At 39.6% G+C, this 57,671-nt stretch carries 55 protein-coding genes and 1 tRNA gene (1 of these 56 running past the window's edge); 30 read left to right on the top strand and 26 right to left on the bottom strand.

The window, feature by feature from the left end; genetic code table 11:
* From QZ738_RS03660 to QZ738_RS03645, 4 genes are all read left to right on the top strand, one after another.
* Nucleotides 1-124 carry the final stretch of a response regulator transcription factor gene (locus QZ738_RS03660; RefSeq protein ID WP_293784725.1) on the top strand. The gene continues 560 nt to the left of window position 1, outside the view, so 124 of the gene's 684 nt are visible here — the last part of the coding sequence; the start codon falls outside the window, past its left edge; it ends in the stop codon at nt 122-124.
* The gene (locus QZ738_RS03655) at nt 125-1,462 is read left to right on the top strand and encodes a histidine kinase dimerization/phospho-acceptor domain-containing protein (RefSeq protein WP_293784722.1); all 1,338 of its coding nucleotides are present in this window, start codon (nt 125-127) and stop codon (nt 1,460-1,462) included.
* Nucleotides 1,463-1,626: 164 nt separating this feature from the next.
* Complete coding sequence (locus QZ738_RS03650) at nt 1,627-2,844, top strand: MFS transporter (protein WP_293784719.1); 1,218 nt, start codon at nt 1,627-1,629, stop codon at nt 2,842-2,844.
* Nucleotides 2,845-2,913: 69 nt separating this feature from the next.
* Complete coding sequence (locus QZ738_RS03645; RefSeq protein WP_293784716.1) at nt 2,914-4,158, top strand: arsenic transporter; 1,245 nt, start codon at nt 2,914-2,916, stop codon at nt 4,156-4,158.
* Between the two features lie 334 nt (nt 4,159-4,492).
* On the opposite strand, the gene QZ738_RS03640 is transcribed toward QZ738_RS03645, so the two are convergent.
* From QZ738_RS03640 to QZ738_RS03610, 7 genes are all read right to left on the bottom strand, one after another.
* Entirely contained in the window at nt 4,493-5,641 is a 1,149-nt protein-coding gene (locus QZ738_RS03640; RefSeq protein ID WP_293784713.1) for a TlpA disulfide reductase family protein, read from the bottom strand.
* Between the two features lies 1 nt (nt 5,642).
* Nucleotides 5,643-7,271 (bottom strand): S41 family peptidase, encoded by a 1,629-nt coding sequence (locus QZ738_RS03635; protein WP_293784711.1) that lies wholly within the window; start codon nt 7,269-7,271, stop codon nt 5,643-5,645.
* Nucleotides 7,271-9,265, bottom strand: a complete 1,995-nt coding sequence (locus QZ738_RS03630; RefSeq protein WP_293784708.1) for a TlpA disulfide reductase family protein — start codon at nt 9,263-9,265, stop codon at nt 7,271-7,273. The genes QZ738_RS03635 and QZ738_RS03630 overlap by 1 nt, the downstream gene beginning before the upstream one ends.
* A 14-nt stretch (nt 9,266-9,279) precedes the next feature.
* Nucleotides 9,280-10,650 (bottom strand): RagB/SusD family nutrient uptake outer membrane protein, encoded by a 1,371-nt coding sequence (locus tag QZ738_RS03625; RefSeq protein ID WP_293784705.1) that lies wholly within the window; start codon nt 10,648-10,650, stop codon nt 9,280-9,282.
* A 4-nt stretch (nt 10,651-10,654) separates the two neighbouring features.
* The gene (locus tag QZ738_RS03620) at nt 10,655-14,254 is read right to left on the bottom strand and encodes a SusC/RagA family TonB-linked outer membrane protein (RefSeq protein ID WP_293784702.1); all 3,600 of its coding nucleotides are present in this window, start codon (nt 14,252-14,254) and stop codon (nt 10,655-10,657) included.
* A gap of 140 nt (nt 14,255-14,394) precedes the next feature.
* Nucleotides 14,395-15,573: a FecR domain-containing protein gene (locus QZ738_RS03615; RefSeq protein ID WP_293784699.1), complete on the bottom strand. Its 1,179-nt coding sequence runs from the start codon at nt 15,571-15,573 to the stop codon at nt 14,395-14,397.
* Nucleotides 15,574-15,675: 102 nt separating this feature from the next.
* Nucleotides 15,676-16,254, bottom strand: coding sequence for an RNA polymerase sigma factor (locus tag QZ738_RS03610; RefSeq protein WP_293784696.1), 579 nt, complete (start codon nt 16,252-16,254; stop codon nt 15,676-15,678).
* 385 nt (nt 16,255-16,639) lie between these two features.
* On the opposite strand from QZ738_RS03610, the gene QZ738_RS03605 reads away from it, so the two are divergent.
* A complete protein-coding gene (locus QZ738_RS03605) occupies nt 16,640-17,650 on the top strand; it encodes a hypothetical protein (RefSeq protein ID WP_293784694.1) in 1,011 nt (336 codons plus the stop codon).
* Nucleotides 17,651-17,692: 42 nt separating this feature from the next.
* Here QZ738_RS03605 and QZ738_RS03600 read toward each other — a convergent pair.
* The 3 genes from QZ738_RS03600 to QZ738_RS03590 all read right to left on the bottom strand — a co-directional run bounded on the left by QZ738_RS03600 (nt 17,693) and on the right by QZ738_RS03590 (nt 19,310).
* A tRNA-Arg gene (locus tag QZ738_RS03600) sits at nt 17,693-17,766 on the bottom strand.
* 99 nt (nt 17,767-17,865) lie between these two features.
* A complete protein-coding gene (locus QZ738_RS03595) occupies nt 17,866-18,330 on the bottom strand; it encodes a redoxin domain-containing protein (RefSeq protein ID WP_293784691.1) in 465 nt (154 codons plus the stop codon).
* A gap of 77 nt (nt 18,331-18,407) precedes the next feature.
* A complete protein-coding gene (locus QZ738_RS03590; protein WP_293784688.1) occupies nt 18,408-19,310 on the bottom strand; it encodes an SDR family oxidoreductase in 903 nt (300 codons plus the stop codon).
* A gap of 92 nt (nt 19,311-19,402) precedes the next feature.
* Here QZ738_RS03590 and QZ738_RS03585 point away from each other — a divergent pair, with 92 nt between their 5' ends.
* From QZ738_RS03585 to QZ738_RS03480, 22 genes are all read left to right on the top strand, one after another.
* Nucleotides 19,403-19,921: a hypothetical protein gene (locus tag QZ738_RS03585; protein WP_293784685.1), complete on the top strand. Its 519-nt coding sequence runs from the start codon at nt 19,403-19,405 to the stop codon at nt 19,919-19,921.
* A gap of 199 nt (nt 19,922-20,120) precedes the next feature.
* Nucleotides 20,121-21,623: a F0F1 ATP synthase subunit beta gene (gene atpD / locus QZ738_RS03580; protein WP_293784682.1), complete on the top strand. Its 1,503-nt coding sequence runs from the start codon at nt 20,121-20,123 to the stop codon at nt 21,621-21,623.
* Nucleotides 21,624-21,698: 75 nt separating this feature from the next.
* Nucleotides 21,699-21,944 (top strand): ATP synthase F1 subunit epsilon, encoded by a 246-nt coding sequence (gene atpC, locus QZ738_RS03575; RefSeq protein WP_293784679.1) that lies wholly within the window; start codon nt 21,699-21,701, stop codon nt 21,942-21,944.
* Nucleotides 21,945-22,588: 644 nt separating this feature from the next.
* A complete protein-coding gene (locus tag QZ738_RS03570) occupies nt 22,589-22,723 on the top strand; it encodes a hypothetical protein (RefSeq protein WP_293784676.1) in 135 nt (44 codons plus the stop codon).
* A 78-nt stretch (nt 22,724-22,801) separates the two neighbouring features.
* Entirely contained in the window at nt 22,802-23,692 is an 891-nt protein-coding gene (gene ilvE / locus QZ738_RS03565) for a branched-chain-amino-acid transaminase (protein ID WP_293784673.1), read from the top strand.
* Between the two features lie 49 nt (nt 23,693-23,741).
* On the top strand, nt 23,742-24,407 hold the full coding sequence (locus tag QZ738_RS03560) for an O-methyltransferase (RefSeq protein ID WP_367268558.1): 666 nt from the start codon (nt 23,742-23,744) through the stop codon (nt 24,405-24,407).
* 244 nt (nt 24,408-24,651) lie between these two features.
* Nucleotides 24,652-26,334 carry a dihydroxy-acid dehydratase gene (gene ilvD / locus QZ738_RS03555; protein WP_293784670.1) on the top strand — a complete coding sequence of 561 codons (1,683 nt, stop codon included), beginning with the start codon at nt 24,652-24,654 and terminating at the stop codon, nt 26,332-26,334.
* A 45-nt stretch (nt 26,335-26,379) separates the two neighbouring features.
* A complete protein-coding gene (locus QZ738_RS03550; RefSeq protein ID WP_293784667.1) occupies nt 26,380-26,613 on the top strand; it encodes an ORF6N domain-containing protein in 234 nt (77 codons plus the stop codon).
* 12 nt (nt 26,614-26,625) lie between these two features.
* Complete coding sequence (locus QZ738_RS03545) at nt 26,626-26,949, top strand: hypothetical protein (RefSeq protein ID WP_293784664.1); 324 nt, start codon at nt 26,626-26,628, stop codon at nt 26,947-26,949.
* Between the two features lie 21 nt (nt 26,950-26,970).
* On the top strand, nt 26,971-28,722 hold the full coding sequence (gene ilvB, locus QZ738_RS03540; RefSeq protein WP_293784661.1) for a biosynthetic-type acetolactate synthase large subunit: 1,752 nt from the start codon (nt 26,971-26,973) through the stop codon (nt 28,720-28,722).
* Between the two features lie 122 nt (nt 28,723-28,844).
* Complete coding sequence (gene ilvN / locus QZ738_RS03535; protein ID WP_293784658.1) at nt 28,845-29,483, top strand: acetolactate synthase small subunit; 639 nt, start codon at nt 28,845-28,847, stop codon at nt 29,481-29,483.
* 93 nt (nt 29,484-29,576) lie between these two features.
* The gene (locus QZ738_RS03530) at nt 29,577-29,954 is read left to right on the top strand and encodes a glyoxalase superfamily protein (RefSeq protein ID WP_293784655.1); all 378 of its coding nucleotides are present in this window, start codon (nt 29,577-29,579) and stop codon (nt 29,952-29,954) included.
* Between the two features lie 7 nt (nt 29,955-29,961).
* Entirely contained in the window at nt 29,962-30,423 is a 462-nt protein-coding gene (locus QZ738_RS03525; protein ID WP_293784652.1) for a DinB family protein, read from the top strand.
* A gap of 139 nt (nt 30,424-30,562) precedes the next feature.
* Nucleotides 30,563-32,044 (top strand): ketol-acid reductoisomerase, encoded by a 1,482-nt coding sequence (gene ilvC / locus QZ738_RS03520; protein WP_293784649.1) that lies wholly within the window; start codon nt 30,563-30,565, stop codon nt 32,042-32,044.
* An 88-nt stretch (nt 32,045-32,132) separates the two neighbouring features.
* Nucleotides 32,133-33,545, top strand: coding sequence for a 3-isopropylmalate dehydratase large subunit (leuC, locus tag QZ738_RS03515; RefSeq protein WP_293784646.1), 1,413 nt, complete (start codon nt 32,133-32,135; stop codon nt 33,543-33,545).
* A gap of 117 nt (nt 33,546-33,662) precedes the next feature.
* Nucleotides 33,663-33,965, top strand: coding sequence for an antibiotic biosynthesis monooxygenase (locus QZ738_RS03510; protein WP_293784643.1), 303 nt, complete (start codon nt 33,663-33,665; stop codon nt 33,963-33,965).
* A 119-nt stretch (nt 33,966-34,084) separates the two neighbouring features.
* Entirely contained in the window at nt 34,085-34,669 is a 585-nt protein-coding gene (leuD, locus tag QZ738_RS03505) for a 3-isopropylmalate dehydratase small subunit (protein ID WP_293784640.1), read from the top strand.
* A complete protein-coding gene (locus tag QZ738_RS03500) occupies nt 34,669-36,132 on the top strand; it encodes an ATP-binding cassette domain-containing protein (RefSeq protein ID WP_293784637.1) in 1,464 nt (487 codons plus the stop codon). Before leuD ends, QZ738_RS03500 begins: the two co-directional genes overlap by 1 nt.
* A 108-nt stretch (nt 36,133-36,240) precedes the next feature.
* Nucleotides 36,241-37,332, top strand: coding sequence for a 3-isopropylmalate dehydrogenase (gene leuB, locus QZ738_RS03495; protein ID WP_293784634.1), 1,092 nt, complete (start codon nt 36,241-36,243; stop codon nt 37,330-37,332).
* Nucleotides 37,333-37,342: 10 nt separating this feature from the next.
* The gene (locus QZ738_RS03490) at nt 37,343-38,503 is read left to right on the top strand and encodes a 2-isopropylmalate synthase (RefSeq protein ID WP_293784631.1); all 1,161 of its coding nucleotides are present in this window, start codon (nt 37,343-37,345) and stop codon (nt 38,501-38,503) included.
* A gap of 255 nt (nt 38,504-38,758) precedes the next feature.
* Nucleotides 38,759-40,009, top strand: coding sequence for a threonine ammonia-lyase IlvA (gene ilvA, locus QZ738_RS03485; protein ID WP_293784628.1), 1,251 nt, complete (start codon nt 38,759-38,761; stop codon nt 40,007-40,009).
* Nucleotides 40,010-40,159: 150 nt separating this feature from the next.
* Nucleotides 40,160-40,516 carry a cupin domain-containing protein gene (locus tag QZ738_RS03480; protein WP_367268557.1) on the top strand — a complete coding sequence of 119 codons (357 nt, stop codon included), beginning with the start codon at nt 40,160-40,162 and terminating at the stop codon, nt 40,514-40,516.
* 70 nt (nt 40,517-40,586) lie between these two features.
* On the opposite strand, the gene QZ738_RS03475 is transcribed toward QZ738_RS03480, so the two are convergent.
* On the bottom strand, nt 40,587-41,147 hold the full coding sequence (locus QZ738_RS03475; protein WP_293784625.1) for a DUF4230 domain-containing protein: 561 nt from the start codon (nt 41,145-41,147) through the stop codon (nt 40,587-40,589).
* Nucleotides 41,148-41,281: 134 nt separating this feature from the next.
* Between QZ738_RS03475 and QZ738_RS03470 the strand changes: the two genes are divergently transcribed.
* Nucleotides 41,282-41,692, top strand: coding sequence for a hypothetical protein (locus QZ738_RS03470; protein WP_293784622.1), 411 nt, complete (start codon nt 41,282-41,284; stop codon nt 41,690-41,692).
* Between the two features lie 129 nt (nt 41,693-41,821).
* Here QZ738_RS03470 and QZ738_RS03465 read toward each other — a convergent pair whose 3' ends face one another.
* The gene (locus tag QZ738_RS03465; protein ID WP_293784619.1) at nt 41,822-42,814 is read right to left on the bottom strand and encodes an ABC transporter ATP-binding protein; all 993 of its coding nucleotides are present in this window, start codon (nt 42,812-42,814) and stop codon (nt 41,822-41,824) included.
* A gap of 170 nt (nt 42,815-42,984) precedes the next feature.
* On the opposite strand from QZ738_RS03465, the gene QZ738_RS03460 reads away from it, so the two are divergent.
* Nucleotides 42,985-43,263 (top strand): DUF6364 family protein, encoded by a 279-nt coding sequence (locus QZ738_RS03460; protein WP_293784616.1) that lies wholly within the window; start codon nt 42,985-42,987, stop codon nt 43,261-43,263.
* Entirely contained in the window at nt 43,250-43,669 is a 420-nt protein-coding gene (locus tag QZ738_RS03455) for a PIN domain-containing protein (RefSeq protein ID WP_293784613.1), read from the top strand. Before QZ738_RS03460 ends, QZ738_RS03455 begins: the two co-directional genes overlap by 14 nt.
* Nucleotides 43,670-43,790: 121 nt before the next feature.
* Here the strand turns inward: QZ738_RS03455 and QZ738_RS03450 are convergent, their stop codons facing one another.
* The 14 genes from QZ738_RS03450 to hemC form a co-directional block, all read right to left on the bottom strand.
* A complete protein-coding gene (locus tag QZ738_RS03450) occupies nt 43,791-44,576 on the bottom strand; it encodes an outer membrane beta-barrel protein (protein WP_293784610.1) in 786 nt (261 codons plus the stop codon).
* 109 nt (nt 44,577-44,685) lie between these two features.
* Entirely contained in the window at nt 44,686-45,438 is a 753-nt protein-coding gene (locus QZ738_RS03445) for a hypothetical protein (protein WP_293784607.1), read from the bottom strand.
* Nucleotides 45,419-45,988 (bottom strand): RNA polymerase sigma factor, encoded by a 570-nt coding sequence (locus tag QZ738_RS03440; protein WP_090984941.1) that lies wholly within the window; start codon nt 45,986-45,988, stop codon nt 45,419-45,421. The genes QZ738_RS03445 and QZ738_RS03440 overlap by 20 nt, the downstream gene beginning before the upstream one ends.
* 436 nt (nt 45,989-46,424) lie before the next feature.
* Nucleotides 46,425-47,582, bottom strand: a complete 1,158-nt coding sequence (locus tag QZ738_RS03435) for a hypothetical protein (protein ID WP_293784604.1) — start codon at nt 47,580-47,582, stop codon at nt 46,425-46,427.
* A 208-nt stretch (nt 47,583-47,790) separates the two neighbouring features.
* Nucleotides 47,791-48,345: a CopD family protein gene (locus QZ738_RS03430; protein ID WP_265850736.1), complete on the bottom strand. Its 555-nt coding sequence runs from the start codon at nt 48,343-48,345 to the stop codon at nt 47,791-47,793.
* A complete protein-coding gene (locus QZ738_RS03425) occupies nt 48,342-49,070 on the bottom strand; it encodes a hypothetical protein (RefSeq protein WP_293784601.1) in 729 nt (242 codons plus the stop codon). Before QZ738_RS03425 ends, QZ738_RS03430 begins: the two co-directional genes overlap by 4 nt.
* A gap of 17 nt (nt 49,071-49,087) precedes the next feature.
* Nucleotides 49,088-49,321: a hypothetical protein gene (locus tag QZ738_RS03420; protein WP_293784598.1), complete on the bottom strand. Its 234-nt coding sequence runs from the start codon at nt 49,319-49,321 to the stop codon at nt 49,088-49,090.
* 45 nt (nt 49,322-49,366) lie between these two features.
* Entirely contained in the window at nt 49,367-50,392 is a 1,026-nt protein-coding gene (gene hemE, locus QZ738_RS03415; RefSeq protein ID WP_293784595.1) for a uroporphyrinogen decarboxylase, read from the bottom strand.
* Nucleotides 50,393-50,600: 208 nt separating this feature from the next.
* Nucleotides 50,601-51,116: a hypothetical protein gene (locus QZ738_RS03410; RefSeq protein ID WP_293784592.1), complete on the bottom strand. Its 516-nt coding sequence runs from the start codon at nt 51,114-51,116 to the stop codon at nt 50,601-50,603.
* A complete protein-coding gene (locus QZ738_RS03405) occupies nt 51,116-51,820 on the bottom strand; it encodes a response regulator transcription factor (protein ID WP_039477978.1) in 705 nt (234 codons plus the stop codon). The genes QZ738_RS03410 and QZ738_RS03405 overlap by 1 nt, the downstream gene beginning before the upstream one ends.
* Before the next feature lie 8 nt (nt 51,821-51,828).
* Entirely contained in the window at nt 51,829-52,695 is an 867-nt protein-coding gene (locus tag QZ738_RS03400) for an ATP-binding protein (RefSeq protein ID WP_293784589.1), read from the bottom strand.
* 217 nt (nt 52,696-52,912) lie between these two features.
* Nucleotides 52,913-54,283 (bottom strand): glutamate-1-semialdehyde 2,1-aminomutase, encoded by a 1,371-nt coding sequence (hemL, locus tag QZ738_RS03395; RefSeq protein ID WP_293784586.1) that lies wholly within the window; start codon nt 54,281-54,283, stop codon nt 52,913-52,915.
* 172 nt (nt 54,284-54,455) lie between these two features.
* On the bottom strand, nt 54,456-55,424 hold the full coding sequence (hemB, locus tag QZ738_RS03390) for a porphobilinogen synthase (RefSeq protein ID WP_293784583.1): 969 nt from the start codon (nt 55,422-55,424) through the stop codon (nt 54,456-54,458).
* A gap of 225 nt (nt 55,425-55,649) precedes the next feature.
* Complete coding sequence (hemC, locus tag QZ738_RS03385) at nt 55,650-57,230, bottom strand: hydroxymethylbilane synthase (protein WP_293784580.1); 1,581 nt, start codon at nt 57,228-57,230, stop codon at nt 55,650-55,652.
* Between the last annotated feature and the right edge of the window lie 441 nt (nt 57,231-57,671).

Here is a 57,671-nt window from a genome sequence, read left to right as displayed (position 1 = left end):
CAACGTAATCGAGGTACACCTATACCAGCTTCGGAAAAAGATGGACAGAGGTTACGACGAAGAATTGATCCATACCGTTGTGGGTCGGGGTTACCTATTGAAAGGTGATGTAAAACAAGGTTAAATGAGAATAGGAAAGCGACAGTTCGGTATCAAATTTAAAATTACGGCCGCATTCAGCCTGATTTTTATCTTGTTAAGTTTCTCCTTTAATCTCTATTGTTACCGAAAAATCAGGATGCTGATGATCTCTGATAATGATACTTACCTGTTAGCAAGAGCCAAAACCCTTTTGGATAAGACAGAAGTATTACCAGCCATTATTCCTTTGCCTGATCACAATACCTCCATCAGGGTATTATACCACTCCGCCGGAAAACCCATCACCGTTTTTCAATCACCGGGCATCATCAAGAATATCCGTACGCCTGCAAAAACAGGCGTAACAGATACCCTGGGCATGCGGGTGGCCTACGTAGTGAGCAATAATGAAGATAATCCCGCCGAATTGATGCTCGTACGAAGTGCTGATCAATTAAATAGTAATTTAAAATACCTGCTCTTACTACTCTTTGCCTGTAGCCTGTTGAGTGTTTTACTTGCAGGCCTTATTGCCTATATTTTATCTTTTTACCTGTTACAGCCCGTACAGCGCATTATAAACGCAGCCAAACTCATCAATGCGCAGAAACTCCGGGATGTTATTCCGGTGAAAAAAACGAATGATGAACTACAGGAATTAACAGAGACCATCAATACCATGTTAGTGAGGATCGACGAATCACTACAGCAACAGCAAAACTTTTTTGCTTCTGCCTCGCATGAATTAAAAACGCCTCTGGCCATTATGCGTGCCGAAATAGAAGTCCATCTATCAAAACCTGGGTTAGCCGCAGAATTATCTGGCCTCATGGAAAGTCAGCTTGCCGAAATCAACAGGCTGCAACAGGTGGTACAGGAATTTCTGTTGGTAAGCCAGTTAAAAAGTAGTGGCATTACCTTACATCCGCAACAAATAGATCTTTCACTGGTCATGCTTCGTTTATTTAACAGATTCCAACCTTTCCTACAGCAAAAAGGGTTAAAGTCAGCAATTGATTTTGATCAAGAAGCCGAAACATTTTTCGTCGCTGCCGACGAAGACAAGCTGAATATCTTATTGATGAACCTTATTGAAAATGCAATTAAGTATGCTGTTCCCGGCACTACGATCAATTGTAGCGTAAAACAATCCATCGTAAAAGACTACATCACCATTGGATTTAAAAATGCGATCAACGAAGAAAGTTTTCCTACAGGAAATCTCCAGAATGCCTTCCACCGGGAAACCCTTAACGCCAATGGTGCGGGAATCGGTTTATGGCTGGTTAAGGAGATCACACATTTGCATAATGGAAAATTCCATATCGCAAGCGAAAATTTTTCTTTCGAAGCCGTGGTTGATTTGCCAACCATGAAATAACCTTTGATAGGGATTGAAAATTGTCAGCTGATCGATTTTATCCATATGAAGAAAAATTAATTTCAGAAAAAATTTAATCAACACACTCATTAACAATATTTTACAATAAAATATTCCTGTTAAGAATTTAAACATAATCTTGCACCTGGTGTTTAGAAAACCGTATGAGCAAGCAAGCAGCTATAAGCACAACAGATAAGCGGGTCATCTGGCCTTTGCAATCTCTGAATTTTTTCATGGCCGACCTCCAGGCCGGGGTTGGACCATTTTTAGGCATCTTCCTTTTGGCACATGGTTGGAAAAGCGGACTCATAGGCTCAGTGATGACCATTGGCGGAGTTGCCGGAATGATCATGACTATCCCGGCAGGTGCATTAATTGATGCCACTAAAAGGAAACGATTTTATGTGGTTATATCTGCAGTCTTTACGATACTGGCATCGGCAATTATATTATTCACCCAGGAGTTTTGGCTGGTGAGCGTTTCGCAGGTAGCCACAGCCATTGCAGGCTCGGCTATCGGACCGGCAATCATTGGTATCACCCTGGGTATAGTAAAGCAAAAAGGATTTAACAAACAAAATGGCTATAACCAGGCATTTAATCACGCAGGCAATGTGGTAGGTTCTGCACTTTCCGGTTACCTGGGTTATAAATTTGGCATCACGGCCATATTTATCCTGGCCGCTTTCTTTGGTTTACTGTCTATTATTTCGGTATTGTTGATTCCGGCTCAATCCATTGATGATGACGTAGCCAGAGGAATGAAAGAGGGTGAGAAAAATGAAAAAGCCAGTGGCTTTAAAGTATTATTTCAATGTAAATCACTATTGATATTGGCAGGAGCATTGGCCTTTTTTCACTTAGGTAATGGCGCTATGCTACCACTTTATGGTCTCGCTGCTGCCGATAATGGTCAGGAAAATGCTTCGATGTTTGTAGCCATGACCATTATTATCGCCCAACTGGTCATGATCGGCACCTCCCTGGCAGCGATGAAGATGGCTGATAAAAGCGGCTATTGGCTGGTGTTATTCATCTCTTTCCTATCCCTGCCTATACGTGGTTTATTTGCCGCGTATATGCATAGCCACATAGGCATTTATCCTGTACAGATTTTAGATGGAATTGGAGCGGGCTTGCAAAGTGTTGCTGTTCCGGGCTTAGTTGCCCATATACTAAATGGCACAGGCAGGGTAAATATCGGCCAGGGCGCAGTCATGACCGTTCAGGGACTTGGCGCTTCATTTAGCCCTGCTATAGGGGGATGGATAGCAGAAGGAATAGGTTACAGCAATACATTTATGATTCTTGGTGCATTTGCCGTAGGTTCCATCCTGTTGTGGATCATCTTTGCCAAAACCATTAAAGAAGCCTGCTAACTCAACTCAATAATTAATGAATAACAAGGAAATAGCTTATGAAAATGCAATATCTTAGCGCTATAAAACATGGATAACATACTCATCTGGATTATTTCTTTCCTCGCCATAGCGGGTGTAATCATCAGGCCCTTTAAAGTTGCAGAAGCAGTATACGCCATAAGTGGGGCCGCCCTATTATTATTATTCCGGCTGATTACCCCTTCCGATGCCTTTTCTGGTGTATCGAAAGGTTTAGATGTTTATTTATTTTTAACCGGCATGATGTTGCTGGCCGAAACCGCGAGGGAGGAGAAACTGTTCGACTGGCTGGCTGCCCATGCCACCCTAAGGGCTAAAGGATCTTCGGCGAGATTGTTCTTACTCATCTACCTTGTTGGCGTGGTGGTTACCACGTTTCTTTCTAACGATGCTACTGCTGTAGTATTAACGCCAGCGGTGGCCGCAGCAGTAAAAGCGGCCAAAGTAGAAAAACCACTTCCTTATTTATTGATCTGCGCATTCATAGCCAACGCAGCTTCCTTCGTACTGCCCATTTCAAACCCGGCAAATCTGGTGATTTATGGTACACATATGCCATCGTTAATGCATTGGCTCAGCTTATATCTTATCCCCTCTATCTTTGCCATTACCGTTACTTATTTTATGCTCCGGTTCTCACAGCGCAGGTGTTTTAAACAAAAAATCACCACGGAAATCGATTTGCCTGAATTGAGCTTGGGTGGTAAAACTGCATTAATCGGGATCTGTGGAACTGCAGTGGTCCTACTGATCGCTTCTGCCATGAATATGGATCTGGGCTTGCCCACCTTGATAACTGGTATCGTTACCAGCGCGATTGTGTTGGCCAGCGCAAGAAAAAACCCCGTTAATGTAATTAAAGGAATATCGTGGGTGGTGCTTCCTTTAGTGGGCGGTTTATTTGTGGTGGTAGAAGCTTTAAATAAAACGGGCATGACCCAACAGTTAAGTAGTCTTTTAAATGATGCGATAGCAAAATCTGAAACAGCAGCAATCTGGCTTAGTGGCATGGTAACCGCAGTAGCCTGCAATTTAATGAACAATTTGCCTGCCGGATTGATAGCCGGGAGTGTATTGCAAAGTACGCATACACCGGATATGGTTAAAAGTGCAGTATTAATTGGTATAGACCTTGGTCCCAACCTCTCTATAACCGGTTCGCTGGCGACCATTCTCTGGCTGGTGGCTTTAAGACGAGAGGGACAGCAAGTAAGTGCATGGACGTTTTTAAAGTTGGGAAGCGTAATTATGACTACCGCATTGATCGCTGCTATACTATCCTTATGGATTTGATTTGTTGATCTGAAATGGATAATTATATAAAAAATTGTTTTATAAACAATCCTGGTTAAACCAATTAGTTATGGGGCTGTCTCATAAGTATAAATTGTAATCCTGAGGAATAATTTATTGTATAAAGATCAATATGATTGACAGCTTTTTTCCTAGAACTGTAAGATACAAGGGATCGTGAATGCCACTGCATAAAAAAACACGCATGAATAATCATAAAGCGCTTGTATCAAGCTTCCCGCATGCGCGAGAATGACGAATTCACTATGAATAACAAAAAATGCAGGCGACATCCATCAACCTGCATTAGTCATCATTAACCTATAAGATTTTTTTACTTTGCGCGTCCGTCAAATATTTCTTTGATTTTTGCTTCCAGGGCTGGGCCTCTAAGCTCTTTGGCGATAATTTTTCCACTCGGATCGATTAGAAAGTTCATGGGGATGGCTTTTACCTCATATTTAGCTGCAGCCTCGTTTTCCCATCCTTTTAAATCGCTAACCTGTTTCCAGGTTAATTTGTCGTCGGCAATTGCTTTAATCCATTTAGCCTTATCAGCTGCTTTATCAAGCGAAACACCTAAAATTTCAAATCCTTTTGATTTATATTGTTCATAAACCTTAACCACATTCGGGTTCTCTCTACGGCATGGCGCGCACCATGAAGCCCAGAAATCAAGCAAAACATATTTTCCGCGGTAATCAGAAAGTTTAACCATTTTACCGTCAACATCTGGCTGGGTAAAATCCTGCGCCTCAACGCCCTCCTGCGTCTTTTTGAAAGTAGCGATACGCAGGCCAACCTCTTTACCAAAATAAGAATCTCTTAACTTCGGATTGATGGTCAGGTATACTTTTTCCATTTCCACCGCATCAAAACCTGGTGCGAGCGTAGAATTTAAAGCCATTAATGACATGAAACTGTTTGGGTTCTTTTTAACATAATCAATCTTCGCATCCATAATTTCCTTTTCTGTTTTCTGTGCCCGCTTTTCCAGATCCATGATCACAGCTTTATCCTGTTTTTTGGCTTCCGGCAAATCCTCGTATTCCTTATTCAAGGCCTGCATTTTATTGTAAATCGGACGAAGTAGATCATCTACACGGCGACTCTCCTCCGTTTGGGTCGACCCTTTCATTACAGCTGTTTTCAAAGAATCTTTACCAGTGATGGTAATATCTTCATTATCGAGGATTAGGCTTAAACCATCGATTTTGATACGTTTGCCCGGAATCTCCACTGCATCATCATGTTTCAAACGTAGTGTAGCTTCCATGGGTCCATCTACATGGCCTCTGAAAGTGAAACTTCCGTTAACTAGCGGTACTGAATCCAGCACCTGTTTGCCTTCTTTAGTTGTCAATAAAAAAGCTTTTGCAGGTTTGCCCAGTTTACCAATCTGGCCTTTAATGGTATATCCTTTTTGTGCCGTTGCATTTAGGGAACACAGTGCAACTACGGCACCAATGATTAATGTTTTCATATTAGTTTTTTTTCTTTTGATTAGGAGATGATTTACTGGCGTCACTTTCGGCCAGTAATTTATTGTAAGTAGCTTTTGAGTTGAGGATAGATAGGGCAGTATCAAAAGCACTGCTGGCTTCATTACGAACACGCAGCGCATAACCCTTACCTACATATAACATATCGGCTATGCCGGCTTTTAGTTCTACACGGATGGTTTTTCTTACTACCTGATCTGCTTTTGCAGGCATTTTGATGCGGAGTTTAGCCGCAGCATCAAAAATTCCATCAACCATGGTTTCTTCCACCTTAAAACCTTTATCAAAAGCCTCAAAATCCGGATAGCTAGCTGTTAACTGATTACGATTTTGTTGCACCAGCTCAAAGGCCACCTTATTCACTAAACCACTGTTCATGGTTTGGTTCAGCCAGGTGCTATATAATGCCGTATCTATCGGAACAAACTGATCGGGCATAATTCCGCCACCGCCATACACCGTTCTTTTACGATTGAGCGTAGTATATTTAAGCGAATCGGGAAAATGATAATGTCCTGCTTCTTTCAATTCGCCGGAGGCCATGCGCCGGTTAAAATCTTCAAAATAATCTTCTTTACCTTTGGTGTAAGGTTTTTGGATAGATCGGCCTGAAGGCGTGTAATAGCGAGCGGCTGTTAACCTGATTACAGAACCATCACTTAATGGAAGCCCCTTTTGCATCAAGCCTTTTCCAAAAGTTCTTCTGCCAACAATCACGGCCCGATCCCAATCCTGCAAAGCACCGGTCAGGATTTCACTGGAAGAAGCGGTCGACTCATCAACCAGAACCACCAGTTCCCCATCCATAAACTGGCCATAACCTCCCGTCATGAAGTAATCCTTTACACCGGTATTGGTCACCGAATAAAAAACCGTTTTTTCAGGAGGAAGAAATTCATCAGCTACGCCAATGGCCATATCCACTATGCCTCCCCCATTCATCTGTAAATCGAGGATCAGTTTGGTCATGCCCTGGGCTTTTAAGCTCTTTAACGCTGCATCCATTTCGCGGCGGGTAGATTGACTGAATACAGACAAGGCAATATAACCGATTTGCTTGGTAACCATATAACTGGCCGTAATGGATAATTCGGCGATCTGCTCCCGCATCACGTTGAACTTTAAAAGTTCCGGTTGTCCTTTACGCCTGATGGCCAGGTCAACAGCTTTTCCTTTTTCTCCCCGAAGTAATCGCATTACTTCCTGGTTTTTCAGGTTTTTACCAAGAATCGTCTGCCCATCTACGTCTACAATCTGATCACCTACTTTCAAACCAGCACGTGCAGCAGGCCCATCTGGATTGACACTGATGATAAAGGTACTGTCTGACAGCACGGCGAAACCAATTCCGATGCCGGCAAAACTTCCCGACATGGATTCGTTCATGGACTCTACCTCTTCGCGGCTGATGTAGCTGGAATGTGGATCGAGGCTGCCTAACATTCCTTTGATGGCAGCATCTACCACGGGTTCATCGTTCACCGGGTCTACATAGTTATCCTGGATCAGTTTTAACGCATCCTGTAGCTTAACCTTCGGATTCATCTGCGCCTGAACAGAAAGCACTATCCAAAAGGAAAAAAAGGCTGTATTTATCGTTTTTCTTATCATTATTTCTCTGCTCTTAAAATCTCAATGGCGGTTGATAATTCATCGCGTAGCTGACTCGGGCTACCGGAATATCCTTCTGAACTATAGCGTACTACGCCGTTTTTTACAATGATTTTGCGTGGAATGGAAGACTGTTTAAACAATGGTAACAGGCTTTTGAATACCTGGTCCTGCGCTCCAGTTGAACTAACCGCATCATGCAAAAGGTTGAAACGAAAGCCCTGACTTTTTACATAGTTCACAGATTTGGCTTTGTAATCGCCGGTTTGCATCGTACCGATCATGTACACTCCTACTTGCGGGTCTTTTGCGTACTGATCTACCAGTAATTGCATCCCTGGAAAAGCTTCGATACAAGGTCTGCACCAGGTGGCCCAGAAATCAATCACGACAATTTTATTTCCCCAGTCTTGAGAACTAACCATTTTACCATTAGCATCTTCCAGGCTAAAAGGCTTTAACGGATAATTGACCATATTGGCCAATGCATGCGCTTTCAATTCTGCCTTTTTATCACTTGGCAACAGAGATGATAAATATTCCTCATAACCTTTTTCCTGACCCTGGTGCTCGTTTTTATATAATTCCTTTAATTTGGCAAACATTTCAGGCGTAACCGCATTGGCTGCTGCGCTCTTTTCAAGCAAAGGTTTAATGGCCTGGTCATCTTTCAGTTCGCTCAATACACGAAGATGCATGGCATTCATATCGGCGTTATCATAAGTACCTTCTTTAGATAGGTACTGAAAAAAGTTTTTTGCTGCTGCGAAATCTTTTTGGTTAATGGCTAACGCAATATGAGTAAATAAGCGATCGTCCATCTGCTTATCGGCGTTTTCCTGTGCTTTTACCGCATCCCTGCCGAAGTCGGCCAGATAAGACTGATCATGCTGGCGTTCTAACAGGTAAGGGATAATCTTTTTGCTCAATTCGTAAAGTAATTTATAATCGGCTTTACCAGACATGGACATTTGATTACGCGTGATGTTCCAGCGGTAGAGCTCATTGGCCGTTCTAAAGTCGATATCTTTAAACAATGCAGAAAATCGATCTATTTGTTTTTCATCAAAATATGCGGTAGCCAAGCCCCTGTAAATTTCATAATACAGAAAGCCTTTGTCATCCGGATTTTTCTTCCATTCTGCATAAGGATATTTTTTCAGAAAATCTTCAGATGCGAGTCGATAAGCATTGCCAGATTTTCCATCGGTAGCATCTCGAAACGACAATAACCTTGCAGTTCCACTTTTTGGATAATTTTGTATAATCAGGCTTTCCATATCCTTTGCCTCGCTTTCATTTTTATTTCGCTTATAATACCAATAGGCAGCGGACAAAAATTGTTCACCTGGTTTTTCTTTTCTGATTATCGACTTGATGGCTGCATCTGCAAACGTTTCAAATTCACTAGCCGGCATCGTTAAACGCTTTAATTCCAGGTAAGTAAATAAAAAAGATTCTGATATTTTTACAGATACTTTCTCTTCTTGTTTTAAGAGTAAATCTATTGTGACCGGATTTTTTTTAGACGATACAAAGCTATTCAACGTCCAGTCGCCTGTTAAATTAGCCATTAAAGCAGCTTCCGCTAAATAAGCGCCCTTTGGTATTTTGCCATTGCTTGCGGTTACCTTTGCCAGATATCCACTTCCTTTATTATTATCACTAGCTTCGGGCGCATCTGATGATCCCTGATAAAACTTTAAAGCAAGGAAAACAGCATTTGCAGGCAGCGTATAATTGGCTTGCCATTGGTCTTGATCCTTTTTCAGTGTAAGCGACACTGTATCCCAGCGTTTGCCATCAAAATAGGCCAGTTTTGCTTTGGGCTCGTCGCTAAATTCAAGGTCACCACCTTTTGCCTGGTAATAAAATGTGGCTGGTTGATTTTGCCTTAATAATTCTGGTTTCCAGGTTAAGGTCTGGGCTGCCAGCTGCTGCCCAAAAAAAGGGCAAAGCAGCAGCAGACCATTCAGTAAAAGATTTTTTTTCATAAGCTTTCCATAGATTATCTCGGATTCTGTTGCAATTCGGGGTTTAATAAAATATATTTATCACCTATCGGATAGATATAGCGGTTTGAATTTGGTGTGAGCGTATAATCTATTCCCTTATAATTGCGGGTTTTGGTTTGGGTAAAGGCATCATCAAGCATTAATCTCTTTTGATCAAACCAGCGTAAACCTGTACCAAACAACTCCTTTCTCTTTTCTTCCACCACAATCCTTAAGGCATCAGCAGCAGACGCAGCAGTTAAAGGCGTATAATTTGCGTTGTTAAAGCGCTTAATCCTCAGGTTATTTACAATGGTCATGGCATCAGCGGTCTGACCAGCTCTCACTAAACATTCTGCTTTGACGAGCATGATCTCAGGTACTGACGGGCCATTACTGATCACAAATTCGTTATAGAAATATTTAGTTGATGCACGACCGGTAAAGCTGGTGCTGAACTGTGTACCAAAACGGCTTCTGGTATCGGTAAATAGCTTATAGCGTAAATCTGTAGTCCCCATGGCAGAAAGCAGATCATTACTCAACGAAATGGCCTGATAGGATACACCTGCAATTTTAGAAAATATAATCTCCGGATTATTTAGCCTTACCGGAAGGGTTCCTGGCGTAGTTTCATAATTCTTCAGATCGATTAATGTATTTTGTAAACGCAACGTACTGTCGGCGTACAAGGAGGCATTACTAAAATCACGAAGATTAAGATAAGTTTTAGCCAATAAAGCATAGGCTGATACCTTTGCCGGCCTTACATTAAATTCAGGAAGATCTGGCAAGCGGCTGATGGATGCTTTCAGGTCTTTCACAATTAGTTTATATACCTCTGCTACCGGTGTACGGTTAAGTTTAATATATAAATTTGGTGTGGTCAGTAATGGCACGCCCAAATCTGTTGTAGCGGTAGCACTATTGTATTGCTTGGCATAGGTATTTACCAAAATCAGGTAAGTATAAGCCCGGTGTACCAGCGCTTCGGCATAAATCTTCTGCTTTTCCTGCTCTGTGCCATTTTGCGAAGTTAACACGCCATTTATGACCTCATTACAAACATATATGGTTTTATATTGTCTATCCCAATCTGCATCACTTTGTGTTTCAGAAGTATAAAGCGGGGCCCAGCTATACACGTTACCTAAAATATCGCCCAGGTTGTTCTGCCGGGTGGCATCGGTAATTTCCGTATCATCGCCAGATAAAATCGGATAAGAAAAGCTTCCTTCTAATACACTATTATTGTTCATGGTATACCTATAGTCGGAGGTATATTTAAAAGTACGGATAGAAATCTGCTCAATTTCTACATATTTTCTGCAGCCTGCGAAAGCAATAGCCAGCGCAAACAGGATGATGATATATTTTGTCTTCATGTGATTATAGCGATGCATTGATTCCAAAGATGTAACTAGGCGTAGGGGTTACGCTTCCAAAATTTCCATTGCTAACAAATTCAGGATCGATACCCTCTTTATTAGCCCTCCAGATGATGCCGAGATTCCTGACATTAGCAGAAACAGAGATCGATTTGAAAGTATTTCTTGGTAAAAAACGCTTAGGTAACTGATAGGCCAGAGAAATTTGCTGTAAACGAATGTTATCTGCTTTGCGTACCTGTGCATCGGAAAATCGATAACGATTTATACTGTTAAAATTTACGCCGGTTAATCCAGGAACATCAGTTGTCAACTCATCACCAGGATTTCTCCAGCGGCTGGCCAATTCCACCTGTCTGCCTAAAACGCCACTGTAACTGCCTTGGAAGGTGGGGTAATTTGTAACCGCATTTTTCATAAACACATGTCCAAAATAGCCAGTAATCTGGATACCTGCCTCAAATTCGGCAAATTTGAAAGTATTGAAAAAACCCGTAGAGTAAGGGGCATAAAGCGTGCCTACATAAGCCAGATCTTCTTTGGTAAAGGCATTGCTTAAATTAGTAGTGTTATTGATGATGTTATTGTTACGATCATAAATTTGCGACTGCCCTTTATTGTCCAGGCCTGCCCATTTGTAAACATACAATGATCCCAAAACCATGCCATTTACTGATGTAGCAGCACCAACCAGGCTACTGGCATTATTTTCAAAACGGGCATCGGTAACTTTATTGGTAGTATATCCAAAATTAAATACTGATTTCCAGTTGAACTTTCCTACCCTCAAGGGTTCACCATTAAGAGAAAATTCGTAACCATGACCGCTTAATGTTCCACTATTGAAGGTTAAACTTGGCCAACCATAAGTAGCATTGTAATTAAAATTAGCCAAAAGACCTCGTGTACGTTTGGTATAAACATCGAAACTACCATTTAACCGCCCTTTGAAAAAACCAAAGTCTACCCCAATATTACCCTGCCTTGTGGTTTCCCATCCCAAATCAGAATTTGCCGGTGTTTCGATACTGGCAACGGGCTGACCAGTACGGGAATCGCTGCCGGTAAGCGTTAGAACGGGAATATTTGAACCGCCCTGTGGCACCACACCGGAAGTTCCAATGGTAGCCCTTAAGGCCAGCGTATTCAGCCAGTCTGTACTTTTAATAAACTCCTCCTGATTGGCATTCCATCTCAAACCTAATGACCAAAATGGTTTAGCTCTTTTACTACGGTCTACCCCCATCATGGTGTAATCGTCAAAACGGACGCTCCCCGTAGCAAAATACTTATCTTTATAATTATAAGAGGCATTGCTATAATACGAAAGAAAGCGTTTTCTGCTCCTAACCAAGCCACTAAGATTATTGCCTAATGTTTGCGTATAACCATACATGGTCATGTAAGAAACGCTTGGATTTGCGATGCCGACAGCTCCGGTATCTTCATTATAACCATACCGGGTTTCCGATGTATTGCCTGATTGGGTTTCCCGTAATTCAGTTCCGGCGATGGCTGTAAAATGATGATCTTTAGCGAAGGTGACGTCAGCATTTAATTGCCCCCTTAAGGCCGTTTCTGATGAGTTGTTGCCATAGGTAATATATCTTCCACCATAAGGTACGTTATAAACAAGTTTGCCATTGGTTACGACGGTGCCTGTATTCACCAGGATTCTACCGTTATAACTATTTAGCTCATTAAGTGTATAAGAAGATGCGAACTGTCTCTGGTTGGAGATAGAAACATCTGCATTTAACCAGTTTGTAATTTTACCATTGATTCCGGCATTCAGTCTGATTACATTATTTCTGGCAATGGTATTGGAGTAATTGAGTTCATCTACGGCACTGTAACTGAAAGGCAGATAGCCTTGTGCCATCATGGTATTGGCCACCGATTGACGGAAAATAATGGTTCTACCAATACTGTTTCCATTGGCATCCACTAACAAATCGTAAGGTCTGAGAGCAGTGGTACTTACTGAAAGGGCATCAACAGCAGAGGCATTGTATTGAGATTTGGAGTACTGATAATTGATTAATGCCCTCAGTGTAATCCGTTTATTAAAAAGGGATGTGCTGGTATTGGCATTTACAAAACCATTTTCAGCAAAATTGCTTTTGAAAATTGGAATATCCTTAGTGTAATTACCTGAAACGTAAAAGGTACTATTTTCAGACCCTCCTGAATAAGAAAGATTATATTGATGGTTGACCGCATTTTGCAACAGATTATTTTCTACCTGTCCTTCCCCATCATGCATGGCAAGTTCAGCTAAAGCGGCATCGCGTTCTGCGGCAGTTGCCGTACCACGTTTTACGCGAAACATCCATTCGGTAGCCTCACTATTATTAGGTGTATAAATGGCATTTCCAGGTGTTGCCGAAGCCGGATCTACCAGAAAACCTTTATCTACCATTTCCTGTTCCAGATCTATGTATTGTGCCGCATTCATCCAGCGCTGATTGGCAATGGACGGATTTTTAGAAATACCTAAATTGTAGCTAAGGTTAACTTGTGATATACCTTTGCGGCCTTTCTTGGTATCAATCACAATTACGCCGTTAGCCGCACGTGAACCCCAGATGGAGGTAGCCGAAGCATCCTTCAGGAAAGTGATTTGCTCAATATCCGCAATATTGATACTGCTAATAATGGAATTACCAAAAGTATTTCCACTGGTAATTTTGGTTAATTGAGCCCTGTCGCTGGGATCCATCAATGGAAAGCCGTCTAGCACAATTAATGGTGTACCACTAGCCCCGGCATAACTATTTACGCCACGGATCTGTATATTGTTACCCCTGATATTAAACTTAACACCAGCTACCTTACCTTCCAAACGTTCCATAAGGTTAACGGCAGGCGTTCCTTCCAGTTCTTTTCCCGAAATGGTACTATAAGCACCGGCAGCCCGTTCTTTACTGATTTTCTGATATCCGTTAGATACCACAGCAACCTCTTCCAGCGCTGATGAAGCCGCCGTTAGTTTTACGTAATAGCTAACAGTTTTTCTGTCCACAAAAATTTCTTCCCCTTTATATCCTATATAGGAGATTTGTAATACATAACCATTGGCAGGCACATCTTTAATGATAATGTCGCCTGTTTTATCTGTTACGTACATCTTATTAATAGTTTTATTATATACGTTAGCGCCGGGAAGCGGACGTCCTAACGAATCTCTGATGCTTACTTTAACATCAATGTCTTTCACCAGATCAACCAGTTTATCTGTAATACTTCTTTCCTTAATTACTATGGTTTTACCATCTACAGAAAAAGTAAGCGGCTGGTTGTTTAACGACTTTTGAACGGCTTCTAAAACATTCACCTGATTCACCTGAATGGATACCGGTTTGGCGTCCAGAATCAGATTAAGATCATAGATGATATTATATCCGCTTTGTCTGCGAATTTCTTTCAGTACGCTTTCCAACGGTGCATTTTTTTCAACAAGGGAAACTTTTTGTGCCTTGGTTGATGCACTTAATTGCATTAAAGCCGCCAAGAAGATCACAGCCGTCAATCGCATAACGTGTAGCAGTTTGCGGAGCTGCCTGCTGGGCAACCCGAGTGAAGTAAAATTTTTATACATTTGTTTGTTTGGTTTAATGCATTTGGCCTAGGCTTCGAAATCAAGACCTTATGCGTGATTAGTTGATTTATTTATAGTCGACTGCCAATTAGCCAGGGGTGCCGCCAAGCACTTCTGGTTTTTTTGGAATCGTTTTGATGTTATTTAGAAACGATTACCCTCCTTCCTTCCAATTTAAAGTGTACTTTTCCGGTTAACTGAATATGATTGAGTACTTCTGAAATATCGGTACCTCTCGACATCCAACCTCCGAGCATTAAATCTGCCGGTGCCGTTTCTTCATATACGATTTCAACGTTGTACCATCGTGCTACCTTTCTCATTGCAGTACGTAAATCTTCCCTGAATACAAATTCTCCATTTTTCCAGGCAACAGCCATTTCGGTATCTGCCTGTTGCACCTTGATGTTTTCATTACCTAACCTTGCCATTTGCCCTGGTTTAAGTAATGCCATTTTATTATCGCTTAGGGCAACCTTAACACTTCCCTTTAATAAGGTAGTATTAATGAAAGGTTCATCAGCATAAGCATTGATGTTGAAATGCGTACCTAAAACCTCCACTTTTTCTGATGGCGTTTGGTTTTTAATTACGGTTACGGAAAATGGCATCCTACCTTTAGGCCCTTCCACATGCGCCACTTCGAAATACCCCTCACCTGTTAAGGTCACGTCTCTTCCATTCGCAGCAAAAGCCGTCGGATATTTCAAAGAGGACCCTGCATTTAACCAAACTTTCGAACCATCAGGCAAAACAACTGCGTATTGCCCGCCAATAGGTGTAGTAATGGTATTAAAGCCATCACCCTTACCGTTATTTAAAGCTTTGTAAATTAATGTTCCATCTGCAGCTTTTATAATTTCTATTCCAGCCTCAGTAGCAATTTTTCCAACGGCGTCTTTATTTAAATCAATCACCTTACCATCAGATAAAGTTAAAGTAGCCTTGTCCGTACCAGCAGGCAGGTCGTATTTTTTTGCAATGACAAACCGGTCTGGAGTGGTATCATTACTTTTAAGTGTCAGATAGCCTATGCCAGCAATCAATAGTACGCTTGCTGCAACTCCAATAGAAATAATCCTTTTGTACGGCCTGTTCAGCTGCCGAACTTTTGGCAATTCCGCTTCCGTTTGCGAAACCTCAGAAAGAATTTTATTCCAGATTTTTGCTTCCAACTTTTCGTATGCTATTGGCGGATCAACCGATTTATTTTCTTCAGTTTTTAACAAATACCAGGTTTCCAGCTGGGCTTTTTGTTTTTCATTAAGTTTATTATGCAGATAGTCTCTGATAAATCCACTTATCGTTTGTTTGTTCATGTTTTTTTATAGGAAGTATAATAGTAATGACAGGCAGCTCAGATCAATGTTGTATCCAACATTAAAAAAATTTACTTTTTTATTAATTTTCTGAGGAAAACCCTACAATGTGATAAAAAAAGAAGGTAAATGCTGACCAAATTTGGCACGCAGCGTAGAAATAGCTTTGTTCATTTGGGTTTTAACCGTGAGTTCAGAAATATCCATAACCGCTGCAATTTCTTTGTAGGAAAGATTTTGTTTTCGCTTTAATTCAAAAACCTCACGCATTCTGGGTGGGAGTTTTTCGATTTCCTCCTCTATCAGTTTGGCCAGGATTTTTTCCCTGATAAGGTGATCGGTAATTTCCTGCGCCTGATCCAAAAATTGACCAAGATCTGTCAGATAAGCATGGTGTACCTGGTTTTTACTAAAAAAATTTAAAATCGCATTCCTCGTAGAAACATAGAGATAGGCACCAATAGATGTATCAACAGCTAGTTGCGGTGCTTTCTGCCATAACTTTGTGAATACTTCCTGCACCACATCTTCACTTTCGTTCTCATCCTTGAGCATCCGCAAAGCATGTTTGTAGAGTAATGGCCAATACCGGCTATAAATTTCTGAAAACGCCCCATTATCCCGTGCTATTAATAGCGAAAGTAATTTACCGTCATCGTATGTGGCGTAATCCTGGTCCATTGATGAGTAAAAATAGAACTTATTTACGGTAAATAGAAATAGGGGAACCAGGTTTATCCTATTGTAATAACCGTTACGATAGTTTATTAACTATCTTTCAGACTGAATGATATATCTTAACTAAGAGATACCACAATGATTGAAAAGGAATTTCATTAACTAATTAAGGAAGGCGTAATCGTTAAACCAAAATTAATAAACTCAACATCTCTTCATTTTTTATAAGCACTTTGAAGACTGAGATTACTGACGCAACAGAAGGGAAAGTTGAATACAAAAATAGTTTAAAGAAATCCTTTTAAAACTGGCTGAAGATAATCAGATCCCAAATACTCATTGCATTTTGAATTCGGATCGATTATCTTGGACGCTCAAAGTAATGCTCATGATCCCACAAAACAGAATCCAAAATCCAAAGGAACTTGACCTTCAGATAATCGAACAACAAATCAAATTAGGTTGGGATGTCATCGTACAATTTTCCGATAAATTTTATACTGACAAACTTCTCAGTGAGATTAACAACCTTTGTAAGCAGTATAATTCCCATTTTGGTGTCAGGTTCTATGGGCACACCTTCGACTGTAAAAATCTGGAATGGATACCTGATGTAAAATATTTGTCGCTGGATTGCATGTTGGAAGTTAAAAACTTGGAGATCGTTACTAAACTTATGCACCTTGAACGATTTGGACTTGGTATTTTTGAAATGAAAGAAAGCGAAATATTGGGTGCGGAAAATCTCCATAAGATTAAATACCTAATGCTGACAGAAACCAGAACAAAAGCATTTGATTTAGGCCACCTGAGAAACTACCAAAACTTAACCACACTAATGGTCTGTGGACATACCAAAAACATCGATTCTATAGGTGAACTTAGTCAATTGAATCAGCTAAATCTGAATTCAATTTCCAAGGCTCCACTACACTTTATTAACAAACTCAAAGAACTCAAGACCTTAAAGATTATCCTTGGTGGTCGAAGCAATATTGAGGAAATAGGAAAAAATAATATTGAAAACTTAGAAATTGTTTGGGTACGAGGTTTTAACAGTTTAAGTAATATATCAAACTTTGGGAAGTTAAGAACTTTGCGAGTTGAGGACAATGCACAATTAAAGGAGCTACACTTTGATCAGCCCTTAAAAGACCTAAAAGATATTAAGTTATTGAACTGCAAAACCTTTACCACATTGACAGATATAGATAAATTAAATAAACTAAGTCATCTAAGAATCTACAAAACTGCAATTGACTTTGAAAATTTTGTTAAGCTCCCCCGACCAGATTCACTGAAAACTCTTGCCTTTTATACTGCTAAGGCTAAAATCGATAAGGTTATAAAGGAAAGACTTAAATCTATGGGATACACTGACGGTCTAGACAGAGGTTAGAATTCTATAAAAAAAGCCTTAGATTTCTCTAAGGCTTCTCTGTGCACTCGTAGGGATTCGAACCCCAAACCTTCTCATCCGTAGTGAGATGCTCTATCCAATTGAGCTACGAATGCGTTTCCGTATCGTTAACGGACTGCAAAGGTATAACTTGAGATTTTAATTTCCAACTAAATTTTTAAAAAAATCTCAAAATAATTCTTTGCAAATTTGCATTATGCGCTTATGATATTATTAATCGCTTTGAAATCAGGCAGATCCTTTGCATTTTCCAAAACCTCGGCATAAGCAATTTTTCCTTCTTCATCAATCACAAAGGCTGCTCTTTTAGAAACACCTTTTAATCCGAAGAAAAATTCATCATAAAAAGCACCATATATTGCCGATACTTCTTTGTTAAAATCAGATAATAACGGGAACTGGTACTTTTGCTCTTCTTTAAATTTACCTAACGAGAAAGGAGAGTCTACAGAAATACCGATTACCTGCGCATTTATTCCTTCGTAATAACTGAAATTATCACGCATAGCGCATAACTGCTCTGTACATGTTCCGGTAAAAGCCATGGGGAAAAAGTGAATAATTACTTTTTTGCCTTTAAAGCCAGATAGTGAAACTTCTGTTAAATCAGAACTGTATAATTTAAAATCCGGGGCGGTATCGCCAATTTGTAATGCCATTGTATTTTTTATTTAAGGTATACTGTAAATTATTTTATTGTTTAATAATGTTAAGACTTAAGACTACTGACTCAGGACTACCGCGCTATCTGTTGCTCCAAAATTAATAATCCCTCCTCAAAAGAATGCGGATTGTAGCCTAAATCTTTAATGGCCTTATCCAACACAAATCCAGTTTTTGCAGGCCGTTTAGCCGTTTGGTTTAAACTTGCTGAACTAATTTCATTGATAAGCGACTGATCCAGCTTCCAATAATCGGCAACTTTTCTCACTAAATCAGCAATACTCATGTAATCTTTGCCTGATATGTGGTATATACCCCTGGCATCTTGCTCAACGGCTAACAGGCAGGCCTCGGCTAAATCTTCTGCCAGGGTCGGCATGCGCCACTGATCGTTCACTACTTTGATGGGCGATGCTTTTTCCAGGGCGCCTTTAGCCCAAAGCACTATATTGCTCCGGCTCATATCATGGCTAATGCCATACACCAATATGGTTCTTAAAATAGCATAATTTGCTTTCGATTGCCTGATCAGCTCTTCAGCCATCACCTTCGATTCGCCATAATAACTTACCGGATTTACCGCATCTTCCTCTCTATAAGGCCCGTTTTTTCCATCAAAAACAAAATCAGTGCTTAAATGGACAAACCGGATATTTTTTTCCGTACAGAGAGATAATAAAGTTTCAACCGCATCAACGTTTAACTTACGGCAAAGTGTTTTATTTTCCTCACAGGTATCTACATTTGTCATTGCAGCAGTATGGATAACTGCATCGGGACAATATCTTTCAATAACCGCCTTTACCTGTTCAGGATTTAAGATATCCATTTCGGCATAACTAAACCCCTTTTTAACCGGATAACGGTTCTCACCTTTAGAGGTAGCAATCAGTTCTACCCGCCCTTCAGCTAAAACCTTTTCTGTTATTTTCTGACCTAAAAGCCCGTTGCTGCCAGTAACCAGTATTCTTTTCATCTTTACGCCAATTTATTTTTGTCAATCACAACTAATTGTAATAGGTTTGTGACAAATTTTATCGTTAATCAATTACAAAACCAAAGATAAAGATGAAACCCATTTTAACGGCTCTATTATTTATGATTGGCTTTAAAGCCGTTGCCCAGGATTCAACGTTAATCAAACCTTACATCAAAAAAAACAGCATTTATGCCGAACTTCTTGGAAATGGCGGTGTATATTCGATCAATTATGACAGGATATTTCAATTAAGCAAAAAAGTTAAGATAGTTCCCCGGGTTGGTTTTTCAACCCTTGATGAGGTATTAATTTTTCCACTGGAGGCAAACCTTCTCCTAAGCAAAAGTAACACATCAAAAAATTTCTTCGAAACGGGTATCGGTCTAACGATATTAAAACCATTAAATGGTTTTTCCGGACAGTTGCTTACGATTAACGGATATGATTATAATTTTGATAACAAAGCCGTTAAAACCCCGGTGATGATTAGGGTTGGCTTTAGACACCAAAAACCAACAGGAGGATTAATGTACAGAACTGGTGCACTACTGATAACGGGTGATGAAACCATATTAACTATAGGAATCGGACTGGGTTATACTTTTTAACTTTGATTGCGATTAATGATTCGGACATGATCGCTTTTTAAGCGGATTTTGCGCCAAAATTTGATAAGATTTCGTGTGTTGAAAAATTTTGTAATATATATTTAAAATTCAGCAAGAATAACTTAACTTTGCCAACCGAATTGGAGCCCCTATAAATAGCTTTAATTCATTGACTGTAATAAATTTACTCACAACAGATATGCCTAACTTAGGAAAAATAGCACAAATTATCGGCCCTGTGGTTGACGTTAGCTTTGCTGATGATGCCCATCTACCTAAAATTTTTGATGCGTTAGAGATAACGAAAGAAAACGGACAAAAAATTGTTTTAGAAGTTCAACAGCACTTAGGTGAAGACCGTGTACGTGCGATTTCGATGGACTCTACCGATGGTTTGGTTCGTGGTATGCAAGTAGTTGATACTGGCGCTGCGATTAAAATGCCAGTTGGCGACCAGATTAAAGGTCGTTTATTTAATGTAGTTGGAGAAGCAATTGACGGTATCAACACGGTTGATAAAACAGACGGTCGTCCGATCCACGCAACTCCTCCTAAGTTCGAAGACTTATCTACTGAAACTGAGGTGCTTTTTACAGGTATTAAAGTAATCGATTTATTAGAGCCTTATGCTAAAGGTGGTAAAATCGGTTTATTTGGTGGTGCTGGTGTAGGTAAAACAGTATTGATTATGGAGTTGGTTAACAACATCGCTAAAGCTTATGCTGGTTTATCAGTGTTTGCAGGTGTTGGTGAGCGTACCCGTGAAGGTAACGATTTACTTCGTGAGTTTATCGAGTCGGGCGTAATCAACTATGGTGACGATTTCTTACACTCAATGGAAAAAGGTGGATGGGATCTGAATTCAGTTGATACAGACAAATTAAAAGAATCTAAAGCAACACTGGTTTTCGGACAAATGAATGAGCCTCCTGGTGCGCGTGCACGTGTAGCCTTATCAGGATTAACTGTTGCTGAATATTTCCGTGACGGTGATGGCGAAGGCGCTGGAAAAGATATTCTTTTCTTCGTTGATAACATTTTCCGTTTTACCCAGGCAGGTTCTGAGGTATCGGCACTTTTAGGTCGTATGCCATCAGCGGTAGGTTATCAGCCAACCCTGGCAACAGAGATGGGTTTAATGCAGGAGCGTATTACTTCAACCAAACGCGGTTCAATTACTTCGGTACAAGCAGTATATGTACCTGCGGATGATTTAACTGACCCGGCTCCGGCAACAACTTTTGCCCACTTAGATGCTACTACAGTACTTTCACGTAAAATTGCCGAGTTAGGTATTTACCCTGCGGTAGATCCATTGGATTCTACTTCACGTATTCTTTCTCCAGCTGTTTTAGGTGATGAACACTATAACACGGCACAACGTGTTAAAGAAACTTTACAACGTTATAAAGAATTACAGGATATCATCGCGATTCTAGGTATGGACGAATTGTCTGAAGAAGATAAATTAGTGGTATCAAGAGCACGTCGTGTACAACGTTTCTTATCTCAACCTTTCCACGTTGCCGAGCAGTTTACCGGCTTAAAAGGTGTATTGGTTGACATTAAAGATACCATCAAAGGATTTAACATGATCATGGATGGAGAAGTTGATGAGTATCCTGAAGCTGCATTTAACTTAGTTGGTAGCATCGAAGATGCCATCGAAAAAGGTAAAAAATTATTAGCAGAAGCGAACTAAGAAACGCGCTAAGCGTTAGGTGCTAAGCGTTTTTAAACGCCCCACGCCCCACGCGATACGCCAAACTAAAAAAAAATGAATTTAGAAATATTAACTCCAGATAAAAAAGTATTCGAAGGTGAAGTAACCGCTGTTACGGTTCCTGGTACTTTGGGTTCTTTTCAGATTTTAAGAGACCACGCCGCTATCATCTCAACTTTGGAAGATGGAGAAGTAATTATTAAAGCAAATAAAGCCGATGAGCAACGCTTTTTTATTAAAGGCGGTGTGGTTGAGGCTATCCACAATAAAGTAGTGGTTTTAGCTGAAGGTATCGCTTAATCTGATTCGTCATACTGAACAAAAGCCTCGTGATTTAAAAATCAGGAGGCTTTTTTCGTTATTGTGAAATTTTCTAACTTGAGTTCGATATCGGTCACAAATGAATCGCTGGTTTAAATATTTTTAACGAGGCGATTGCCATGCTAAACTTGTTTCAGCATCCTTCACTTTGATAGCCCCGGAACTAAAATCCAATAACTACAGTATCCAAAATATCCATATAAAAATCAATATTCCTTATATTTTGCGATTTCATCGCTTCAGCCTCTACAGGTAACTGATTTTACTATTTCCAATCAATTTCAAACACCTAGAATCCCGGTTGCTTACGAAGTTATTAAGGCGGTTTTCTTAATAATTTCATCACTAAAATACCTCACAAATTTTCAATTTTTTTACGTGTTAGGGCATTTTAGGCAGAAAAATAGAAAATTTATAATGCAAGCATAATAAACAGACCGTATACCGTTTTGATATTCAGTCTACATCTATCGACATTAAATCACAAATTGCGCATTAATAAAGAACTATATTTCAATATTAACCAAAATTGTAAAATTATATTTCGATTTAACTTTTTTCTGATTTCTCTTGCATATTAATGAACCAAAAACTAAATTGGTTTTATAAACAATGAGATAAAAATGAAGATTGAAAATCACACCTTAAATCCAAAAGCCCTGGCAGCAACTGTTGTTAGTGTGGTGCTGTTTCCTGTCATTTTACTTAACCTCCTACTCCTAAATATTTTAGGCAATAAACGGACGCAGTTTAAATAAATTTTAATAATCTAAATATACCTAAAGCGTCCTGATTCCAACAGGACGCTTTTTTTAAATAATAAAAAAGAGAGTATTATGAAATACTACAATTCTAATACGATTATTTACCTCGACGGAGCTTTTGAAAAAGCGGTAAATAGCAGCACTGACCTTTACGGACAATCGCTTCATTACGGCTATGCTGCTTTCGAGGGTATTAGAGCCTATAAAACGCACAATGGCAACCGCATTTTCAAGGCTGTAGCCCATTTCGACCGTTTAGAACGTTCTTGCCAGCTGGCAAACATTCCGTTTCCCTGGGATAAACAGGAGTTAATTGCTGCGACTTATAAATTGCTTCAGTTGAACAAGCTGAAAGATGCTTATATCCGACCTTTGGTATTTTGCCACCCAAACATGAAATTAAACGAACCAACTGGCGTTTCGATTTTGATATGCGCCTGGGAATGGGATGCATATTCGGGCAACAAATTGCTTAAATTAACTGTTTCCGACTACGAAAGACCAAATCCAAAATCGGTTCCGATGGAGGCAAAACTGAGTGGAAACTACGTCAACTCTATTTTAGCTACTACAGCAGCAAACATCAAGGGTTACGACGAAGCCTTACTTTTAGACATGCATGGTTTTGTTGCTGAAGCATCCGGAGCAAATATTTTCCTCGAAAAAGATGGCAAATTATATACACCATCTTTAGGAAACATTTTACCTGGTATTACAAGGGCAACAGTAAAAGAACTTTGCACTGTTTTAGATATAGAATGTGTGGAGAAGAAACTTACCATAGAAGACCTCAGAAAGGCCGACAGTGCTTTTTTATGTGGAACAGCAACCGAGATAGCGGGCATTGCCTCTATTGATGATATTGTTTATCGTCCGTTATGGAGAGAATCTATCGGCTACACCATACAGCGTGCCTACAAAAACCTGGTGCTGGAAAAAGTCAATTACGAAGTGATTATATAAAATAGGTTGATAGTTCATAGTTAAGTGGCTCATAACATATTAGGATCTACTGTTTACTGTTGATCATGAACCAAAAGACCATGAAACATCAACCGAAAGAAAAAATCCAATTAATAAAAAAAAATTCAAAAAACAGATGATGGAAGAAATCAATCAAAATTATCCAAGAGCCTATCAGCAAATAAATGCTGCCACTAAGGCGTCGGAGTTTGATATGGCTTCTGACGTATTAACCTGTTCTTTGCTTAAAACGCTCGCGACATCTAAACCTTCTGGCAGCTTTCTTGAACTTGGTACCGGAACAGGTTTATCGACAGCCTGGATATTGGATGGCATGGATGAACAAAGTACTTTGACATCAATAGATCATGACGGTAGATTCCTGGCGATTGCGAGCGGTTTTCTAAGCCACGACAGCCGTTTAACCTTGATTAATACCGATGGCGCAGAGTGGTTTAAAAAAAATGGTACCAAAAAATTCGATTACATATTTGCAGATACGTGGCATGGGAAATATTTGCTTTTAGATGAAGCAATTACCATGCTCAATCAAGGTGGTCTTTATATCATTGATGACATGTTACCTCAACAAAATTGGCCTGACGGACATCAGGAAAAAGTAAATAAATTGATTAAAGATTTAGAATCACGCGATGATTTACATTTAACCAAACAAGTTTGGGCAACAGGAATTATAATCGCAGTGAAGAAATAGAGAAATACAGTAAAATAGTTCTTTGCATTTTTAAACAAGTTAGTATGTTTGTAGTTCAGTCTCCGACATGAATAAAAATACAAACATGATTAGCAACCTTATTATTGTCATTTCTAAAAAAAGAGGTGGAAATCGTTGCGTATAATATAAAATATACCCATATCGAAACCGCCTCCTAAAAGAGGCGGTTTTTTTTTGCCTCAACAGAATATAACTAACAGAACCAGAATATACATTTTAAACAATGAGCGAATTAAACAAGTACAGTAAAACATTTACACAAGATCCAACACAACCAGCTGCTCAGGCTATGCTTTATGGAATCGGTTTAACCGATGCTGATATGGCTAAAGCGCAGGTTGGTATTGCCAGTATGGGCTATGATGGTAACACCTGCAACATGCACTTAAACGACCTCGCAAAAGAGGTCAAAGCAGGGGTCTGGAAAAATGATTTAGTGGGCTTGGTTTTTAATACCATTGGGGTAAGTGATGGAATGAGCAACGGTACGGATGGTATGCGCTACTCGTTGGTTAGCCGCGATGTAATTGCCGATAGTATCGAAACCATTTGCGGCGGCCAATATTACGATGGTGTAATTGCTATACCAGGCTGCGATAAAAATATGCCGGGCGCCATTATGGCCATGGCACGTTTAGATCGCCCATCTATTATGGTTTATGGGGGAACTATTGCCCCAGGCCATTATAAAGGTGAAGAATTGAATATTGTTTCGGCATTCGAAGCGTTAGGACAAAAAATCTGCGGTAATCTTTCGGAGGAAGATTATCAGGGTATTATCAAACATACCTGCCCCGGTGCAGGCGCATGTGGCGGGATGTATACCGCTAATACCATGGCATCAGCAATTGAGGCTTTGGGCATGAGCTTACCTTATTCTTCTTCAAACCCGGCCATAAGCCCGGAGAAAAAACAAGAATGTTTAGATGCAGGTAAATATATTAGGGTTTTACTGGAGAAAGATATCAAACCATCAGATATCATGACCAGAAAAGCATTCGAGAATGCCATCCGTCTAATTATCATATTGGGAGGAAGTACCAATGCCGTACTGCATTTCATTGCCATAGGTAAAGCAATTGGGATAGAAATAACGCAAGACGACTTTCAACGCATGAGCGATGTAACACCAGTACTTTCGGATTTTAAACCAAGTGGAACATACCTGATGCAGGATTTGCATCAATATGGCGGTACACCTGCAGTAATGAAATATCTGTTGAATGAAGGCCTGATCCACGGCGATTGTTTAACCGTAACTGGCAAAACAGTAGCTGAAAATCTTGCTGACGTGAAATCGATTATGGATTACGACCAGAAAATCGTTCAAAAATTAAGCGAACCCATCAAAGCAACAGGCCACTTGCAGATTCTTTATGGAAACCTGGCCGAAAAAGGGTCAGTAGCCAAGATCAGCGGTAAAGAAGGCGAAAAATTTGAAGGTCCGGCGCGTGTTTTTGATGGCGAGCACGATTTAATTGCCGGTATTTCGAGCGGTCGCGTAAAACCTGGCGATGTCATTGTGATCAAGAATTCAGGTCCGGTTGGCGCTCCGGGTATGCCGGAAATGTTGAAACCGACCTCAGCCATTATCGGCGCCGGTTTGGGCAAGTCGGTTGCTTTAATTACCGATGGCCGTTTCTCTGGTGGTACGCATGGTTTCGTGGTTGGCCACATCACACCAGAATCTTACAAAGGTGGTTTAATCGGCCTCGTCGAAGATGAAGATCCGATTTTAATTGATGCGGTAAATAACATCATCAACCTGCAGGTGAGCGATGAGATAATTGCTGAACGTAGAAAAAAATATGTACAGCCAGAATTGAAAGTTACAAAAGGTGTACTGTATAAATATGCTAAAACAGTTTCAGACGCAGCAAGTGGTTGCGTAACCGACGAATATTAAATCAAAAATCATCCCTGGATTAATTGATTACTAAAGAAACAGATTATGCAAATAATTAAAAGTATTCAGAACAGGATTTATGAAATCCGGGGAGAAAGGGTAATGTTGGATTTCGATCTGGCAGCACTTTATGAAGTGGAAACGAAAGCGCTTAATCAGTCGGTAAAACGTAACATAAAGCGTTTTCCGGACGATTTTATGTTTCGGCTCACTCCAGTTGAATGGGAAAGTATCCGGTCACAAATTGTGACCGCATCTTTAGAAAAGGCTGATGGCTAACCAAAAATTTTGATGGTAAGTCAAAATAAAAGAAATGTGGGAGTAACACCTTATGCCTTTACAGAACAAGGGGTAGCTATGTTAAGTGGAGTTGTCAATAGCGATAAAGCCATTAACATGAACATCGCCGTCATGAGGGCTTTCGTTGATGTCCGTAAAATATTGCTGAAACAAAGCAACATTAACGAACAATTAACAGAGATTAAAGAACGGATTGGGGAACATGATGTTCAGCTGAACGAACTTTATGACGCTATGGAAAACCTGATTGATGAGAAAATTGCTCAGATCAAATGGAAAGACAGAGAAAGAATAGGGTTTAAAATTAAAGAATAGTAGAACCGCAAAAACATAACTATGGAAACTGCACAAGAAACAATGCAACAAACCGAGACGAAAGCAGAAACCTCAACTACCTTATTTAAAGGTACAGGCTCTCAGGTATTGTTGAATGGATTAATTGAAGAAGGTGTTACCACCATTTTCGGTTATCCGGGAGGCGCAATCATGCCCATTTATGATGCGCTTTATGATTATGCCGATAAATTAGAACATATATTGGTTCGCCATGAACAGGGTGGCATACACGCGGCACAAGGTTTTGCACGCGCAAGCGGCAAAGTGGGTGTTTGTTTTGCCACCAGCGGCCCAGGCGCAACTAACCTGGTTACAGGTTTGGCTGATGCACAGATTGACAGTACACCTTTAGTATGTATCACAGGTCAGGTGTTTGCACACTTATTGGGAACAGATGCTTTCCAGGAAACCGATGTCATCAACATCACTACACCTGTTACCAAATGGAACTATCAGATTACCGATGCCAAAGAAATTCAGGAAGTATTGGCCAAAGCTTTTTACATTGCTAAAAGCGGCAGACCAGGTCCGGTGTTGATCGACATCACCAAAAATGCACAGTTACAGCTTGAAGAGTTCCCCGAGTATGTAAAATGTAACCACATCCGCAGTTATCGCCCAAAACCGAAAGTTAGGATTGAATATATTGAACAGGCTGCCGAACTGATTAATGCAGCTAAAAAACCTTTCGTATTGTTTGGTCAGGGTGTGATTTTAGGCAAGGCCGAAAAAGAATTTAAAGCCTTTATCGAAAAAACGGGTATCCCTTCGGCCTGGACCATCATGGGCGAAAGCGCTATCCCAACCGCTCACCCTTTAAATGTAGGTATGTTGGGTATGCATGGTAATTATGGCCCCAATGTGTTAACCAACGAAGCGGATGTTATTATCGCCATCGGTATGCGCTTTGATGACCGCGTAACCGGCCGCCTGGATAAATATGCCAAGCAGGCTAAAATTGTTCATTTGGATATCGATCCAGCTGAAATTGATAAAAACGTTAAAGCTGAAGTAGGTGTTTGGGGCGACTGTAAGGAAACTTTGCCCCTGTTAACCAATTTGGTGAATGAAAATAACCATGAAGAATGGCTTGCCAAATTCAGGCAATACAACCAACAGGAAATAGACCAGGTGATTACACCGGAACTTTATCCTGCTGGCGAAGAAATGACCATGGGCGAAGTATTACGCAACATCAACGAAATCTGTGGTGGTGAAGCCGTAATTGTTACCGATGTTGGCCAGCATCAGATGGTAGCTTGCCGTTACGCAACATTCAACAATAGCCGCAGCAATATCACTTCTGGTGGGTTAGGAACCATGGGTTTTGGTTTACCGGCGGCAATTGGTGCTAAATACGGTGCTCCTGAAAAAACGGTTATTGCTATTATTGGTGACGGGGGTTTTCAAATGACTCCTCAGGAATTAGGTACCATTATGCAATTCGGTGCTGCAGTAAAAATACTGATCCTGAATAACCGTTTCTTAGGAATGGTTCGCCAATGGCAGCAATTATTTCATGATAAGCGTTATTCTTTTGTGAACATCACCAGCCCTGATTTTGTAGCATTGGCTAAATCTTATTACATCGAGGCAGCAAAAGTTGACGAACGCGCAAACCTTAAAGCAGCATTGGAAACCATGATCAACCACGAGGGTTCTTACTTACTTGAAGTTATGGTGGGCAGAGAAAACAATGTTTTCCCAATGGTTCCGCAGGGAATGAGCGTAAGCGAAATCAGATTGAAATAAGGCAGAAGTTGAAGCTAGCTTTAATCGTCATCTCGACTGTAGCGAAGCGAAACGAAGAGATCTTTTTCAATAGCAGATTTCTCCAAAAGGCTGAAATGACGAATACGTAAAAAGAAATAATCATGAGTACTGAAAATACATTAGAATATAAAACAACAAAAGCTGATTTTGACGGTAAGCAGGAATTTACCATCACGGTTTATGCCGAAAACCGCATCGGTTTATTAAACAGGATTGCGATTATTTTCTCGAAAAGGAAAATAAACATCGAAAGCCTCAACACCTCCCCTTCCGAAATTGATGGCATCCACCGTTTCAACATCGTGATTCAGGAAAGCTACGAAGTAGTACGGAAATTGGCTCGGCAGATTGAAAAGCAAATCGAAGTGTTAAAGGTTTATTTTAATACCAACGATGAGATCATCTGGCAGGAACTGGCACTTTACAAAGTTTCTACCGATGAAATTGCAGAAAAAGTGACTGTTGAGCGTTTATTGAGGCAATACGGCGCCAGTGCAGTAGTGATCCGAAAAGACTATACAGTTTTCGCCGTAACCGGTCACCGCGAAGAAACTGATGCGTTGGTGAAAGCTTTAGAACCTTATGAACTGATCGAATTTGTTCGCTCAGCAAGAGTTGCCATTATTAAAGACAGCGCAGGTTTCCATGAAAAGTTAAAAGAATTCGAAGCCTTTGAACCAGGGGAAGAACTGGTAGAAAATGAGTTTCTTGATAAAGGAGAGAAAATTTTCACCATGTAGTATTAAGGTAGAGGGTAGAAAGGCGGAAGGTAAAAGTAAAATACTTTGACCTTTGCGAAAGAACTTTTCGCCCTTTGCGGTTAAACTAAAAACATGAAATGTAATAAAGCCATACCAGTGCTCAGAATATTTGATTACGATAAAGCCATCGAGTTTTATGTGGACTGGCTTGGCTTTAAAATAGACTGGGAACATACTTTCGAAGAAAATGCACCAGTTTATATGCAGATTTCACTCAACGGTATCGAATTACATCTAACCCAGCATCATGGCGACTGTTCTCCGGGTGCAAGTGTTTTTGTAGATTGTACAGGGCTGAAAGAATTTCATAACAACATTATTGATAAAAAATATAAATACAACCGCCCCGGATTGGAAAAAACATTTTACGGAACCTGGGCGGTAACCGTAAACGATCCGTTTTACAACAAAATAACTTTTAACCAAACTTTAACTGAAGCAGAAAAATAGAAGCAGAATGGATCAGATATTTGAATTTATCGTTAACTCAAGAACGGCATTTATTAAGTTGGTTGATAGCTTAACGATCGAACAGCTGAATAAAATTCCGGATGGTTATAACAACAACGTCATCTGGAACTTTGGACACATTGTTGTAAGCACCCAGACCTTGTGTTATTTTCGTACCGGGATCTGGCCCGATGCAAGTAGCGTAAAGTTTAACGAGGTTTACAAGAAAGATACAAAACCAACTTACACGGTATCGGAAGCGGAAGTTGCAGAGCTGAAGAAGATTGCCCTGGAAAGCATCGAAAAGATAAAAGAAGATTATGCAAAAGGAACATTTGCAAACATCACCCCTTTTTCGACGTCAACCTACGGTGTGCAGCTGAATAGTATTGAAGAGGTACTGATTACCACTATCGGACATGATAACGTGCATTTTGGCTATGCCGCAGCGTTGAAGAAACAATTGTAAAACAGAAAGATGCTTCAACTACCCTCAGCTTGACAACAGAAATAAAAATCGGTAAAGTCACTAAATCAGGGTAATTAATACCGAAAGAAAAAAAGAATATATAAACGATAATTAAATAGAAATTAACCAATAAAAAACAATGGCAAATTATTTTAACACATTACCTCTTAGAGAAAAACTAAACCAATTAGGTGTTTGCGACTTCATGGACAGTGCTGAATTTTTAGATGGCGTTAGCGCATTAAAAGGCAAAAAACTGGTAATTGTAGGTTGCGGCGCTCAAGGCTTAAACCAAGGTTTAAATTTAAGAGATAGTGGTTTAGATGTAAGCTACACTTTACGTAAGGAAGCAATTGAAGGCAAACGCGATTCTTGGAAAAATGCAACTGAAAATAATTTCACAGTTGGCACTTACGAAGAATTGATTCCAAATGCAGATGTGGTGATCAACCTTACCCCAGATAAACAGCATACAGCAGTGGTGAATGCAATTATGCCTTTAATGAAAGAAGGTGCTACTTTGCTATATTCTCATGGTTTCAATATCGTTGAAGAAGGTATGCAGATCCGTAAAGATTTAACGGTGATTATGGTTGCACCTAAATGCCCGGGCAGTGAGGTTAGGGCAGAATATGTTCGTGGTTTTGGTGTTCCTACTTTAATCGCGGTTCACCCTGAAAACGATCCTCAAGGTAAGGGGCTGGCGCAGGCTAAAGCATACTGTGTTGGTACCGGCGGCCACAGAGCTGGAGTTCTAAGATCATCCTTTGTAGCTGAGGTAAAATCAGATTTAATGGGTGAGCAAACCATCCTTTGCGGTTTATTACAAACGGGTTCTATCTTATCATTCGATAAAATGGTAGAAAAGGGAATTGATGCAGGTTATGCTTCTAAATTGGTTCAATACGGTGTCGAAGTCATTACTGAGGCCTTAAAACAAGGTGGTATTACGGCAATGATGGACAGATTAAGCAATGTCGCTAAAATCAAAGCCTTCGAAATTTCAGAAGAACTGAAAGACATTATGCGTCCATTGTTTCAGAAACACCAGGATGATATCATGAGCGGCGAATTTAGCCGTACGATGATGGAAGATTGGGCAAATGGCGACAAAAACCTGTTAAAATGGAGAGCTGAAACGGGTGAAACTGCATTCGAAAAAACCCCGGCTGGCGATGTTAAAATCGGTGAGCAGGAATATTTTGACAACTATACTTTAATGGTTGCTTTTGTGCGTGCCGGCGTTGAACTGGCTTTCGAAACCATGGTACAGGCAGGTATCAAACCAGAATCGGCATACTACGAATCATTACACGAAACACCTCTTATTGCCAACACCATTGCGCGTAAAAAATTGTTTGAAATGAACCGTGTTATTTCTGATACTGCAGAATACGGATGTTATCTTTTCGATCAAGCCTGCAAACCATTATTAGCTGATTTCATGAAAAAAGTTGATACTGATTTAGTTGGTAAAAACTTTAATGAAGGTAAAGATGGCGCTGTTGATAACAGACAACTAATTGAGGTAAACGAAGCGATCCGTTCTCATCAGGTTGAGCAAATTGGTGCTACCTTACGTAAAGCCATGACCGCTATGAAAGCGATTAAAACTGCATAACCCCCAATCCCCTAATGGGGGCTTTTGGATGGTTAGAAAATATATTTATAAACTTTAAATTCCTCCTTTTAGGGGGATAGGGGGTAAAATGTCAAAAACATTAGTAGAAAAAATTTGGGATGCTCACGTTGTAAAAAGTGAAGAAGGATTTCCCGATATTTTATACATTGATACACACTTAATACATGAGGTAACCTCTCCGCAGGCATTTGATGGCTTGCGCAAAAGAGGTTTACCTGTTTTCCGTCCGAAACAGACGGTAGCCACTGCCGATCATAACGTGCCTACGTTAAATCAATTACTGCCAATTAAAGAAGAGCTTTCGCGCTATCAGGTAGATATGCTCACTAAAAACTGTGCAGAATTCGGGATAGAACTATATGGATTAGGCCACCCTTTTCAGGGAATTGTGCACGTTATCGGTCCTGAATTAGGCATTACTTTACCAGGCAAAACCATGGTTTGTGGCGATAGTCATACTTCTACTCACGGTGCTTTCGGTGCCATTGCTTTCGGTATCGGCACCTCGCAGGTAGAGCAGGTTTTCGCAACGCAATGTTTATTGCAATCGAAACCAAAAACCATGAAAATTGAGGTAAATGGCGAACTTGGAAAAGGTGTTGGCGCAAAAGACATTATTCTATACATCATTGCACAGATTTCTGCTGCTGGTGGCACCGGTTATTTCATCGAATATGCAGGTTCGGCAATCGAATCGTTAAGCATGGAAGCCCGCATGACCATCTGTAATATGAGTATCGAAATGGGCGCACGTGGTGGATTAATTGCACCAGACCAAACCACTTTCGATTACATTAAAGGAAGGGAATTTGCTCCTGCTGGCGAAGAGTGGGATAAAGCTTTAGCCTATTGGAAAACTTTGTACAGCGATGCTGATGCAAAATTTGATAGCTTGTTAACTTTCAACGCTGCAGATATTGCCCCGATGATTACTTATGGTACCAACCCAGGTATGGGAATGGGTATCCAGGAGCATATTCCGGCAACCGCAGCGCAACCGGAAACCGAAAAAGTATCTTACAAAAAAGCATTGGATTATATGGGTTTTGACGACGATTCATCATTGATCGGAAAACCTGTTGATTATGTTTTCATCGGAAGCTGTACCAACTCCCGCATAGAAGATTTACGTGAAGTTGCCCAATTTGTTAAAGATAAACGCAAAGCAGATAATGTTAACGTTTGGATTGTTCCAGGATCTAAACAGGTAGAGCAACAGGCTAAAAACGAAGGTTTGGATAAGATTTTCGAAGCCGCTGGCTTCCAATTGCGCGAACCTGGATGCAGTGCCTGCTTAGGTATGAACGAAGATAAAATACCGGCAGGTAAATACTGTGTATCTACATCAAACAGAAATTTTGAAGGTAGACAAGGGCAAAATGCACGTACTTTATTAGCCAGTCCGCTTACAGCTGCAGCTGCAGCCGTAACCGGAAAAATTACCGATGTAAGGGAAATGCTTGAAGAGGTAGAAGGTTAAAAAGGCTGAGGGTTTAAGGCTAAAAACCCATAGTAAAAATCGTCATTGCGAGGCACGAAGCCTGCCGGCTGCTGGCAGGCAATCTTAATGCTGTAGCAATGGCAAAAAAATTAAATTATGGTTTTAGAAGTTGCCATATTAAATGTAAAAGCCGGGTTATCGGCTGATTTTGAAAAGGCTTTTAGTGAAGCACAAAAAATCATTTCCTCAATGGAGGGTTACATTTCACACCAACTTCAGAAATGTATGGAGGTAGAAAATAAATATATCCTGCTGGTAAACTGGAAAACGCTGGAGGCACATACCGACGGTTTCAGGGGATCGGCAGCCTACCAGGATTGGAAAAAGTTACTACATCACTTTTACGATCCTTTTCCAACAGTTGAACACTTTACCAAGGTAGAAGGTAGTAAGGCTTAAGGTGGAAAGTAAACACATGAGTTATAAAATTACTACCATTAAGCAAAAGGCTTAAGATAAAAGATAAAAGCGGAATTTAAGTCTCGCTACTTAATACTCCCTACTTGATACTAATTGACATGAAAAAATTCACAAAATTAACATCGGCAGTAGTGCCTTTAAATATAGAAAACATTGATACCGACCAGATTATCCCTGCAAGGTTTCTAAAAGCGACTACCCGCGAAGGTTTCGGTGAAAACCTGTTCCGCGATTGGCGTTATAATGGTGACAATGCCCCAAAACCAGAATTTGTAATGAACAATCCTACCTATGGCGGAAAAGTTTTAGTTGCAGGAAAAAACTTTGGTTGCGGCAGTAGTCGTGAGCACGCCGCATGGGCTATTCAGGATGCAGGCTTTGATGCCGTCATCAGCAGCTTTTTTGCTGATATTTTTAAAGGCAATGCTCTGAACAACGGATTATTACCTATCCAGGTAAGCGATGATTTCTTGGCGCAAATTTTTCAGGCGGTGGATAGCAATCCAAAATCGGCTTTGGAAGTTGATCTGGAAAATCAAACCGTTACCATTGTAGAAACTGGTGAAAAAGAATCTTTCGATATCAATCCTTACAAAAAATCATGCCTTATAAATGGCTACGATGATATTGATTTCATCTTAAACCAAAAACAATTAATTGAAGAATTTGAACAAGCCCGATAATGGATAAGCCATTCGTTTACATACATGATTTAAATTTAGGCTACCGCAACAAAGCGGTGCTAAAGGATTTGTATTGGGAAATGAATATTGGTGAAAGCTATGCAATCGGAGGCGAAAGCGGGACCGGAAAAACAGCTTTGGCAAAAGCCATTGCCGGCCTGGTTCCCTATCAGGGAAACATAGAAATTAATTTTGACGGGCAACGTAAACTTCCTCAGGAAGTACTTTATGTGGACAGCTGGTACCAGTTCAAAAATTTAGAAGGTGTAGCCAATTTTTATTATCAGCAAAGATATACCAGTTTACAGGCTAATGATACTTTAACCGTTCATGCAGAACTGGTGAATTATGGTAAAGAAAAAGGGCTGCATTTGGATCAGGTCGAACCCATTTTAGAAGCGCTGGGTTTTGCAACATTTGCCGGTTCACAGCTAATTGAATTATCCAGCGGCGAACACAAAAAACTGCAATTGGTTAAAGCACTTTGGTTAAAACCACAGCTGTTGATTATCGATCAACCTTACACAGGTTTGGATACTGCTTCGCGTAAAAACCTGAACGTTTTATTGGATCAGGTAGCTAAAGAAGGCGTTCAATTAATATTAATTAGTAATGATGCCGAATTGCCGGGCTCTGTTCAGTCATTTGCAGAAATAACGGATGGAAAATTGGTTAAAGTAGCTGCTTTAGCAAGTTCTACTACTGAAATCCGCTTAAGAGAAATACCGGATTTTTTAAAAGAATCGCCCCTTTACAGCACCAGCGATATGGTGAAAATGGTGAATGTAAACATCAGCTATGGCGAAAAACAGGTATTAAAAAACGTTAACTGGGAAATCAAAGCAGGAGAAAAATGGCTTCTACAAGGCCACAATGGTTCAGGAAAATCAACCTTATTAAGTCTGATCAATGGCGATCACCCACAGTCTTACGCCAATGAACTTTATTTATTCGGCAACCGACGCGGAAGCGGCGAAAGTATTTGGGACATTAAACAGCATATCGGTTTAATATCTCCCGAATTCCATTGGTATTTCGATCCTACGGCTACCGTTTGGCAAAGCGTCGCCTCTGGTTTTTACGACACTGTTGGTTTATTTCAACATTTGCCATATACCAAAAGTACACAGGTTGATGAACTCCTGGCTTATTTTGGCCTGACTGAAAATAAAAATGAATTGCTAAGCACGCTTCCACTTGGTAAACAGCGATTGGTACTGTTAGCGCGTACCATTATAAAAAACCCGGAACTGCTAATTCTGGATGAACCCTGCCAGGGCTTAGACCAACAGCAGACCAAATATTTTAACCAATTGGTTGATGAATTGTGCAGCAATGGGATGACCTTAATTTACGTCGGCCATTTTGAATCGCAGCTGCCAACCTGCATAGAAAAAAGAATATTGTTAGAAAAAGGCGAGGTGAAAGTCGTCGAAAGTTTAAATACAGAAATATTAAGCTGATGCAAGCTTAGCCACGGAAACACGGTGAACACGGAGACGAAATTTCTGTAGTTTGCGTGCCTCCGGGCAACCGATAAGCAAACTGCAAAGGCAAAAGAGGAGTCAATAATGAAGAAGAACATTTTAGTAATACCTGGAGATGGTATCGGCCCTGAGGTCACGACTTGGGGAAAAGCAGCATTAGAAAAAATTGCCGAAATTTTTGGGCATGAATTTAACTTCGAAGAAGCTTTAATGGGCCATGCGGCGATTGAAGTTACCGGCGAACCCCTGCCAGACGAAACTTTGGAAAAAGCAAGGCAAAGCGATGCGATCCTTTTTGGTGCAATTGGGCATGCCAAATATGACAACGATCCAAGTTTAAAAGTCAGACCAGAACAAGGACTTTTAAAAATCCGTAAAGAACTGGGATTATTTGCCAATCTCCGCCCAATATTACTATTTGATGAACTTCTTCAGGCATCGAGCATTAAACCCGAAATTTTAAGGGGAACCGATATTCTGTTTTTCCGTGAGTTAACAGGTGACGTTTATTTTGGTGAGAAAACACGTTCAGAAGACCGGAACACCGCTTCAGACCTGATGATTTATCACCGCTATGAAGTAGAACGCATCGCCCATAAAGCTTATCAGGCTGCACAACAACGTAACAAACGTTTGTGTTCGGTAGATAAAGCCAATGTTCTTGAAAGCTCACGCTTATGGCGCGAAACCGTTCAGGAAATTGCTAAACAATATCCTGACGTAGAAACAGAACACATGTTTATCGATAATGCGGCCATGCAGCTGATCAAAAATCCGAAAAAGTTCGATGTGGTATTAACCGCCAACTTATTTGGCGATATTTTAACGGACGAAGCTTCCCAGATTGCAGGTTCGATGGGGATGCTGGCTTCGGCTTCAGTTGGAGAAAGCACTGGTTTCTTTGAGCCGATCCATGGTTCTGCCCACGATATTGCCGGTAAAGATGTAGCCAATCCGCTAGCCTCTATCCTGTCGGCAGCACTGATGCTGGAAATTGGATTCGGACTAAAGGAAGAAGCGAAATTATTGGTTGACACGATCGACCAGGTATTAAAAGAAGGCTTTAGAACCCATGATATTGCCGACCAAAGCACTAACCGTTTTAAAGTTTTGGGTACCGCCGAAATGGGAAAACTGGTATTGAAATTCTTATCACAAAAATTAATCAACTCCTAAACCAAAGATTATGATTCACGACCCTAACAAAGTTTATATTTTCGACACCACCTTACGTGATGGTGAGCAGGTTCCAGGCTGCCAGTTAGATACAAACCAAAAAATAGAAATCGCAAAATCACTTGAGCTTTTAGGTGTTGATGTGATTGAAGCAGGTTTTCCAGTATCCAGCCCCGGAGATTTTAACAGCGTAATCGAATTATCAAAAGCAGTAACCAATCCGGTTATCTGTGCCTTAACACGTGCCAATAAAAATGATATCGATGTTGCCGCAGATGCCTTACGCCATGCCAAGAGACCGCGTATCCACACCGGGATCGGCTCATCTGATTTTCACATCAAACATAAATTTAACAGCACCCGCGAGGATATTTTAGCCCGTGCGGTTGAAGCCGTAAAATACGCTAAAAAATATGTAGAAGATGTTGAGTTTTACGCAGAAGATGCCGGCCGTGCAGATATTGAGTTTTTAGCAAAGATGGTTGAAGCGGTTATTGCTGCAGGAGCCACCGTGGTAAACATTCCCGACACCAATGGTTATTGCCTGCCAGACCAATACGGTTCAAAAATCCTTTTCTTAAAAGAAAATGTAAAAAACATCGATAATGCCATTATCTCGGTTCACTGCCACAACGATTTGGGCCTGGCTACCGCCAACTCGATTGCTGGTTTACAAAACGGTGCCCGCCAGGTAGAATGTACCATTAACGGTATTGGCGAACGTGCAGGTAACACCTCGATGGAAGAAGTGGTTATGATCCTAAAAACACACAAAGTATTGGGTTTAAATACCAGCATCGATGCTACCCAGTTTTATGACATCAGCCATACGGTAAGAAACCAGATGAATATGCCGGTACAGCCAAACAAAGCTATTGTTGGCGCCAATGCTTTTTCGCACAGTTCTGGCATCCACCAGGATGGTTTCTTAAAAAACCGCGAAAACTACGAAATTATTAAACCGGAAGATGTCGGTTTTCCTGATGCAACCATTGTTTTGACAGCGAGAAGCGGTCGCCATGCCTTAAAACACCATTTAGAGCGTTTAGGTCATAAATTAGAAAAAGAACACTTGGATATTGTTTACAAACAGTTCTTGGTTTTAGCCGATAGCAAACAAGGCATTAACGATACTGATCTGAACCAACTGGTTGCGCTGCACTTAGCGTAGTTAAGGTGAAAGCAGAAAGTCCAAAGACTAAAACTGAGAACCAAGATGCATTGCTTCTGCATTAGAGGCCGGGAAAGGGTTTATGTTTAAAACACAGACCTTGCCTCTCTAAACCTGATTGGAATGAACATGTAGCGCAGCGAAATAAAATGTAAAGCAGGACTGCTGCAACCGATGGAATACCGGAGCCTGCTTTGCAAAAAATAAGAGAATATTAGTCTTAATACTCAATTCTCTATACTTGATACTATAAAAATGAACACGACAACACCACATACATTAGATTTTAAATCTGCATCAGAAAGGCTCAAAAGCGTGGTAAAACGTACCCCACTTGAGTTTAATGCCGGACTTTCTTCTCACTACAATGCCAATATTTATTTAAAAAGAGAAGATCTGCAGATTGTACGCTCTTACAAACTGCGTGGTGCTTACAATAAAATCAGTTCGCTGCCTCAGGAATTGTTAGTGAATGGAGTGGTTTGTGCAAGTGCCGGAAACCATGCGCAGGGTGTGGCTTACTCTTGCAAAAAATTAGGTATTAAAGGTGTAATATTTATGCCGGAAATTACCCCTAAACAAAAAGTAAAGCAGACTTATATGTTCGGTGGCGAAAACGTGGAAGTAGTTTTGGTTGGCGATACTTTTGACGATTGTTTAAAAGAAGCCTTGGCTTATAGCGCCGAAAAATCGGCTACTTTTATTCCGCCTTTCGATGATGAAAAAGTAATTGAAGGTCAAGCTACTGTAGGCGTAGAAATTTTTGAAGATCTGCCAGATTTAGATATGGTAGTAATGCCTGTTGGCGGTGGCGGTCTGGCCTCGGGCGTGAGTGCTTACCTGAAAACTGTAAAACCCGATGTAAAATTGGTAGGTGTTGAGCCACTGGGTGCACCATCGATGGTTACAGCCATGGAACATGGTGGCCCTTATACTTTAGATGAGATAGACCGTTTTGTGGATGGGGCAGCTGTAAAAAGGATTGGCCATATCACTTACGAATATTGTAAGGAACTGCTGGATCAGATGCATTTAATCCCTGAAGGAAAAATCTGTACTACCATTCTGAAACTATATAATGAGGATGCCATTGTGGTAGAACCTGCCGGCGCACTATCTATCGCCGCATTAGATCAGCTTAAAGACCAGATTGCGGGCAAGACGGTGGTTTGTGTGGTTAGTGGCGGAAACAACGATATAGAACGGATGCAGGAGATTAAAGAGAAGTCTTTACTTTTCGAGGGTTTAAAACATTACTTTATTGTTCGTTTCCCACAAAGACCAGGTGCTTTAAAATTATTTGTGAATGAAGTTTTAGGACCACAGGATGATATTACCCGTTTCGAGTTTATTAAAAAAACCAACAGGGAAAATGGTCCGGCGTTGGTGGGCATTGAGCTTTCGAACAAAAACGATTATGCCAGTTTATTACAGCGTATGAAAGATTTTAAATTCGAAATTATCGAGCTAAATCAGGATCAGACTTTGTTTGAATATTTGGTTTAATGTTTTACCGTATAGATATTTCCGTCATTTCGAGCGGAGTGCAACGAAGTTGAGAACCACGTAAGTGCTCAGCGAAGCTAAATCTATCGAGCATAGATCTCTCCATTCCACTGCGTTCCAGTCGAGATGACGATTTTTTTAACGCAAAATATGAAAATGGATTTCAAAGATTTAACCAATAGAACCCTAATTTCTGATCATGATATCAGCTGGGAAGATTTAGGGGCTGGCGTTAGACGGAAAATCATGGCTTACGATGACAACCTGATGTTGGTTAAAGTAGCATTTGAGAAAGACGCCATTGGTACCATTCACAATCACCCGCATTTACAGATGAGTTATGTGGCAAAAGGCAGTTTCGAAGTAAGTATGGGTGATGATAAAAAGGTCTTGAACGAGGGTGATGTTTTTTTTGCACCATCAAACATCTTTCACGGCGTGATTTGCCTTGAAGCTGGATTATTGATTGATATTTTTAATCCGCATAGGGAAGATTTTTTGAAATAAGACGGAGGTCGGGAGTCGGAAAGTCCGAGGTTGGGTGCAACCCTAAACCCTAAACCTTCCGCCTTTTACCTTATTCAAAGGTGAACCTCACATTCTTGTAGCCCAACCCTTCAATAATGGGCTTAAGCACGGTAGTCGCATTTGTTTTCGTCTGCTCTAAAATGCTCGATTTTTTTACTTCAGCAGTAATTTGTCTTTCGGCGGCTTTGTATGCTTCATCTACCAGACTGGCCTCACGGAAAAATGCCATTTTTGTATCGTAAACACGAGAGTTTTTATGGTCAATTTTTACATAACAGATTTCGGGCTGTGGTAAATTTACTACAGCAGTGTCGGCATCAATGCCAATATCTTCTTTGGCAATTTTAGTGAGATCGATACAACCTACCGCTTCGGCCTTTATGATCAATAAAACACTGGCTTCGGGTAAAAAATCTGTTTTATTTTTGTGTTCCAAAACATCGCTGATCTGGTACCTGACCAGCTCCAGTTTACCTATAGCCTCAATTTTCTCTACCAAGAGCTGATGTTTGCTTTCTACTGTCGTATTGATACTGAACTTTTTGGAAATAAAAAAGTAAGCGGCAACCAACAGGATTAACCAGGGCAAGAGGCGAAAAAAGATCTTCATATTTTGTAAATAATGCAAATTTATAACGGGTATCTGTTGCTAGCTGTACAATAATTAATCCATAAATTGGGTATTGTATTTTTTGGCAGCAGATTTGTAATAGCAAAATCACACACAAATAAAAACTAATCAACATGAAAAAATTTACCATCTTAATGCTTTGCATTGCCACACTAGGTCTGGCTTCGTGCAAAAAAGAAACCATCGTTCAACCAAGCAATGCTATTTTAACTGTAGTTAAAGATATATCAACAAATGCATGGGTTTTAAGTAATGATGGAAAAACATTCTCTGCAGATATTTCTGTTCCGGAAATTGATCAATATCACATTGATAATGAAGGAACTTTGGTTTACATCTCCTATAATGGCGGAGCGAGTTACATCGCACTACCTTTTGTTTATAATGTAGATGCCTATAGTTATGAGGTATATAAAGGTGGTGTTTCCATCGATGTTCAAAGTTCAGATTATCAAGCAACAACCCCGATAAAACCTGCTTCAACAGTGAGAATTAAAATAGTTTTGGTAGGGAACGATCTGTAAATAAGACTAAAATCAAAAAGCGACTATTGTTAAATTGAACATAGTCGCTTTTTGATTTCTAACTCTAATCTGAAAAAATTAAAATTATAGTTAGAACTTTCATAATAAAGGCAAAAGTTATAATTACAGTTAAAACTCTAAGTACCTACTCACATTTAACTGAACATGGTCATTTTTTTGATGCTCTCCCCTGTTTAGCTGGATTGCACGGATATTAACACCATCTCTTTCCAGTAACAGTTCATCATAGAAACCTTTATAGTACACATCTTTTACTTCAAAACGCATACTACCCGGGCTATTACCGATTTCAGCCCACTCAGGATAAAAAACCACATAATCTTTTTGTGTTTTCAATCCTATTTTTCCGGCTTCATCTCGTGCTAAGACTACAGCATTACCTAAAATTTGTGCCGTATAAATGTGTTTTGGCTGCTGGTAAATTTCAGCTGGTTTTCCTGTCTGCAACAATTCTCCATTACGTAGAATCAATAATTGATCGGCTAAAAATAAGCCATCGGCAGGGTCGTGCGATACCAATATCACCGTTACACCGGTTTCTGAAGCAATACGTTTAATGTCGGCCCGAAGCTGGTTTTTAAGCAAAGCATCAACCTGGCTAAAAGGTTCATCTAAAAGCAAAACCTGCGTATCGGCAACCATGGCTTTAGCGATGGCTACACGCTGCTGCTCACCTCCGCTCAATTCAATGATTTTCTTATTCTGGAGATGGGAAATCCGAAGATGTTCCATCATGGCCGAAGTTTTTTCGGCTTTGGTTTTCAGGTCGGTATTGGATAATTGGGAGGCAATATTATCGTACACTTTCGCATAAATATTAAGCGAAAAATCCTGCGTAACCATTTTCATCTGCTTATGGCCGGGAATCAACTGCTCATCTGGTCCTTTAACACGCTTATCTTCGAAATAGATTTCGCCTTCATCGGTTTTTAACAAACCATAAATGGATTTTAACAAGGTGGATTTTCCGCTTCCGCTCTCGCCAATGATGGCCACTACATCACCTCTATTGATGTTGAAACTTACATTTTTAATTCCTCCGGCCTGTTCTGCCTGATATTGCTTGGTTAAATTTTTAACACTGATTAGGATATTGCTCACCGGATAAAGATAAGAAAAAGGTGGAGGGTTTTAAGGCTGAAGGTAAAAGGTTAAAGCAGAAAGACTAAAGCTGAAAGCAAATTACACGTGTATTATATTTTATCTTTGCACGTATAACGATATGTTTATATATTTATATCATCATATAGAGACATCAATTATTAAGTAATATGAACACCAAATTAACATTGACTATAGATAAGTCTGTTATTAAGCAGGCAAAGGCTTATGCAGAACAGCAGGGAAGAAGTTTGTCTGCAGTGGTAGAAAATTATTTAAAAGCTGTAATCAAAAAGGAAGAAGTCGCGAGCAAAGATGATGAGCTCCCACCTATAGTTAAATCATTAAAAGGTGCATTTAAAATGTCTCCAGATTTTGACTATGAAGAAGAATTAAATAAAATCAGAGAAGAGCGATATCAAAAATACATAAATAATGAAAATCAATAATGTATTCATAGATTCAGATATCATTCTTGACTATTTTCTTGATAGAAAACCTTTTTCTGACGATTCATCAAAGGTTTTAGCATTGTGTGAGATTGGAAAACTAAAAGGTTTTATAACCGGGATCGCTATTGCTAATATATATTATTTATTAAGGAAAGAGCATAGTCCTAAATCGATATTATATGGCATAAAGGATTTATTAAAATTTTTGGATGTAATAATTGTAAACAAAGAAGTTATCTTACAATCCATCGATTCAGAATTTTCTGATTTTGAAGATGGGCTGCAAAACTTTGCTGCCGAAAAGGATGGCTTAATCAGTACCATAATTACCAGAAATATTAAAGATTATAAAAAGAGTAAATTAAGTGTTCTAACTCCTGAAATGTTTCTAAAAACATTATAGAACAAAAAATCCTGTTCCGCCTAACCGAAACAGGATCTGTTTATTTGTGTGTTAACCTCTCTGTCCTTCGGACATCTCTCCTAAAAGGAGAGACTTGATTAGTCTATTAAATTGGTAGGGGCTAATTTAACCCGAAAGTAACCCCGAAGCTCATATTTTTTAAACCAGCTTGTTGTGGCGTGATAAACATATCGTTGAAATAATATTTGGTAAACAAACCTAAGCCTCCATAACCAAACCTAACGGTACCTCCGTAACGAACCGATTGAAAGTGGTAGTTATCATATTGTTTCTCTTTACCGCGTTCTTCGCTGATCTGTTTAATTTTTCCGTTTAATAAAAAGCTAACCTCCGGACCTAATACCAGATAAAACCTTTTGCCGTTTTTGTTTTCTGCAGTACGGAATTCAAAATTTAAAGGAATGTGCACATAGCTGCTCGAGAAACGGTTTTTAGAGAAATGTATAGGAGATTGATCTGTGTAAACAAATTCGTTCGTGTTTTTAGCAATGGTAATATCTTTTCTCAAACGGATCAAAGTCCAGTCAAACCCTCCAGCTACATAAACCTTAAAGTTTGAATTAAAACGGTATCCAAATTGCAAAACATCGAAAGAGAATGTACTGGTTTTGCCGCCTTTATAATCCAGAAAATCGTTATTTGGCGATAAATTAAAGCTGCCATTATCAATTAACCTGGAAAAACCCAAGTCTACCCTCGTAAAGGTGATACCTCCTACAAAACGACCTTTTTTAACTGAATCTGCAGCTTTGGTTTTAATGATAATACCATGTCCCTCACTATAATCCGTTTTCTTTTTGGTACTATCTTGTTGTGCAAAAGCACGAGGAGCCATAACACCGGCAAGTCCGCTTACCAAAAGTGTTGTATAAATTAGACGTTTCATATCTGTGTGTTTTATATTGTTAAATGTTGAAAGGTTTAAATGTTGTGATTTTTTGTATTTGTAACTGCTAAATGAAAATTGTAAACTGAAAACTCCCAACTGATAACCGCTATTTCTTCCGTTTACCGAACTTAAAAGGCCCGATATTGATTGATGAAAGGGAAGAATCATCATCATCGGTACGAAACTGGATCAGCTTATCTTTTCTTTTATCCATTTTGTTAACGATCAGGTTGACCACATCGCCCACATTACGGATGCCTTTATTACTCTGTTCGTTATCATTAACAGGCTCATCCATTTTAACCGGCGTTGCAATAGCCGCAGTTATCACTTCTTCTTTTGGTTGTAGAATCGCCTCTTCGATTTTCGTTTTGATATCTTTCTTAGGCTCCTCAACTTTAGCTATAATCGTTTCCTGTTTTAGCATTTCAGGTGCAGTAATAACGCTTTTCTTTTCTTTTAATACCGTAGGTTTTATTTCCTTTTTAACATCTGTTTTGGCAACAACGCTAAAGGCTTTAGGTTTAACTGGTAAAACCGGCTTAATATTTTCAACTATTTTAACTGCCGTATCCCGGGCAATTGGTTTTTTCACCTCTGGTTTAGCTTTTTCAATTACATTATTTGCTAATTGTTTACCCTGATTGGTTGTATTTTGTTGTTGATAAAGCAAAATTCCGATCGTGGCGACCAATAATATCGCTGCAGCCGACAACCAATATACAGGTATGATTCTTCTTTTCTTCGGTGCGATTTCGCTCTCTATATTGTTCCACAAATCTCTTGAAGGTACCACTTCTGCATCAGCAAAAGCATCCTTAAACAACTGATCAAAATCCTTATCCCGTATAGGTTGCATAACCAAATCCCTCCATTTTTATAATTTCTTCTTTTAATATTGCTCTTGCTCTCGACAATTGCGATTTACTCGCCCCTTCCGAGATGCCTAATGTTTCGCCAATCTCCTTATGAGAGTAACCTTCAATTACATACATGTTAAAAACCATCCGGTAACCATCAGCCAGTTTTTGTATTACTTTCATCAGGTCTTGCATACCTAAACGGCTAAAATCAAAACCGGTTGAAGGTTGCTCATAAGCTTCATCTATTTCCACAACATTTAAGCTGCGTAAATTTTTACGATAACTTTCTATAGCCGTGTTCACCATTACCCGCCTAATCCAGCCTTCAAAAGAACCCTCACCCCTATATTCCTTTATTTTCTGAAAAACTTTAATGTAGCCCATCTGCAATACATCTTCAGCTTCCATCCTATCTTTGGCGTAGCGCATACAAACGGCTAACATCTTCGATGCCGTTTGCTTATAAAGCAGCTCTTGCATCTTCCGGTCGCCAGCTTTGCAGCCTTCCATCAAATCGTTTATTGTATAGCTTCGCGTCAATTTCATTGTGTGTTTGTATAGAGAAGATGGCAGATTACAAACAATGGTTGCATACTAGGAGAAAAAAAAGTTAAAAAAGTTAAATTATTACATAGATAATTGATTATCAATGTGTTAAAACACGTGTTTTTCAGAAAAGATATGGTTTCTGATTTGGAAAGCAAAGACAGCACCAATTTTGAAGTGTTAGTCCCGCTATTTGCTTCAAAGCCTTGGCTCGTTCCTCACCTTCGTGTTTTCCGCTGCTATCGCCCTCCTGCACGGGCAGGGGTTTAGGAACCAAAGGCAATGCTTAAAAAGAACAAATCCCTTAGCTTTTTAAAACTATGGGTTTGATATGGATGAATTTCAACCCTACACCCTAAACCTTACACCCTCAACCTTCTACCTTACACCCTCAACCTTCTACCCCTCTACCTTTTTACCCTCAACCTTCTACCCTCTACCTTCCCTCCTTTTTCGCCTTAAATAATTTAAAATCCTGTTTATAGGTGATGAAAAACGAATGGTTAAACTGAAGTTGTTTGTCGGTATGATCTAAATCGATATGAGGTTCAAAACGCACATCAAGGTACAAATGCGGAATCAATTCTTTTTGGTAAGCATAACGTAGCGAAACTATGTTTCTGGAACTTTGCTTTAAACCCGGACTGTATAAATTATTGGAAACTGACTCGTATAGCGGCATCCCTTTAATCGAAATAAAGTTATTGCCTTTCCAGTAAGAGGCCACTAAACTTCCCCATTTACTTTCTACTCCGGCATTTAGCCACAAACCAAAACCGCCCTGATAGGCCCTTCTTTTATCAGGAGAGAAATCTTTGTAAACAGCAATATAGTTATCTGTATATACCTGTTTAACATTGGCATTAATATCTTTATGCAATTTTATACCCGTTGCACCATTAAACATAGTGGTAATCGGGATTTCTTTCAGCACATCAATCTGTCCACCCTGATGGAAAGCCAAAAATTGTGCGGGAATGCTCAACTTCCAGTCATCATTTCTGATCAAAAAACTCTCGGTAGATAATCCACCTATAATTTCTTCTTTAGCCGGGTCACCTTTATAGATCATTTTCTGCCAGGCAATCCAGGCATCTAAAGTAAACTTCTTACGCTCAACCAATAACTGTGTACCATATTCAATTGGTGTAGTTAGAATCCTTTCGAAATCGTACAAAGGTTCGATGTATTTATGCTGGATATTCCCTTCTAAACTACCAAAAATTAAGGTGAGGTTACGCTTATGGTATTTTACACTAAATAATGGTTTGGCATCAGAAATTCCGTTCCGTCCAAAATCTTTCCTGATAAAAGCACCCGCTGTGATGGCCAGATTTGGATGTGCGTAATATACCATTTGAGGCTGTAACTGTGTACCATATAAAGTATAGCCATCATGAAAATCGTTGGTATACTCGTAATTACGAACATAATTTAAATTATAGAAGTTAAAGTGAACCTCGTTGGTTAAACTGCTATCCGGACGGATCCTGTTTTCGAAGGCGGATTGATTAAACTGTGCCGAAGCAAAATAAGAACTAAATAGAAAAATTATCAACAGTAGGGACTTTTTCAGGTCCGGGGTTATAAACATGAGCTTGGATTTTATCGTCCAAATTTAGAATAGTTTTTTATTAAAGTATCAAGTAAGGCGTATCAAGTATCGAGAAGTTAACAAGTTTACGCAAAGGCAACAAAGTTATATTCTAGTAGTCAAGTATGAAGATGTGCGTATCAAGTATCGAGATAAAGGTTTGTCTTGCTACCCGATACTTATCATTTGATACAAATAGATCTTTAGTCTACTTCCTCAAGCGATAATTCTTGTACAGTTTAACAGCAATCATAATAGCCATCGCAACGCCCATAATACCAATTAAACCATAAATCCAGTTGATGGCGCTTTTAAGGATTACCACAAATACAATGGCAATCATAAAAATGGTGGCCAGCTCACGCCACAACCTCAATTGAAAGCTAGTTAGCTTGTATTGATTATTTTTAAGCTGTTTAACAATATTTTGGCAGATGAAATGATAGATGAGTAAGCCAACTACAAAGCCCAGCTTAACCCACATCCAATCGGCCTGAAGCAATCCTGAATTTAAAGTCAGCATGGATGCACCCGCCAAAACCGAAATAATCATGGCTGGTGTAGCAATGATTTTCCATAAAGTAGCTTCCATTTTAACAAACTGTTTTTGGAGGATACTTTTTTCAGGTTCCGGTTTGTCGTTTGCTTCCGTATGGTAAATAAAAAGACTTAAAATATAGAATAACCCAGCCATCCAGCTGATCACAAATACGATATGCACAGCAAGGAAGTAATGGTAATATGGTAGTAGGGTTTCTATCATTTTTTGATTTTATCCAAAATATACTTATCAATCCAATTTGGGATATTGGTAATCTTTAAGTCTAATATCCCATCAAAAATTTCCCCAACATAATTATGTTTACTACCAGAATTATCCCAAAGAAAAGTTTGATCTACCTTTTTAATCATCTCTATCAGTAAGTCCATCGTCAAAAAGTAGCGTTTCTCAATTTTTTCACTGTCAACCAAATGTCCCCCTTTTAAAACCCTGTCTTTTACACGTTCCACATTCATTTTTGGGGTTTGTGTACCCGTAAAATAAAGATAAACATTGTAATTGTTTTGATGGGCAAAATCTATAAGATCCAATTTTGAAGGGTGAGAAAATACCGTTTCGAAACTAAATGATTTTTTATTCTTAATTAACTCATGGCGAATAAAATCAGCAATGATAGCAAAGTGATAAGAATTGTAAAATGATAGATCTGATAAATTTTTGACTATAACATTTTCGCGTATAACGAGATTCCAACTTTTAATATCAAAACCCGCTTTTATAAAGAGACCATTTTGAAAACAAAACAATTCAAATTCTTCATTGATAATATCAATTTCGAAATCGGATAAGTTTATAAAGTTTTTCTTTTTAAACTCTTCTTCCAATAAATCAGCATTAACGAAAATTCTTGTAGAAAAATAACTTGACCTTATAGAATCAAACAATGTTGTTTTACCCGAGCCGTTTGGTCCAGCAAAAATTCTCAATTTAGGCTTTCGAGGCATTAAAAAAGCTTAATTCTTTTTGCAGAAACTTTTCTTCTTTTAAAATTACCTTCAGCTATTTTAACTGTTTCTCCGTTATTAAACGTCCTGTATATCCCATCGGATTTCACTTCGGTTCTACCCAAATTTAAAGCATCAACAACTCTTAATACATCTTCCATTTTCTTATTAACTGCCTTAATTAATTGCTTAATTGGCACTTTATCCTCGTCTTCTAATGATTTAACAGTCATAATATTTGAGTTATAAAGCTAATATACGAAAATCAAATGATTTGATTAATACCTAAACTCCTTCACTACCTCAATGGCATACTTTACATGATCGAAAGGGATATCAGGCATAATACCATGACCCAAATTAAAAATAAAACCTTCGGTACCGCGCATACGTTCGAACAATTTATGAATCTGCGCTTTTATTACAGCTTTATCAGCATACAATATATGTGGATCCAAATTCCCCTGAACGGCAATACCTGCTGGTAAGGCATTTTTAATATTCAATAAATCAGCATTCCAGTCAACCGAAATTACATCAGGTTTAGCTTCGGCCATAATCGGGGCAAAAACCGAACTTCCTTTACAAAAAGAAATTACCGGAATATCTTTTCTATTTAAATTAGCGATAATCTCCTGAATGTAACGGTGAGAAAACTCCTGATAATCGTTCCACGATAAGGCCAGTGCCCAGCTATCAAAAATCTGAACCGCATTAACACCAGCAGCAATCTGAAGGTTCAGATAACCTGCTGTTACTTTCGCAATTTTAGCCAGAAGTTGGTGCGCCAGTTCTGGTTGGTTATGGATAAAGAGTTTGGTTAATTTAAAATCTTTAGAAGAACCTCCCTCAATTAAATAACTCATTACAGTAAAAGGTGCACCAGCAAAGCCGATTAAAGGAATATTTCCAGCTAAACGTTGTTGGATCACCTTAATTGCATCAGCAACATACTGCAGTTTGTCTAAACAATCAATATTCAGGTTTTCAACATCCTGGGCCGTACGCACAGGGTTTGCAAATTTAGGACCAACACCTTGAGTAAAACTTAAATCGCCACCCATTGCCTCTCCTGTTACCAAAATATCAGAGAACAAAATTGCGGCATCAATATCCAGTAGGTCAACAGGCAACATGGTTACATCTGCTGCAATCTCGGGAGTTTTACACATCTCCAAGAAAGAGTATTTGTTTTTAATTTCCCAATATTGTGGCATAAAACGACCTGCCTGACGCATCATCCAAATAGGCGGGCGTTCGGTTTGTTTTGAAAATGCTGCGTCTAAAAATAAATTATTCTTCATGATTTGTATTTGGTAGCTCACTACGCGTCATGCTGAATTTATTTCAGCATCTTTTTTTATTTAGATTCTGAACTAAATCCGATAGCTATCGGATCAGGGATGACGGGTTGCCTGATTTGTAATTTTGCAAAGGTATAAATAAAAAAAAAACGAAGTACCTTTTTATTCCTAAAGCGGTGCTTCGTTGTTCAAAATGACAATATGAGTATTATATTTTGCTTATTTCCTTTTCAATTTTAGCAATAATATCTTTCGAACGTTGGGTTTCGGCAAGTTCTTTGGCTTTTTTGGCATAAGCTTCTGCTCTTTCTCGATCTTTTTTCCGCAACGCGAGATTAGCCAGATGGATCAATACATACGATTTTTGATTCTTACCTCCTACCGGAAAACGGCTGGCCAGCTGAAAATGATATTCAGCCTTATCATAATTTTCCTCTTTCAGGGCCATATTGCCTTGCATAAATTCGTAATAACCCCTGCGGCTTTTGGCTAAACGCTCTGGTTGTGTTACCTCTGCCAGCAAGGCTTTGGCTTTTCCAAAATCGTTATTTTTAAAATGTTTCGAAGCCATCAAAACCGAACCGTGCCTAAAGTGGCTCCAAACCACAAAAGCCAATAACAGCCCAGCAAGAGCCGCAAGCTGATATTGATTGTAAAAAACACAAACCAACCCGGCAAGCAAAAAAACAGCCATTAAAGCATACCTGCCCTTATTATTGTACATTAATGACTATCAGTAAATTTGTAGCCTACACCACGGATGGAATGGAAATAAACCGGATTTTTTTGATCTGGCTCGAAATATTTACGGAACGTTAAAATAAAGTTGTCGATAGTTCTGGTTGAAGGGTAAACATCGTAATTCCAAACCGTTTCTAGAATCTGCTCTCTTGAAACCGCATCGTTTTTACGCTCGATCAATAGTTTCAACAACATGGTTTCCTTTTTGGTTAACGGCGTAATGGTACCATCATCATGTTTTAATTCAAAAGAGTTAAAGTAAATGGTTTTATCACCTATTTTGTAAGAATTCAGTTCTTTCAGATCGTCAGATTTTAAACTGCGTTTAACCAGAATACCAACACGAAGGATTAATTCTTCCAAATTGAATGGTTTAACCAAATAATCGTCAGCCCCTTTTTTCAAACCTAAAACACGGTCTTCAGAAGTGTTTTTTGCGGTTAAAAACATAATCGGAACTTCTGCATTTTCTAAACGAATGGTTTCACAAACTTGAAAACCATCCATTTCAGGCAGCATTACATCTAAAACGATCAGATTAAAGCGTTCTTCTTTAAAAACTTTAAGAGCAGTTTTGCCATCTTTAACGGCGTGCACTTTATAACCCTCCAGTTCGAGGTTTAATTTAATGGCATCTAACAAGTGATCCTCGTCTTCTACCAATAGAATTCTTAATTTTTGTGACATAATTGAGATTAACTAAATGTTACTTCAAAAATACTTCCCTGAGGCAAATTGTCTTTTACTGTAATATCTGCATCATGGTATTGTAAAACCTCTTTCACAATAAACAAGCCTAAACCTGTTCCTTTCGCTTTTCTGACATTCTCGTTACCAACGCGGTAAAACTTGTCAAATATCAACATTTTTTCGGCATCTGAAATACCTGGTCCCTTATCAATTACGCTCAGCTGAATATGGCCGTCAACTTTGTTTAAATGCACATTTATCTCATCACACGGACTTGAATATTTAACTGCATTCTCTATTAAATTGGTTACCACTGACGATAAGGCAAATTTGTCACCCATAAGCTGCAAATTTGGCTGAATATGGGCGTTGATCAATTGTTCATTGCCACAGGAATGGACCTGAAGCCGATCAGTAATTTTATAAACCAGTTCCGAGAAATTAAACTCCTCCTTTGGAAAAGTATAGGAGCGGTTTTCGATCTTCGTGGCCAATAACATATTTTCGACGAGATCATCCAGGCGCTCAATATCTTTCAGGGAGTTGTTTAACAATGAAATTTGACGTGCTTTATCTAAATCTCTTTTAACAATGGTTTGGATGGAAAGTTTTATAGCCGCTAGAGGAGATTTCAACTCATGCGTTATCGACATTAAAAAGTTCTGCTGCTGTTCACGTAATTTATCTTCTCGTTTCAACGATTGATGCAGGAAATAACCACCAAAACAAAGCAAAAATAAAAATACCGAACCCTCCCCCATAATCATCGTCATACGGCTCGGCTGTAAACGCACCACTAAGGTACCCCACGAAATGAGCTGAACCAGTGCATAAAGCAATAATGCGTAAAATATGATAATAGACTTCTTCATTTCTTTTTTGTTGATAACACAGATGATTTGATTACACAGATTATTTTGCTTGTTCGTCATTGCGAGAAGGCTTTTTCAGCCGACAAAGCAATCTTACAACGATCGCTACCAGCGTGCGCATTAACATTGCTTCGTTCCTCGCAATGACGAACTTTTTTCCCATGGTTCGTGTCCCCACGAACAATCATAGCGTTACATTTCGGTATTTAAATACCTATTATTTCTTAAAAACCAAATCCAATGCTTCAAAAATAGCTCTTTTCGCTTTTTCCAATTCAATCTTGGTGTGTGCTGAAGATACGAAACCAACTTCATATCCCGATGGCCCCAAATAAATTCCTCTATTTAACAACTCACGGTGCATCACTTTAAATTTCTCCATGCTGCCGGCATCAATATCATCAGCCGATTGGATTTTATCTTTATCGGTAAAGGCAAACCAGAAGATCGAGCCAATGGTAAATACTTTAAACTTATAGTTACGTGCGGTTGCAAAACGCTGAATACTCGCTACAAATTCCTGCGCTTTATTGTTTAAATCTTTATAAAAGCCCGATCTGCTTAACTCGGTTAAGGTAGCAATACCTGCTGCCATAGCCACTGGATTACCTGATAAGGTTCCGGCCTGGTAAACGCCACCATCAGGAGAAATATGTGCCATAATTTCGGCACGGGCACCATACATGCCAACAGGTAAGCCCCCTCCAATAATTTTTCCGTAGGTAACAATATCAGGTGTAATGCCGTAATGTGCAGCAGCACCTTCAAAACCAACCCTGAATCCGGTAATTACTTCATCGAAGATTAAAAGTGAACCATTATCGGTACAGATCTTCCGCAAGAAGTGAATGTATTCTTCATCCTGCATAATTAAGCCGTTATTCGCGGGAATACCTTCTATAATTACCGCAGCAATCTGATCTTTAAATTGGGTAAATGCCTGCTCAATTGCCGCTTTATCATTCAGTGGAACCACAATGGTTTCTTCGGCAAAAGACTTAGGCACACCTGCAGAAGAAGTTTCGCCAAAGGTAACCAAACCAGAACCTGCTTTAACCAAAAGCGAATCGCTGTGACCATGATAACAGCCTTCAAATTTTAAAATCTTATCGCGACCGGTAAATCCGCGTGCTAAACGAATGGCCGACATTACGGCTTCAGTACCGGAACTGGTAAAGCGAATTTTTTCCACAAAACGGTTGTTCCTGATAATCAGCTCTGCCAGTTCGTTTTCCAAAGCTGTTGGCGCGCCAAAGCTCATCCCATTCTGCATCACTTCGGCAACTTTCTCCCGGATTTTAGGGTTGTTATGCCCCAAAATCAGCGGCCCCCAGCTACCACAGAAATCGATAAACTGATTACCATCGGCATCCCAGATATAACAGCCATCGCCTTTTTCGATAAACAATGGCGTACCATAAACAGACTTGAAAGCTCTTACAGGTGAATTTACGCCACCAGGGAAATACGTTTTTGATTTTTCATACAATTCAGCAGATTTTGCCCTCGAAATATCAGGTTTACTACCCGTATTTACCGGAATATCGGCTTCATTGCCTGCAAACATTTTTTTTAATGAATCTAACATCTTTTTAAGGTTAAAGGTTAGAAGGTAGAAGGTGTAAGGCATAAGGTGCATAACCCTCAACCCTTAAAACTCTATCTTATACCCTGAATTATTAAGATTAAAAACTAAATAGGCAGAAAATAACAGATTTTGGACACATAACCCCCAACCTTAAAACCTTCTGCCATCTACCTTAGAGCCAGTTGTTATTTAAAATATCTTTAATATGGTAAGTAGTAATAATACTAGAGCCAGCTCTTGCGAAAGCATGCATGGTTTCCATCACCACTTTTTGCTCATCAATCCAGCCTCGCTCGGCTGCAGCTTTTACCATCGAGTATTCACCAGATACGTTGTAAACTGCTATTGGTAAATTGGTATCTTGTTTTAACCGCTGTATGATATCAAGATAGGCCAGGCCTGGTTTTACCATTAAAACATCAGCTCCCTCCTGCTCGTCTAAAGCTGCTTCCCGTAAAGCCTCTAAAGGGTTTCTAAAATCCATCTGATAGGCTTTGCGATCACCTTTGCTTGGCGCGCAATCGGCAGCCTCTCTAAAAGGACCATAATATGCCGAAGCAAACTTTGTGGCGTGGCTCATAATGGCTGCATTTACAAAACCGTTTTCATCCAGAAGATTACGCATGGCTTCAATCCGTCCGTCCATCATGTCTGATGGCGCAAACATATCGGCACCAGCTTCGGCATGGGTGAGTGCCATTTTTGCGATTACTTCAACTGTTTTATCGTTCTGAACATAATCATTTTCTAAAATACCGCAGTGACCGTGAGTGGTATAAGAACATACGCATACATCAGTGATTACATATAAATCATCACCAAACTGCTTTTTTAATTCGCGTACCGCTACCGGCACTAAGGAATGATCATGGTAAGCCGATTTGGCATCTGCTGATTTCTCATCACCAACACCGAAAAGCATGATTTTGTTGAGTCCCTTTTTCATTCCGGCTTCCACATCTTTAACCAAGGTATCAACCGAATAATGGTTTACACCAGGCATGGCATCAATGGCATGGGTCACATTGCTGCCCGGCACCACAAAATAGGGGTACACAAACATATCTTTTGATAACCGTGTTTCGGCTACCATCTCTCTCACTAACGGATTTTTCCGTAATCTTCGCGGACGATTTAACATTTTTTTATCAAGTATTTAGTATCAGGATTTGAAGCATCGAGATTTTAGTATCGAGTATCAAGATCTGAATATCTTTTAATTTTTTCCTTATGAGGTGATTATATCGGTTTTTGGATTTGACATTTAGTAGTAAGATTATAGTATCGCGTATCAAGACTTAATTATTTACATCTTAAACCTTCCACCCTCAACCTTTTAACCCTACACCTTAAACCTTTCCACCCTCTACCTCATCTCTATTCCGAACACGGCTTCTGCCAATCCAATTTCATCAGGAGAATATGGCAAAGCATATTTCACACCCATTTCATCAAACTTCTTACCGGTAGAGTTTCCTATGGCAATTACCTGCTGACCTGGTTCCAATAAATTATCTGCGAAATACGCATCCACATTTGATGGACTGGTAAAAATGAGCACATCGGCATAACTCTGATCTATATCTTCTTCTATTACGGTCTCGTAGATGGGCAGATCAATTACTTTGGCATCAGCTGGCAGTGACTTCTGAATAGATTGCAAAGAATCCTGTGCTCTCGGAAATAATATCTGCTGACCGCCAACCAGTTTTGCAAAATCTTCTGCAACTTCTGTAATATCTCCACTCTCCCCAACAAAATCAGCAATATGCCCAAATTTACGCAAGGCATCTTCCGAACCTCTGCCCACAACACCAAATTTGGTTTTCTTTGGTAATACTGGTTTTAAATTGAAAAAATATTCAACACTGTTTCGGCTACTGAAGAAAACCCAGTCTACATGCTTCAAAATAAACTGATCCAATACCGTTACGATCGGGAAGGTACGGATTAGCGAACGCCCTTCTATTTCGATATTGTTGTTTTCTAATGCCCGACGGAAGTAACTGTGTTCGCCGATTTCGCGTGAGATAAACACCTTAGCCGGTTTTTTTCTATCTTTATTAAACTTCTCAACAATTTTTTCTGCCAAACCTTCGGTGCTTTCCGTGCGCAAAAACAAGCGTTCAGGAAAATGATCGGCAGTTTCGGCCTTTGAAGTCCAGATTTCAAATTTCCCGTTTTCCTTTTTACAATAACAGCCTAAAGGCATGTGGCAGCCACCCTCGAAAAGATTTAAGACCTTACGTTCTACCGTTACGGTTTCGGCTGTTTCAGGATCATGTAATTTTTGGAGTGCCTCAAAAAGTTCGGTATCATTTTCCCTGATTTGAATAGCCAAAGCACCCTGGGCAGGTGCAGGGATAAACTCAGTGGTTTCCAATTCTTCCACATGCAGATCGGTCACATCCAGGTTTAAGCGTTTAACCCCGGCTTTTGCAATCAAAATGGCATCATAATCTTCATCACGGAGCCTTTGGATCCGCGTAGGTACATTTCCGCGTAAATCTTCAATCTCCAAATCCGGACGTAAGCCTAACAACTGAGCTTTGCGACGGTTAGAGGAAGTTCCCACCATCGCACCCTTTTTTAACGACAGTTTCTGCGTAACATCTACGCAGTCTTTTAAAATCAATAGATATTCACTGGCTTCTTCTCGCGGTGGTAAAGCAGCAATGGTCAATCCTGCGGGATGCGTGGTAGGTAAATCTTTAAGGCAATGCACAGCAAGATCAATTGTTCCGCCCAAAAGCTCTTCTTCCAGTTCTTTGGTAAAAAAACCTTTGCCTTCCAGTTTGTCTAATCTTAAGTTCAGGATTTTATCCCCCTGAGTTTTAATGATTTTGATTTCTGCATCAATTCCGATGGCGGCCAGTTCATCTTTGATATGTTTTGCCTGCCATAAAGCCAGGTCGCTACCGCGTGTTCCAATGGTTAATTTCTTCACTATTAAGATTAAATGAGCTACAAATTTAATTTAAATAGTGGTTTATACCATGAATTGTTTAAAAATGAGACAGTGAGGTTACAGAAAGGAGAATTTAAAGGATTTCTGTGACATTAAGTCTTTCTTTATTATCATTCTGAGCGCAGCGAAGAATCTGTCTGCAAACATGTTTCCATATTATGGAAAAGATCCTTCATTTCATTCAGGATGACAAAAAAAGGAATATCCGTGGTGTAAGATGTTACCATCTTAAACTTACTAAATGCTGCAAACAAAAAAATCAGATGTGAACACCTGACTTCGCAATCTATCTGTTGTCATTCTGAGGGATAATTTATTGGATAAAAATCAATATGAATGACGTATACATTTCTTTTTTTGCCCCAGGGCTAAGCCTTGCCTCGGCTCGCCGCCGCCGAAGGGCTCTTTCTTTTTGATGTC

This window comes from uncultured Pedobacter sp. (assembly GCF_913776295.1).
In the GTDB taxonomy this organism is placed as follows: domain Bacteria; phylum Bacteroidota; class Bacteroidia; order Sphingobacteriales; family Sphingobacteriaceae; genus Pedobacter.
This window is presented reverse-complemented; position numbering and strand designations above follow the sequence as displayed.

What these genes read in the sequence shown, in the direction of transcription:
- QZ738_RS03655 (WP_293784722.1), top strand. Translation starts at nt 125, where the DNA reads ATGAGAATAGGAAAGCGACAGTTCGGTATCAAATTTAAAATTACGGCC.
- QZ738_RS03650 (WP_293784719.1), top strand. Translation starts at nt 1,627, where the DNA reads ATGAGCAAGCAAGCAGCTATAAGCACAACAGATAAGCGGGTCATCTGG.
- QZ738_RS03645 (WP_293784716.1), top strand. Translation starts at nt 2,914, where the DNA reads ATGGATAACATACTCATCTGGATTATTTCTTTCCTCGCCATAGCGGGT.
- QZ738_RS03640 (WP_293784713.1), bottom strand. Translation starts at nt 5,641, where the DNA reads ATGAAAACATTAATCATTGGTGCCGTAGTTGCACTGTGTTCCCTAAAT.
- QZ738_RS03635 (WP_293784711.1), bottom strand. Translation starts at nt 7,271, where the DNA reads ATGATAAGAAAAACGATAAATACAGCCTTTTTTTCCTTTTGGATAGTG.
- QZ738_RS03630 (WP_293784708.1), bottom strand. Translation starts at nt 9,265, where the DNA reads ATGAAAAAAAATCTTTTACTGAATGGTCTGCTGCTGCTTTGCCCTTTT.
- QZ738_RS03625 (WP_293784705.1), bottom strand. Translation starts at nt 10,650, where the DNA reads ATGAAGACAAAATATATCATCATCCTGTTTGCGCTGGCTATTGCTTTC.
- QZ738_RS03620 (WP_293784702.1), bottom strand. Translation starts at nt 14,254, where the DNA reads ATGTATAAAAATTTTACTTCACTCGGGTTGCCCAGCAGGCAGCTCCGC.
- QZ738_RS03615 (WP_293784699.1), bottom strand. Translation starts at nt 15,573, where the DNA reads ATGAACAAACAAACGATAAGTGGATTTATCAGAGACTATCTGCATAAT.
- QZ738_RS03610 (WP_293784696.1), bottom strand. Translation starts at nt 16,254, where the DNA reads ATGGACCAGGATTACGCCACATACGATGACGGTAAATTACTTTCGCTA.
- QZ738_RS03605 (WP_293784694.1), top strand. Translation starts at nt 16,640, where the DNA reads ATGATCCCACAAAACAGAATCCAAAATCCAAAGGAACTTGACCTTCAG.
- QZ738_RS03595 (WP_293784691.1), bottom strand. Translation starts at nt 18,330, where the DNA reads ATGGCATTACAAATTGGCGATACCGCCCCGGATTTTAAATTATACAGT.
- QZ738_RS03590 (WP_293784688.1), bottom strand. Translation starts at nt 19,310, where the DNA reads ATGAAAAGAATACTGGTTACTGGCAGCAACGGGCTTTTAGGTCAGAAA.
- QZ738_RS03585 (WP_293784685.1), top strand. Translation starts at nt 19,403, where the DNA reads ATGAAACCCATTTTAACGGCTCTATTATTTATGATTGGCTTTAAAGCC.
- atpD (WP_293784682.1), top strand. Translation starts at nt 20,121, where the DNA reads ATGCCTAACTTAGGAAAAATAGCACAAATTATCGGCCCTGTGGTTGAC.
- atpC (WP_293784679.1), top strand. Translation starts at nt 21,699, where the DNA reads ATGAATTTAGAAATATTAACTCCAGATAAAAAAGTATTCGAAGGTGAA.
- QZ738_RS03570 (WP_293784676.1), top strand. Translation starts at nt 22,589, where the DNA reads ATGAAGATTGAAAATCACACCTTAAATCCAAAAGCCCTGGCAGCAACT.
- ilvE (WP_293784673.1), top strand. Translation starts at nt 22,802, where the DNA reads ATGAAATACTACAATTCTAATACGATTATTTACCTCGACGGAGCTTTT.
- ilvD (WP_293784670.1), top strand. Translation starts at nt 24,652, where the DNA reads ATGAGCGAATTAAACAAGTACAGTAAAACATTTACACAAGATCCAACA.
- QZ738_RS03550 (WP_293784667.1), top strand. Translation starts at nt 26,380, where the DNA reads ATGCAAATAATTAAAAGTATTCAGAACAGGATTTATGAAATCCGGGGA.
- QZ738_RS03545 (WP_293784664.1), top strand. Translation starts at nt 26,626, where the DNA reads ATGGTAAGTCAAAATAAAAGAAATGTGGGAGTAACACCTTATGCCTTT.
- ilvB (WP_293784661.1), top strand. Translation starts at nt 26,971, where the DNA reads ATGGAAACTGCACAAGAAACAATGCAACAAACCGAGACGAAAGCAGAA.
- ilvN (WP_293784658.1), top strand. Translation starts at nt 28,845, where the DNA reads ATGAGTACTGAAAATACATTAGAATATAAAACAACAAAAGCTGATTTT.
- QZ738_RS03530 (WP_293784655.1), top strand. Translation starts at nt 29,577, where the DNA reads ATGAAATGTAATAAAGCCATACCAGTGCTCAGAATATTTGATTACGAT.
- QZ738_RS03525 (WP_293784652.1), top strand. Translation starts at nt 29,962, where the DNA reads ATGGATCAGATATTTGAATTTATCGTTAACTCAAGAACGGCATTTATT.
- ilvC (WP_293784649.1), top strand. Translation starts at nt 30,563, where the DNA reads ATGGCAAATTATTTTAACACATTACCTCTTAGAGAAAAACTAAACCAA.
- leuC (WP_293784646.1), top strand. Translation starts at nt 32,133, where the DNA reads ATGTCAAAAACATTAGTAGAAAAAATTTGGGATGCTCACGTTGTAAAA.
- QZ738_RS03510 (WP_293784643.1), top strand. Translation starts at nt 33,663, where the DNA reads ATGGTTTTAGAAGTTGCCATATTAAATGTAAAAGCCGGGTTATCGGCT.
- leuD (WP_293784640.1), top strand. Translation starts at nt 34,085, where the DNA reads ATGAAAAAATTCACAAAATTAACATCGGCAGTAGTGCCTTTAAATATA.
- QZ738_RS03500 (WP_293784637.1), top strand. Translation starts at nt 34,669, where the DNA reads ATGGATAAGCCATTCGTTTACATACATGATTTAAATTTAGGCTACCGC.
- leuB (WP_293784634.1), top strand. Translation starts at nt 36,241, where the DNA reads ATGAAGAAGAACATTTTAGTAATACCTGGAGATGGTATCGGCCCTGAG.
- QZ738_RS03490 (WP_293784631.1), top strand. Translation starts at nt 37,343, where the DNA reads ATGATTCACGACCCTAACAAAGTTTATATTTTCGACACCACCTTACGT.
- ilvA (WP_293784628.1), top strand. Translation starts at nt 38,759, where the DNA reads ATGAACACGACAACACCACATACATTAGATTTTAAATCTGCATCAGAA.
- QZ738_RS03480 (WP_367268557.1), top strand. Translation starts at nt 40,160, where the DNA reads ATGAAAATGGATTTCAAAGATTTAACCAATAGAACCCTAATTTCTGAT.
- QZ738_RS03475 (WP_293784625.1), bottom strand. Translation starts at nt 41,147, where the DNA reads ATGAAGATCTTTTTTCGCCTCTTGCCCTGGTTAATCCTGTTGGTTGCC.
- QZ738_RS03470 (WP_293784622.1), top strand. Translation starts at nt 41,282, where the DNA reads ATGAAAAAATTTACCATCTTAATGCTTTGCATTGCCACACTAGGTCTG.
- QZ738_RS03460 (WP_293784616.1), top strand. Translation starts at nt 42,985, where the DNA reads ATGAACACCAAATTAACATTGACTATAGATAAGTCTGTTATTAAGCAG.
- QZ738_RS03455 (WP_293784613.1), top strand. Translation starts at nt 43,250, where the DNA reads ATGAAAATCAATAATGTATTCATAGATTCAGATATCATTCTTGACTAT.
- QZ738_RS03450 (WP_293784610.1), bottom strand. Translation starts at nt 44,576, where the DNA reads ATGAAACGTCTAATTTATACAACACTTTTGGTAAGCGGACTTGCCGGT.
- QZ738_RS03445 (WP_293784607.1), bottom strand. Translation starts at nt 45,438, where the DNA reads ATGCAACCTATACGGGATAAGGATTTTGATCAGTTGTTTAAGGATGCT.
- QZ738_RS03440 (WP_090984941.1), bottom strand. Translation starts at nt 45,988, where the DNA reads ATGAAATTGACGCGAAGCTATACAATAAACGATTTGATGGAAGGCTGC.
- QZ738_RS03435 (WP_293784604.1), bottom strand. Translation starts at nt 47,582, where the DNA reads ATGTTTATAACCCCGGACCTGAAAAAGTCCCTACTGTTGATAATTTTT.
- QZ738_RS03430 (WP_265850736.1), bottom strand. Translation starts at nt 48,345, where the DNA reads ATGATAGAAACCCTACTACCATATTACCATTACTTCCTTGCTGTGCAT.
- QZ738_RS03420 (WP_293784598.1), bottom strand. Translation starts at nt 49,321, where the DNA reads ATGACTGTTAAATCATTAGAAGACGAGGATAAAGTGCCAATTAAGCAA.
- hemE (WP_293784595.1), bottom strand. Translation starts at nt 50,392, where the DNA reads ATGAAGAATAATTTATTTTTAGACGCAGCATTTTCAAAACAAACCGAA.
- QZ738_RS03410 (WP_293784592.1), bottom strand. Translation starts at nt 51,116, where the DNA reads ATGTACAATAATAAGGGCAGGTATGCTTTAATGGCTGTTTTTTTGCTT.
- QZ738_RS03405 (WP_039477978.1), bottom strand. Translation starts at nt 51,820, where the DNA reads ATGTCACAAAAATTAAGAATTCTATTGGTAGAAGACGAGGATCACTTG.
- QZ738_RS03400 (WP_293784589.1), bottom strand. Translation starts at nt 52,695, where the DNA reads ATGAAGAAGTCTATTATCATATTTTACGCATTATTGCTTTATGCACTG.
- hemL (WP_293784586.1), bottom strand. Translation starts at nt 54,283, where the DNA reads ATGTTAGATTCATTAAAAAAAATGTTTGCAGGCAATGAAGCCGATATT.
- hemB (WP_293784583.1), bottom strand. Translation starts at nt 55,424, where the DNA reads ATGTTAAATCGTCCGCGAAGATTACGGAAAAATCCGTTAGTGAGAGAG.